A 56,253-nucleotide genomic window follows, 5' to 3' on the forward strand; every position below is an offset into this window, starting at 1 on the left:
GGTCGTTACTGGGATCGAACCAGTGACCCCCTCCTTGTAAGGGAGGTGCTCTCCCAGCTGAGCTAAACGACCTGGGAATTCTGTCTCCACCGAGTGGAGAAAATGGTGGGTCGTGCTGGATTCGAACCAGCGACCAATTGATTAAAAGTCAACTGCTCTACCGACTGAGCTAACGACCCTCACCACGACCAGTTCCGACTGCATTACTGCTTCGGCTCTGACGGCGGCCTATATTACGGATTTAAATTTCCGGTGCAACAGAAAATTCGTAATTTAAATCCGTTTGCTCACTGTGCGTACAAATGCAGGCTGTTTTTACAGTAGCGTTACGAAAACAGTGACATACAGCAATGTTACAGCTTGGCCAGACTCTGTTTGGCCAACTGGGCTGGCGAGGTGTTGGGATAGCCCTTGATCACCTGCTCATAGAAGGATTTGGCTTCCGCCTTCTTGCCATCCAGTTGCGCCAGCATACCCAGCTTCAGCAGCGCATCGGCTCGCTTGGGGGATTTGCTGTATTTGTTGGCCACGGTCGAAAACTGGGCCGAGGCTCCGGCTCTGTCACCCTTGTTGAACAGCAACTGGCCGAGCCAGTAGTGTGCATTGGGAACATAGCCCGAATTGGGGTACTGCTTGATGAAGCCCTGGAAAGCCGGAATGGCTTTGTCGTAGTTCTTCTCTTTGAGCACCATGTTGACCGCTGCGTCGTAGGCCTGATTCTCATCCTGATTGGTTGAGTAATTGGCGGCAGCAGCCGGTGTGGCAGCAGCAGGGGCCGGGGCGGCTGGCGCAGCTTGCTGGCTGCTGGCAACCTTGTCGAGCTCCTGATAGAGCTGGCGCTGGCGCTCTTGCGACTGTTCCATCTGGTAGGTCTGCTGCTCCAGCTGACCACGCAGCTCGGAGACCTCCCCTTGCAGGGAGTCGACCTGTTGCTGCAATTCAGCTTGCAGTCGCAGACGGGCATTGAGGGTGCGCTCCAGCAGGGCAACCCTATCTTCCAGGCTACCGGTGGGCACGATGGCGCCGTTGTTGCCGCTAAGGACAACCCCACCACTTGAGTCACCGCCCAGATCGCTGACCGGTGCCGCAGCTTGCGCATTCAGAGCAACCATTACGGCCAGCGCAACGACAGCTTGCTTGTACACAGATTTCATTCGGATCAAACCTTAGCGTTTAGTACAGATAAAACGGCCAGCGCCATCGTCGCTCGCATATACAGATTTCATTCGGATCAAACCTTGGCGTTTAGTGCAAATAAAACGGCCATCGAAATGGCCGCTTGCATATAAACGAACTTCGTTCGGTTTAAACCTTAGTAAACCAGAACCGCGCGGCGGTTTTTGGCAAAGGCATCCTCGGTGTGGGACATGTCCAGCGGCTTCTCTTCGCCATAGCTGACGATGGAGAGCTGCTCGGCCTGCACACCCAGGGTTTGCAGATACTTGGCAACAGCCTTGGCACGACGCTCGCCCAGGGCGATGTTGTACTCCGGAGTACCGCGCTCATCGGCGTGACCTTCGATCAGGACTTTAACGCTCGGGCGCTCGCGCAGGTAGCTGGCGTGGGCATCCAGCAGATCAGCGTACTGACCCTGGATATCGTAACCGTCGAACGGGAAGTAGATCACGTTGTCACGCTGCAGTGCTTCGAACTTCTGACGCATCTGCTCTTCCGGGGACAACATGCCGTTGGCGCCGCCGGTTTGTACACCGCCCATGCCGTCGGTCATACCTGATTCAGCGCCAGCGGCGTCGGAATCAGAAGAAGAACTACAAGCGGCCAGGGTGAACAGTGGCAGTGCGATGGCCAAACCCTTGAGCAGTTTATTGAGTTGCATGCTATTTCCTTAAACCTTTATAACAAAACAAAAAACAATTGGATTTTTATCAATTCAAGAAGGGCGACCAAGCTGGTGCACGAATTTCACCGCTACTGGTCGGAAGCACAGCCTTGAAGCGACCATCAGTCGACACCAACGCGAGACTCTTACGACCCTGATAGATGGTGGCATAAATGATCATGCTGCCATTGGGAGCCACACTTGGCGACTCATCCAGAGCACTCTGGGTAAGGACCAACAGGGCATTGTTTTCCATGTCCTGACGGGCAATACGATACTGTCCCTGAACACGGGTCACCATCACCATGATTTTGCCATCAGGAGTGATGGATGCACCCTGGTTGGATTCACCTTCCCAAGTCATCCGGCGAGTCATACCAGTCGCCAAATTTACGCTATAAATCTGGGGTTTGCCACCACGTTCAGAGGTGAACAACAAATTTTGCCCATCCGGCATCCAGGAGGGTTCAGTGTCGATCACACGGCTGGTTGTGACGCGGGTCAGCTGCTTGCTAGCGACATCAACCACATAGAGGTTCGGTGAACCATCTTTGGAGAGAACGATAGCCAGACGACGACCATCCGGAGACCACTCCGGCGCCCCGTTGATACCACGGAAACTGGTGATCAGACTGCGCTGCTGGGTGTAGATATCCTGCACATAGATTTCGGACTTCTGGTTCTCGAAGCTCACGTAAGCCAGCTTGCTGCCATCCGGTGACCAGGCCGGAGACATCAACGGTTCGCGGGAGCGCAGCAGGGTCTTCTCGTTGTAACCGTCGTAGTCAGAAATACGCAGCTGGTACGGGAACTGGGTACCCTGCTGTACGGAGACGTAAGCCAGACGGGTCAGGAAGGCACCGCGCTCGCCAGTCAGACGCTCATAGACGATGTCTGAGATACGGTGGGCAAACTGGCGCATCTGGGCACCCGGGATGGTCGCCATGCGGCTATCCAGGATGTAACCATTGCTCTCGCCACCTTGCGCCTTGGCCAGCTGGCCTTTCAGCACATCGACCAGCTCGAAGTTGACCTTGTAAGTGCCGTCACCCACTGCCGAAATGGAACCCACCACCACGGCTTCAACCCCTTGGGAGGCCCAGGGAGCGAAGTTGATCTCGCTGCTGCTGCTCGGGGTCTGCGGCATCTGGCCACGGGCCAGCGGCTTGAACTTGCCGCTGCGCATCAGGTCGTTGGAGACCACTTCCGCGATGTCCTGCGGCAACTGCCCGTTACCTTCCCACTTGAAGGGGGCGACGGCGATGGGGCGTGCGCTATCAATACCGCCGGTGATGACGATGTCCAGGGCCGCCTGGGCACTCTGGCCCAGCAACAAACAGCCAACCAAAGCAAAAAATACTTTTCTGATCATGGCTTAAATACTCGGTTCCAATATAGATGAGAGGTTAAATTCCTTTCTCGGCGAGAGGTTGCCAACCGGAGGCAAGCAACCTCGTTTTATCACGCTTAGATACTCGGTTCTAACTTCAGGTTAAATTCCTTCAACATCTCGAATGCCGCAGGATCCTTGGGCACAGGCAGTTGATTGGCTTTCAAAACAGCCGCCTTACCGGAACGACAAACCGCCGGGTCACCCTGGCCGTTATCTACCGATATGACAAAGCCACTGCTCGCAAGACGTACGCCGATAGTACATGTTTTGCCCCGCATGGTGGGATCCAAAATCATATACCGCTCAACAGTGGCCTTGATGAGCGCCGCATATTTGTCGACTTCGCCCTGGGCTGCTGCCGATGCCGCCTGACTGCGGGCATTAGCCTCAGCCGACAGCTGCTGCTGCATCATCTCTTCCATCTCTTTTTGCAGCTTGGCTTGCTCGGCGGCTTTACGCTTGCGCTCAGCCGCGATCTTGGCCTGCTTTTCGGCCTCTGCCTTGGCTTTCTTCTCTGCGTCAGCTTTTGCCTTTTTCTCAGCCTCTTCCTTGGCCTTCTTCTCGGCCTCGGCTTTGGCTTTTTTCTCTGCTTCTGCCTTAGCTTTCTTCTCGGCTTCGGCTTTGGCCTTCTTGTCAGCTTCCGCTTTCTTGGCCTTGGCTTCTGCCGCCTTGGCCTTCTCTTCAGCCTCTTTCTTCTCTTGTTCCTTTTTCTTCTTCAGTGCCAACGCCTTGCTCTCGGCTTCCGCCGCTTTACGCTCGGCTTCAGCCTTCTTGGCCTTCTGTTCTTCCAGCTTGCGGGCTTCCTCGGCTTTTTGGGCCTTCTCTTCCGCCTGCTTCTGCTCGGCAACCTTCTTCTGCTTCTCGGCCTCGGCCTTGCGAGTCGCCTCTTCGGCCTGCTTGCGCTTGGTCTCGGCGATGCGAAGCTGCTCCTGTTTCTGAGCCAGCTCGCGCTTGGCGAGATCCGTGTCTTCCTTATCCTTCTCTTTCTCTACCTTTTGAGGCTTGGGCTGAGATTTCTGCTGCTGGATCTGCTTGGCCTGTTCGTTGAGGAAGTTCTCATCGAGCATGACGGCATTGACGATCTGCCCCTTCGATTCGGGTCGTTTCGGTTTGCTGAAATCGAGCCCGACAAACAGGATGATGCCGATGATCAGGTGCAGCAGAAACGACGCGATGAGATAACCGGAAATACCACGCTTCACATCCATCTCCGTTAGTTCACCGGATCTGTCATCAGGCCAACCTGAGGCACACCCGCTTTCTTGAGGGCCACCATCAACAGGATCACCTCTTCGTAGCGCACGGCCTTGTCACCCGCGACCACCACGGGGGCATTCTGGTTGATCGCCAGATAGCCCATGGCTTTTTCGGTGATGTATTGCTGCATAGCCTCTGGCGTGCCGCTTGGCACCGGCTCGTCATCGGCTTCGCCAGCCTTGATGACATACTCGCCTTCGGTATTGACGCTGACGATGAAGGGCGGCTTGGCATCTTCCGGCAACTGCTCGGACTCAGCCTGTGGCAGATCCACCTTGACCCCTTGCGTGATCACCGGCGTGACCGCCATAAAGATGATAAGCAGCACCAGCATGACGTCGATATAGGGAACCACGTTGATCTCGGCCACCTTCTTACGCCGGATCCGCTGATAGGTTTGCATTACTGATCACCCTGCTGCTGTGCAATTTGACGGTTCAGAATTGTGGTGAACTCGTCCATGAAGTTGGCGTAGGCGTTCTCCAGCCGCTCGACCTTGTTGGAGAAGCGGTTGTAGAAGATAACCGCCGGGATAGCGGCAAACAGACCCATGGCGGTAGCGATCAGCGCTTCCGCGATACCCGGTGCCACCATCTGCAAGGTAGCCTGCTGCACCTGACCCAGGGCGATAAAGGCGTTCATGATCCCCCATACGGTACCAAACAGACCGATATAGGGGCTGATGGAGCCGATGGTCGCCAGCACCGGCAAGTTGGATTCCAGATCATCCACCGCGCGGGAGAGGGAGACGCGCATGGCGCGGTAGGTACCATCCATCACCGCATCCTGACCACGGGCACCGGCCTTGAGCAAGCGGGCATACTCCTTGAAGCCGGAGTAGAAGATATCTTCCATGCCTTCGATATCATCGCGGCGGGAAGAGGACTCCTGATAGAGGCGATTGAGATCGACCCCTGACCAGAAGCGATCTTCAAACTGTTCCGATGCGAGATTGGCCGCCTTGATCGCCTTTGAACGCTGGATAATCAGCGCCCACGAGACAATAGACATGCTCATCAGGGTCATCATGACCAGTTTTACCAACAGGCTGGCTTGCCAAAACAGGCCAATAAACGAAATTTCAGCGTGCACTTAACAGCACTCCCTTGATTTTTTCAGGTATAGCTACAGGTTTCATTTGCGGATGACTGACACAGGCTATCTGTACCATGGCCAGGGTGATCAGTCGTCCATCAGCCGCCAGGATCTGCTGCGAAAAGCGCAGGGATGCGCGTTTCACTTCAATCACTTGCGTTAATACATTCAATAGTTCATTAAAACGGGCCGCCGAGCGGAAATCGATCTCAGTTCGGCTCACCACGAAGGCATATCCCTCCTGCAGCCAGACGTCCTGTTCGACCCCTTTGGCACGAAGAAACTCGGTGCGAGCACGTTCCATAAACTTGAGATAATTGGCGTTGTAGACGATGCCCCCGGCGTCGGTGTCTTCGTAGTAGACACGCACCGGAAACTCAAAGACTTCCCCCATAACAATCTGTGATCCATTCGACAGTCAGATGGGGGGCTATCATAGCGCAGGGCTGAATAGGAAAGAAGCAGGGGGAGACAGGGAAATCCTGCCTCCCCCCGTTTTTTATGAAAGGAAATATGAATGTGTCAGCCAGAGGCCATACAACAAACTGGGCCAGGCGAGCCAGGGGTTGAACAGCACACGTCCGGGCAGGCTTTTCAGATGAAAGCCAAGCCCGTTAAGTACGCCACAACAGACGGCCCACATCAGCCAGGGAGCAAGCCAGAGACCATGCTCGCTGGTGTTGGCCGCGATCAGATTGGGGGCCTGTAAAATAGCGACGGCCAACAAGGCCGCCGCGAGTAACATCAACCCCTGCCACGGCTGCCGCTCCAGTGGAGCGGCCAGCCTGGCGAGTCGATCACTTGTTTTCATCGATCTGACGATCCATGTTCTCGGTGTGTTCCAGCCACAGCGCATTGATGATGCCAAATGCACAGGCCAGCAACAGCCCCAGGATCCAGGTGAAATACCACATTGTCAGCGCACCTCTTAATAGAGAGATTGTTGGTTATCTTCGATGTGCTTGTTGGTTACCCGGCCAAACATCTTGATGTAAGTCCAGATGGTGTAACCCAGCACAATCGGTACGAAGATAGCTGCAGCCACAGTCATCACCTGCAAGGTGTTGAAAGAGGCGGTAGCATCCCACATGGTCAGGCTCAGTGACGGCTCAAGGCTTGAGGGCATCACGAACGGGAACATGGAGAAACCGGCAGTGAGGATGACCCCGGCAATCGCCAGCGAGGAGCTGGTAAACGCCAGCCAGCCGATGTTCATGCGGGCAAACAGCGCAGTCAGCAGGCTCATGGCCAGGCCCAGTACAGGGGCAGCAACCATCCACGGATAGAGGGTGTAGTTGTTCATCCAGGCACCAGCCTGCAGGACAACTTCCTTGTTCATCGGGTTGGATACCGCGTCAGTCGCGGCAGCCTTGACGATGACATACCCTTCCATACCGCTTACCCACCAACCCGCGGCAGCAAACAGCACCAGGGTCAGCAGTGAGCAGATCATGGCGGCAGTGCGGGAACGTGCCAGCACTTCACCGTCGGTCTTCATCATCAACCAGGTTGCGCCCTGGGTGAGCAGCATGAACAGGCTCACCAGACCAGCCAGAATGCCGAACGGGTTAAGCAGACCAAAGAAGTTGCCGTGATAGGTCAACATCATGAACTGGTTAAACTCGAACGGAACGCCTTGCAGCAGGTTGCCAAAGGCCACACCAAAGACGATCGGCGGTACGGCGCTGCCGGCGAACAAGGCCCAATCCCAGTTGCTGCGCCATTTGGCATCAGCACGCAGGGAGCGGTACTTGAAACCGACCGGACGCAGGAACAGCGCCATCAAGGTCAGGATCATGGCGATGTAGAAGCCGGAGAAGGTCGCGGCATACACCATCGGCCAGGCGGCGAACAAGGCACCACCGGCAGTGACCAGCCAAACCTGGTTACCTTCCCAGTGCGGTCCCATGGTGTTGAGCATCACGCGGCGCTCGACATCTTTCTTGCCAACGAACGGGAGCAGTGCGCCTACCCCCATGTCGAAGCCGTCAGTGATGGCAAAACCGATCAGCAGCACGCCGACCAGAGCCCACCAGATGACACGCAGAGTTTCGTAATCAAACATGGTCGCTCTCCTTATGCCTTGATCTGTTCAAAGTGATACTTGCCAGTCTTCAGGCTGCTGGGGCCAAGACGGGCATACTTGAACATCAGGTACATCTCGATAACCAGAAGTACGGTATAGAACAGGCAGATACCGATCAGAGAGAACCAGATCTCGGCTGCAGGCAAGTTGGATGCAGAGAGGGAAGTCGGCAACACCTCTGCAATGGTCCACGGTTGGCGACCATATTCAGCAACAAACCAGCCAGCTTCGATCGCGATCCACGGCAGCGGGATACCCCACAGCAGACCCTTGAGCAGCCACTTGCGCTTGCCGATCTGGTGACGGGCACTGTCATAGAAGGCCATACCAATCAGCACCAGCATCAGCATGCCGACGGCAACCATGATGCGGAAGGCGAAGAACAGCGGCAGTACCTGCGGGATGGAGTCATCCACGGCGGCCTTAATCTGCTCGTCGGTAGCATCGGTCACGTTGCTGGTGTAGCGCTTGAGCAGCAGACCGTAGCCCAGATCCTGTTTCACTTCGTCGAAGCGAGCGCGGGTCTCGTCAGACTTGTCACCGGATTGCAGCTTGGTCAGCAGGTCGTAAGCGGTCATACCGTTACGAACGCGCAGTTCGTGCTCGCTCTTCAGATCCTTCAGACCGGTTACCTGACCGTCCAGAGAACGGGTTGCGATAATGCCCAGCGCATAGGGGATCTTGATGGCGTAGTCGGTGCGCATCTCTTCCTGATTCGGAATACCGAACAGGGTAAAGGCGGCCGGAGCAGGTTCAGTTTCCCACTCAGCTTCGATAGCGGCCAGTTTCACCTTCTGCACTTCACCGGTCTCGTATCCGGATTCGTCACCGAGGATCAGCACGGACACGATGGAAGCCATACCGAACGCGGCGGCAATGGCGAAAGAGCGACGGGCAAAGGCCACATCACGATTCTTCAGCAGGTAGTAGGAGGAGATACCCAGCACAAACATGGCGCCACAGGTATAACCAGCTGCCACAGTGTGGACGAACTTGACCTGAGCAACCGGGTTGAGCACCACGTCAGCGAAGCTCATCATCTCCATCCGCATGGATTCGAAGTTGAACTCTGCACCGACCGGGTTCTGCATCCAGCCGTTGGCGACCAGGATCCAGAGGGCTGAAAGGTTGGTACCCAGCGCCATCAACCAGGTGGCAGCCAGGTGCTGATGCTTGCTCAGACGATCCCAACCAAAGAAGAACATACCGACGAAGGTGGACTCCAGGAAGAAGGCCATCAGCCCTTCGATAGCCAGCGGGGCCCCGAAGATATCGCCGACATAATGGGAGTAGTAAGCCCAGTTCGTCCCGAACTGGAACTCCATGGCCAGACCTGTGGTGACCCCCAAGGCAAAGTTGATACCAAACAACTTACCCCAGAATTTGGTCATGTCCCGGTAGATGGTGTTGTTGGTCATCACATAGACGGATTCCATGATCGCCAGGAGAAAGGCCATTCCCAGCGTCAGGGGTACAAACAAAAAGTGATAAAGGGCCGTCGCAGCGAACTGGAACCGCGATAGGTCTACCACATGCTCAGCAATCATGATGTTTCCTCACCGATTATTGGCACGGCTATTTTAAGTTTTAAGCACAAAGCTTCCGTTGGAGGTTATCGAATGAGCCTTATTGGGACGTATCACAACAAAACGCGTTCAGTAACCACTGGCATTAACAACAAGGCAATACGAGAACACAAATAAAGCTAATGTTTAACAATTCCAAAACAATCAGCCTAAATTTATTCTCGCCCATGATGACCGGGTTTTTATATCACCTTTATTTGATTGAAATCAATGTAAAAGGACCCGCCATACATGGCTTTGAAAGGCATTTTTAATCTATTTCACGATTATTGACGCGAGCCAGATCACAAAACACGATAAAGCGTAAAACATTGATTTAAATCAATTTAAGAATTTAACATCCCGCCACTCGGTTTAATTTGAAAAGCGTGAATGACGCGCCTTTTTCCATGTTATCCGAGTCAGACAATCTGATTCGAAAACTCAATTTAAAATTGCAAAGAATGCATACTCATGCGAACCAATTTCATCAACAAAGACATTAGATAAACTAATTTGAAGAGTGCAATTTTTCTTGTTTGCCGGGGTCGATTCGAACTCCTACAATGCGCCTCGCAGTGAGGGCATACCCTTGGATACAGGCCGGTTAATCCGGGTTCACGGTACGTATTCGACGATCAATTTGAACCTGTCTATTGGAATCGAAGATGAAAAAGTTTGTTGCTAAAACCATCCGTTACTACAAGCTTTCCTTTGTTCAGCTCTATCAACTGAACCGACTCTGAGAGCTCGCGACGGCTCACCTGTTTATTTTCCGGTCTGTGTCCAGACGCACTCACTGTCTGTGAACATCCATCCTGAATTGTCTTTGCCCACCGCATCCGCCGTGGGCTTTTTTTTGCCCGGATAATAAAAAACCGCCTTTGACGGCGGTTTCATGTTCAAACGACTGTTTTTACTTCTCATCTGGTCGCTGAAGACCGAAATGAGCGTAGGCTCGTGTGGTCGCAATCCGTCCTCTGGGTGTACGTTGCAGATACCCTTGCTGGATCAGATAAGGCTCCAGCACATCTTCGATAGTATCTTTCTCTTCCCCGATCGCGGCGGCCAGATTATCGAGACCCACCGGGCCCCCCATAAACTTGTCTATCACAGCCAACAATAACTTGCGGTCCATGAAGTCAAAACCTTCGTTATCGACATCCAGCATGTCCATGGCGCGGGCAGCAATGGGGCCGTCGATCCGGCCATCGGATTTCACCTGGGCAAAGTCGCGCACCCGCCTTAACAAACGGTTAGCAATCCGCGGCGTGCCGCGAGAGCGACGGGCGACCTCAATGGCCCCATCTTCCGTCATGTCTAGCCCCAGACAACGGGCGCTGCGGGAGACGATATCGGTCAGGTCCTTGACGTTGTAGAACTCCAGCCGCTGGACGATACCGAAGCGATCCCGCAGCGGGCTGGTGAGTGAACCAGCCCGGGTGGTGGCGCCAATCAGGGTGAAGGGAGGCAGATCCAGCTTGATGGAACGAGCCGCTGGCCCCTCCCCGATCATAATGTCGAGCTGGTAATCCTCCATCGCCGGATAGAGCACCTCCTCCACCACCGGGCTGAGGCGATGGATCTCGTCGATGAACAGCACATCGTTCGGTTCGAGGTTGGTGAGCAGCGCCGCCAGATCCCCCGCTTTCTCCAGCACCGGGCCGGAGGTGGTCTTGATATTGACCCCCATCTCGTTAGCGACGATGTTGGCGAGGGTAGTCTTGCCCAGACCCGGCGGGCCGAAGATCAACAGGTGATCGAGCGCTTCACCGCGCTGACGGGCCGCTTCGATAAAGATCTCCATCTGTTCGCAGACGGTATCCTGACCGGTGTAGTCAGCCAGCTTCTTGGGGCGGATAGCCCGGTCAATAATGTCATCCTCACGGGCGGCACTGGCCGAGATGAGGCGGTCTGCTTCAATCATCAACTACCTCATACCAGGCTACGCAGGGATTCACGGATGATATCTTCCACCGACATCCCCTCTTTGGCGATCTTGCTGACAATCTGACTCGCCTGCTGCGGCTTGTAACCTAGGGCCACCAGCGCACTGGCCGCCTCCTCGGTCACATCCGGTGCCCGCAATTCGGGCTCACTGGCTGGCAAGGTGACCATGGCCGGGGAGAAGAGGTCGTGACTGACCCAGCCCTTGAGGCGATCCTTCATCTCCACCACCAGCCGCTCGGCGGTCTTCTTGCCGACTCCCGGCAGTTTGACCAAAGAGCTTATCTCTTCACGTTCGACACTCAGCACGAATTGGGTAGCTGTCATGCCGGAAAGAATTGCCAGCGCCAGCTTGGGGCCGACTCCGTTGGTTTTGATCAGCTCGCGGAACAGTGCCCGCTCCTGTTTGTGGTTAAAACCATAGAGCAACTGGGCATCTTCCCGCACCACGAAGTGAGTATGGATGGTCGCTTCCTTGCCGATCTCCGGCAAATCATAGAAGCAGCTCATCGGCATCTGCACCTCATAGCCAACCCCGCCCACTTCCAGCAGGACCTCGGGGGGCTGCTTTTCAATGACAATGCCTCTCAAGCGACCAATCACGGCTCTCTCCTCACCAATACAACTATTCGTAAATTGGCTCATAGCATAAAGAATAACTGGATAAGTATCCAGCATAGGGCAGCAACACCCTTGTGGTCAGAGAGGCTTTTTATCCAATTTTCCACCATGCTTGATCGGGTGCAGCCAGTGCACGGGATGTTTCAGCGCCGCACCGGCCCCCGAGCGGGGGATAAACCACTACACTAAACCCGTTCGGAACCGAAACTGGTGCCAATGTCGATACCAAGGAAGGCCATCACATGAAAATTGTTACCACCTCCAATCTGGGTCTTGCCATATTGCTCGGCTGTACGCTGGGCATGGGGGTCGTTGGCTGGTATGGCAGCCAGCGGCTAGCCAATCTGCTCTCCTATGTCCTGGGCGCCGCCTGGCAGACCGCCGACGGTGCCATGGAGGGCTCCATAGAGCTGGGCAACCAACAGCTACAGATTCAGAAGATGCAAAACGGCACCCCGCTCAATCACGCCGAACTCGATGCTGCCAAGGCGGCGACCGATGATGCGCTGGCCCGGGTCAGCCAGGGGCAGCTCATTGATGGTGCAGCCCTTGCCACCATGGAACAGCACAAGCAGGACTATCAACAGCAACAAGAGAAGCTGCTGGCGCTCTATCACGCGTATACAGAGGTGGATCAGGCCCTGCATCACAACGCCGATCTGATGGCTCGCCTCTCGACCCAGCTGGAGGTGATCGGCGATGGCGCGGTCGAGGCGCTGACCCAATCCCCCGACCAGACCATCAGCTGGAACAGCGGCCTCTCCACTCGCTGGGAAGCGGCCGACGGGGGGATGGAATCCAACATAGGCTTTTTGCGCCAACTCTATGCGCTGGAGAAGATGCGCAGACAAGGAGTCACAGAGGCGATCCAAGCCGAGTTAAAAGAGGCGACCGATTTCTACCACGAAGCGGTCGACAGCATGCTCGGCACCGGGCTGTTCGATATCGAGGGAACCGGCGAATTTGCCGGCAAGACACTGTCGGCAGAGTACCGCGCCCTGTTGGCCCGGCATCAACAGCTGATGGGACAGTGGGTCGATGCGCTCGGCAGCTATCAGACCCAGCAGTCCGCCTATGAGGTCAGTGCCGATGAGCTGCGACAACAGCTGGTTGCCATCGAGGAGAGCGGCGATGCTACCGTAGAGGATCAGGTAGCCCAGCTCAACGGCATCATCAGCCAGACCCGAACCCTGCTGCTGGGTGGCCTGCTGCTGAGCCTGATCATGGTCACTCTCTGCGGCTTCTGGCTGACCCGCAAGCTGGTGACCCCGCTGCTGCAAGTGGACAAACGAATGCAGGATATCGCCGCCGGCGAGGGAGACCTCAACGCCCGCATCAACCTGCAACGGGATGACGAGATAGGCTCGCTGGCCAACAGCGTGGATCGTTTCATCGAGAAATTGCAGAAGATGATCAGCTCCACCATGGACAACAACCAGCACATCAGCGAGCACGTTCACACCTCGGTCAACCGGGTGGAAGCAATCAGCCAGAGCAGCCGCCAGACCGCCGAACATGCGCTGGCCCTGCACCACGACAGTGAGCAGATGGTGCAGGTCGCCACAGGTATCTCGGACAACTGCAGCATGGCGGCCCACAATGCCAACGAGGTGCGCCAGCTGACCACCGAGAGCAGTCAGTATGTCGCCTCCGCCAGCGCGGGCATGCAACGGGTGGTACAGGAGGTGAGCGAGTGTGCCATCGCCATCAACTCCCTCAAGGAGCAGGCGGGTCAGATTGGCCAAATCATCTCCACCATCAGCGGCATCTCGGAACAGACCAACCTGCTTGCCCTCAATGCGGCCATCGAAGCGGCCCGCGCGGGGGAGATGGGGCGTGGCTTTGCGGTGGTTGCGGACGAGGTGCGCACCCTGGCCAATCGCACCGCAACATCGAGCGCCGAGATCAGCCAAGTGATCAGCAGTATCCAGCAGCAGACCGAGACCGCCTACCTGATGATGCAGCGCAACCTCAAGACGGTGGAATCCGGCATGCAGGACTCCGAGAACACCAAACAGATCCTGTTCAAGGTGGAAGGCGCCATCGACCAGCTGGCCGACATGGTGCAGCAAGTGGCCGTGGCTACCGGGCAACTGTCACACACCCTGAGCCACTCCTCTGACAAGGTCTCCGGCATCAGTCTGCAAGCCAGAACCGGCGAACAGGAGGCACAGGAGTGTCTGCAACTCGCCTCCTCGCTCCATCAGGCCAGCCTGCTGCAGCAGCGCCTGCTCTCCCAGTTCAGAGTCTGAGCCCCTCCAATAGCAAAGATGCCACTCATGTGAGTGGCATCTTTTTGTTACCGGCCGCTCATTCCTGCCGCCTTAACTTGCTCAACGTCCTATGGCCAGTTGAACAGCCAAGCTCAACATGATGATGCCTACCAGCAGATCGATCCCCTGCTGCACCCGGCCGCGGGCCAACCAGGGCGCCAGCGCTGCGGCCCCCAGCGCCAGCGAGTAGAACCACACCAACGAGGCCAGCATGGCCCCCGCAGCAAAGGCCGGACGCAGGGACTCGCTCACCTGACTGCCAAGGGAGCCGAGCAGCATCAAAGTATCGAGATAGACGTGAGGATTGAGCAGCGTAACTCCCAGCGTCATCGCCAGCACGCTTTTGGCCCCCATCTGTTGAGCTGAATCGGCAAGCCCCTCCCCTTTACCACGCCAGGCACTGAGCAGGGAACGGCCACCAAACCAGCCGAGAAACAGCACGCCTCCCCAGGTGAGCAGCGCCATGCCGAGGGGGCTGGCGGCCAGCAGATTGGCTCCGCCAAATACGCCGATAGCAATCAGGGTGAGATCGCAGAAACTGCAGAGCGTGGCCGTCAGCAGATGGTGATTGCGATGGATACCCCGACTCAGCACAAAGGCATTCTGGGCGCCGATGGGGATGATCATGGCCAGACCGATGGTGAAGCCCTGTAATGTTGTTGCGAGCATTATGGAGAGTACCGTTCGAAATGATGAATGAGCGGCACTATAGCGATGGAGGTTCCTTCTTAGAAATTCATTGATTTACTGATTGATTCATTTTGCTAATAAAAACCGGCATACCCGCTGCTGTTACAGCCCTTGTCAATTACCGGATCTGACAATTGTGACCCTCAGAGTGCGGCAGGAGAATCTGTTGCGCCTGCGGGCTCAGCCTACTGCAGCAATCTGGGGAAGTTGGTAACCACGACTTGCTCCAGATTGGGTAGCAACAGCCCCGTACTAACCCCTTTGGCAATGGCCTGATAGCGGTTCATGGAGCCGGTTTTGCGGGTGACCTGATTGAGATGGTAATTGACCGTGCGCTCCGTGATTCCGAGGATGCAGGCGATCTCGCTAGAGGTCTTCCCTTCGCTGGCCCAGAACAGGCACTCGGTCTCGCGCTCGGTCAAGGGGTCTTTACCCGCACTGTCCATCATGCTGAAACGCACCACCCGAATGGCCGCCTCGAAGATGTAATTGGACATCCAGGAGAGGATCGGCGAGGACTCCAGCAGCAGGTCGCTCGAGGCCCGCTCGGAGGTGATGAAGGAGAGAATACCGTTCTCCCCGGCAGCACCGTGCAGAGGGAAGGAGATGCCGTTACGCAACCCGAACTCGGCTGCCAACCCCATCACGTCCATGGTTCCCTCCTGCAGAAAACTGGCCCGCTCATCAAGGCGGTTCCAGTAAATGGGCAGCGTCTGCTTGCGTGCCAGCCGGATCACCGGATCACACGCCAGCATGTTGTTTTCGGTATAGGCCTGCACCCAGGAATCGGGGCACTGGTTGAACAGCACCACCTTGGGCCTTTGCATCGACATCGGCAGGATCAGGGCGAAGCGATAGTAGTCATAGCCCATCCCGAGCGTAAAGCGACCGATCAGTTCGGCCAGACGATTGCCGTCCGTCACCGAAGTGAAATGTTCGAGGTACTCAAGCAGTTGGTCTCTGTTCATATGAAAGCCCCCTTGGCCAGACATGTGATTATAACGGCGAATAGCAAGATAGAGGGTCCATAATGTTGGTTTTTAAAGGAAAATTGAGAGAACATCCACGAAACGAGGTGGAGAATGAACTCTATCGCTTTCGAAATCGCGTCTTTTCCGACCGGCTAGGCTGGGATGTCGAGTCTCATCGGGGCCTGGAGCGTGACAGCTTCGACACGCCAGACACCCATTGGGTTCTGATCGAGGACGAACAAGGGCTGTGTGGCTGTATTCGTCTGCTCAACTGTGCCGATGCCTATATGCTGCCCACCATCTTCCCCACCGCCCTTGCCGGTGAAAGCGCGCCACGCACCCCCGATGTCTGGGAACTCACCCGTCTGGCTATCGATGCCCAGCGCGCACCGCGCATGAGCAATGGCGTCAGCGAACTCACTTGCGTCATCTTCCGCGAGGTCTATGCCTTCGCCCATGCCCACGGGATCCGGGAGCTGCTGGCCGTCGTCAGCCTGCCGGTGGAGCGCATCTTCCGCCGACTTGGCCTGCCCATCGAGCGGCTCGGTCATCGGCAGGCGGTCGATCTGGGGGCGGTAAGGGGCGTTGGCATCCGCTTCCATCTGGATGAGCGCTTCGCGCAGGCGGTCTCCCAACCTCTGCTGGGCCATTATCAAACCAGCCATTATCCACTGCAGCAACCGTCACCGGTGCTGGCAGTTCACTCATAAAAAATCCCGGGAAAACAGACCCGGGATAAAGATGTCGCTACGATCTGCGCAGGGCTACCCCATGCGGCACCAGAGAGTATCCTCCCTCAATGGCCTGACCACTACTGTCAAAAATCACAGCGCAACGCCCCTTCCACCGCCCATTGTTGTCCCCTGCCGAGTGACGTAGAGTCAGCCCTTGGGCAACGGAAGGGGGAGAAGATGAAAGAGCTGGACTACAAACTGCTGCGGGCGCTGGATGCGGTACTGCAGGAGCAGAACTTCGATCGGGCGGCCAAGTCGCTCCATATCACCCAGTCGGCCATCTCTCAGCGGATCAAGCAGCTGGAGCAACAGTTTGCCGAGCCGCTGCTCATTCGTAGCCAGCCGCTGCAGGCCACGCCACTCGGCCAGAAACTGCTGGCCCACTATCGGCAGGTACACCAGCTCGAGCTCGAACTGGCGGGGGAGCTGACTCCCGATGAGCCGCAAGGGCCAATCCGGATCAGCATCGCAGTGAACGCCGACAGCCTGGCCACCTGGTTCCTGCCCGCCATTGCCCCCTTGTTGAAACAGCACCCCATCGAACTCAACCTGCTGGTCGATGACGAGAGCCGCACCCTCGACAAGGTCCGCGAGGGTCAGGCCTTTGGTGCGGTCAGCCTGCATCCCCAGCCGCTGGCGGGTTGCTGCGTCGACGAACTCGGTGAGATGAACTATCTGCTTACCGCCAGTCCCGCCTTCGTAGCCCGCCACTTCCCTCGCGGCCTGACTCGTGAGGCGCTGGCCAAGGCACCGGCGGTGGCGTTCGATCAGCGCGATGACATGCATGTGAGCTTTATGAGGGAACACTTCGGGCTGGAGCCGGGCGGTTATCCCTGCCATACGGTCCACTCGTCAGAGGCCTTCGTCGCCATGGCCGAACAGGGGTTGGCCTACTGTCTCATCCCCGAATTGCAGATAAGAGGCCAGCTGGCAGGCGGGTCACTACTCAACCTCAGTCCCGACCACGTCCTGACGGAACGCCTCTACTGGCACCGCTGGGTACTGGAAAAAGGGGTTCACAAGCAGCTCTCCCAACGCCTTATCGACCATGCCAGATCGCAGTTGAAACCACGCTGAGCAGGCCATTCACCTTGGCTTTGCAGGGCTAAAAACGTATAGTGCTGGGCGATCCTTCATCAGGTCTCCACCCAGGTTTTCACTTCAGGTTCCTCACTTATGTTCCAAGACAATCCGCTGCTGGCCCAGCTCAAGCAACAAATCCGCGAAAACATCCCGAAGAAAGAGGGTGTGATCCGCGCCTCGGACCGGGGCTTCGGCTTTCTGGAAGTCGATGAGAAGACCAGCTATTTCGTGCCGCCTCCCTACATGAAGAAGGTGATGCACGGTGACCGGGTGACCGCCCTGATCCGCACCGAAAAAGAGAAGGAAGTGGCCGAGCCGGATACCCTGCTGGAGCAGTCCGTCACCCGCTTCGTGGCCCGGGTCAAGATGTTCCGTGACCGCCTCAACGTGGTTGCCGACCATCCGCTGATCAAGGATGCCATCAAGGCCCGCGTCAAGAAGGGTCTGGATGAGAAAGAGTTCAAGGAAGGTGACTGGGTGGTGGCTACCCTCAAGCGCCACGCGCTGGTCGACGGCAACTTCTCGGCCGAGATCATCCAGAAGATCGCCGCCCAGGAAGATCACAATGTGCCCTGGTGGGTGGTGCTGGCACGCCACAATCTGGCCCAGGTCGAGCCGGCAGACTTGCCGGAGTGGAAGGTGATCGAAGAGGAAGATCTGCCCCGTCGTGACCTGACCAAGGTGCCCTTCTTCACCATCGACGGTGCCAAGACCAAGGATATGGACGATGCGCTGGCCATCACCAAGCTGGACAACGGCTGGGAGCTGCTGGTCGCCATCGCTGACCCGACCGCCTATGTGGCCGAAGGCAGCGAGCTGGACAAAGAGGCCGCCCAGCGCGCCTTTACCGTCTACATGCCGGGCCGCAACGTGCCGATGATCCCGCGCACCCTCTCCGATGAGCTCTGCTCCCTGAAAGAGGGCGAGGAGCGCAACACCCTGTGCGCCCGTCTGCTGATCGCCGAAGATGGTCTGCTGCTGGAGGAGACCGAGTTCTTCGCCGCCCGCATCTGCTCCCACGCCCGTCTCAACTACGACGACGTCTCCGACTGGGCCGAGCATGGCAAAGAGCTGTCTATCGACGCAGGCGTACTGGCCCAGCTGCCGCTGATGAAGGCGATGACCGAAGCACGCATCGCGTGGCGCACCGAGCATGCGCTGGTATTCCCGGATCGTCCCGACTACGACTTCGAGCTGGGCGAGAATGGCGAAGTGCTAGCTATCCACGTTGAGCCGCGCCGCATCGCCAACCGCATGGTGGAAGAGTCGATGATCGCCGCCAACATCTGCGCCGGTCGCGTGCTGGGCAAGAGCGTCGGTTACGGTATCTTCAACGTTCACACCGGCTTTGACGAAGAGTCCCTCGACGGCGCCATCGACCTGCTGAAGAGTGCCGAAGCCCCGTTCGAGCGCGACGAGATCGCCAGCCTCTCCGGCTTCTGTGCCCTGCGCCGCTGGATCGACAACCTCGACACCCGCTGGCTGGATGGCAAGATCCGCCGCTTCCAGAGCTATGCGCTGATGTCCTCCGAGCCGGGCGCCCACTATGGTTTGGGTCTGGATGCCTACGCCACCTGGACCTCCCCGATCCGTAAATACGGCGATATGGTCAACCATCGTCTGCTCAAAGCGGTCATCGCCGGCAAGACCCCAGGTGAGCGCCCGAGTCAGGAGCTCACCGAGCACCTGACCGCCTGCCGCCGCCTGCACCGCATGGTGGAGCGTGACATCGGCGACTGGCTCTATGTTCGCTACCTGAAAGCCGCGGCTGGCACCGATCAGGTATTCAACGCCGAGATCATCGACGTGATGCGTGCCGGTCTCAAGCTGCGTCTGCAGGAGAACGGCGCCGTGGTCTTCCTGCCTGCCCGCCATATTCTCGACAACAAGGATCGACTGGAGTGCAACTGGGACAACGGCCGCGTCTATCTGGACAAGACCGAAGTGGTCTACGAGCTCGGCCAGATCATCGAGGTGAAGCTGACCGAAGCGGTGGAAGAGACCCGCTCCCTTATCGCCAAACCGGCGGTAGATCTGGTACCGGGTCCGGCACCGGAAGCCCCGGCGACCGAGAGTGCGCCAGCCGATAGCAGTGAAACGACCGCTGAGACTGCCCCCAAGGCAGAATAAGCCACGTAGAATCATCTGATCTGCCCGAGAGCCCGCCATCGTGCGGGCTCTTTTTTGCCCGGCATCCCGCCCTACAAGCTGCCATATATACCGTTATGGCACACAGTTCTATCCACGATTGGCAGAGAACGCAGTGAATGTCTCCACCAGCAGGGCTGAAAGCAACCGTTATGTGCACTGCCTCTCCTTTCTGACATATTAATCAAGGAGAAATATGTCTATACTCGCTTGGGTACAATCCAAGGGATATTGGTATGCAGGAATGGGACCCGGAACACTTCACCAACTTCGCTCAGTTATGCGAAGTGAGCCTCGCCACCATCCGTGAAAAGACCGATGCCGAACGCCTCTACCTCTGGCTGAAAGCCCCCGAACCGCAACTCTACAGCTTTCAGCTCGATCACGGGCTGACCACGCTTGATCTCGCCCATCTCGGTCAACTGACCCTGCCCCACCACCTGATCGACAAGGCGATGGAGAAGGGACAACTGGTGATCGAGCAGCTCCAAGCACCGCCTGATCCCGGCGAAAATGTGGAGCCCGCCCAGCCGCAGTTACGCGCCTGTTTCCCTCTCAAGCGTCACATGAAACTGGAAGGGGTCATCTATCTGGAGACCCGCCGCCGCATCGATCGCCTCTCCTCCCACCAGCGTCAGGGCATCCAGCTCCTTATCCACTATCTGACTGCCGAGCTCAGCAATCACCTGCTCTCCAGCCAGGTCAATCAGGAGCGGGACCAGCGGCTCCATACCCAGACCGATCTGGTACAGAGTCAGGCACTGCAAGGATCCTTCCTCACCATGTTGCAGGCGCTGCACATGGTCAGCGTCACCCTCTCCCGCAGTCGCAGCGAGAACGATCTGCTGCGGGATGCCGTGCTGCTGGCCCGCAAGGAGCTGCAGTTCGATCGGGTCGCCATCTTCCTGATCGAACCCGATGGCAAGACCATGCGCGGCACCTGGGGCACCAGCGAGGACGGTGAGCTGATGGATGAACACAACTTCATCAGCCCCATTCCGGATCACCCCACGGTGCAAGAGGCGCTCAGGCGCAAGGATTACGTGCTGGTGATGGAAGATACCCCCCTCTACTACGAGAAGCAGCAGGTGGGCCGTGGCTGGAACGCCATGATATCGCTGTGGGATGGCACCACCCCCATCGGCTGGATCGCCGCCGACAACCTGCTCTGGCACCGTCCGCTCAAGGCCTATCAGAGCGAGATCTTCAAACAGTACGCCGCCATTCTGTCACAACTGCTGATCCGCCAGCGTACTCAGGAGCAGTTGGAAACCCTCAACCGCCAGCTGGAGGCCCGGGTCGCCGAACGCACCATGCAGCTGGCCGAGACCAACCGTGCGCTGGAAGAGGCCAATCACCGCCTCTCCCTGCTGTCGCTGGAAGATCCCCTCACCGGCATCGCCAACAGGCGCCAGTGGGACATCACCATGCAGCGGGAGTGGGAGTGGGCACGGCGCACCCAGAACCTGCTGGCGGTATTGATGATCGACGTCGACGAGTTCAAGGCCTACAACGACCACTTCGGCCATGCCAAGGGGGATCTCTGCCTGCAACAGGTGGCCCATGTGCTGCGGGATGCAGAGCGGCGCTGCACCAATCTGGTCGCCCGTTACGGCGGGGAAGAGTTCGTCATTCTGCTCTGCGCCCCCCAACCCGGTGAGGCCGAACAGCTGGCCGGACGGATCCACGATGGTCTTGCCCGCTTGAAAATGCCCCATCCCGCCTCGCGGGTTGCTGATTTCATTACGGTTAGCATAGGCTTTAGCTATCTGGTTCCCTCCCAGGACGGAGCATGGCAGACCCTGACTGAACAGGCTGACCAGGCGCTCTACCACGCCAAGTCGCAAGGGAGGGCCCGCACTCTGGCCTATCGGTGATCCCATGCTGTTGCGTCGCTACCCTATCTTCAATCGTCGCCTGGCTCTGGTGGCCTACGGCATCGACTATCAGCTAAGCTCACCGGCCGAATGGCCTTCACTGGCGCAACATTGCCGCCTGCTGGCGCAGGGGCGTCAATATCTGGTGCCCTTCACCCACGAACAGCTCGATGAACAGCGTCCCCTGCTGCTGGATCAGGACGCGATCCCGCTGGTTGAAGCCTCCAGTGAACGCCAGCCCAACTCGTTCCCGGTGCTTGAGCAGTGGCGCGACAGCCGGCGCAGACTGGCGGTGCATGGCGCCAACCGCGATCCACGCTGGCTCGGTGCCAGCCGCCTGCTGGTGTACTGGATGGGGGAAGAGGGGATCTGTCAGCCCACCGAACACAAGCGGATGGCGCTGAACATCGAAACCTGGGCGGATTTTCTCCCGCTGCGGGAGGCGGGGGTCGACTTCTTTGCCGGCGGCTTTCTCGCCCGTCCGGAGCTGGTCAATCAGCGGGCCAACCAGCCCGATATGGCGCTGGTACAGCAGATCCTCCAGCTCATCTGCCACGAAGAGTTCTCCTTCGCCCAGGTAGCCCGCCTGCTGGAACAGGATGCCTGGCTGCCCGGCCTGCTGCTCACCTACGTCAACGCCCCCGGCTTCGATCATGCCGCCCCCATCACCTCGGTGCCCCGCGCCCTCTCCTATCTGGGGGAGCAGGAGATCCGCAAGTTCGTACTGATCAACGGTCTGGCCCGGGTAAGCCAGCACATGCCGGAGGCCTGCACCCGCATGGCCATCGCCCGCGGCCGCTTCTGCGAGTTGATTGCCCTCACCGCCCTCGGTAAAGCAGAGGCAAGCTGGGCCTTTCTGGTGGGACTGGTGCTCGATGGATCCCTGCTGTCGGAACCGCTGATGGCCCACCTGCCCAAGAGCGTGCAGCGCGCCATCGAACTGCATGAAGGGCCACTCTTTCATCTATTTCAGCTGGTCAGCACCTATGAACAGGGCAACTGGGCCCTGCTGGAACAGCTTGCCCCCAAATATCAACTCGATCCGGCCCAGCTAACCCCCGTCTATTTTCAGTCACAAATGTGGGGGCAAGCGTTTCTCACCAGCTAGGTGATGGCGAGGCGGGGAGCCACTGGCTAGAATGGGCTCCCTTTTTTCAGAGACTGACCCGCACCATGACGCTTTCCGGATTCCAAGGCCTGGTCTTTGACCTTGATGGCACCCTGGTCGACTCCATGCCGCTGCACCTCGCCGCTTGGGAACATACCGCCCGCGAGTTTGGCTTTCACTTCGATGCCGACTGGTTCTATGAGCTGGGTGGCATGCCGAGCCGCAAGATAGCCCTGCTGGTCGCACAGGAGCAGCAGATCCCCCTCGATCCGCTCGAAGTCACCCGCTGCAAGACCGCCCACTATGTGGCCAACCTGCACAAGGCGACCGTCTTTCCGGCCATGCAGGCGCTGGTCGAGCGCTATCATGGCGTCATCCCGATGGGGATCGGCACCGGCTCGCCTCGCGTCAACGCCGAGGCAGTGCTGCGCAACACCGGGCTGGATCGCTACTTCTCCGTGGTGGTCACCGCAGACGATGTGGAGTTGCACAAGCCCAATCCGGACACCTTCCTGCTGGTCGCCAGCAAGCTGGGGGTCGCTCCATCAGGCTGTCTGGTGTTTGAAGATACCGGTATCGGGGTACAGGCCGGAGAAGCGGCGGGTATGCAGACCTGCATGGTCAAAGAGGGTCAACCAGTCGGCATAAAGGCGTAGTGCGGAAAAAAATATCGCCCTGCAAGGGGCGATAACCGGAACCGACTCTCATACGGGACATGAATGAAAATGAGAGCAGGTTCCGTCAGCCGCTGACGCAGGGCGCGTCAACGGGGAGTGCGGGGCAGACGATTACTCGTTGTTGCCGCCGCCCTGATTGTCGTCATAACGACCCGGCGCACCGTGGGGGCGCGGCGCCATGGAGACACGCGGCTTGCGAGCACGCTGGATGTTCACCTGCGGACGGCCGGTGTGCATGGCGATAGTGGAGATCTTGGCCTTGTAGACCAGCTGCTGGTTACCATGAGCATCGGTCAGCAGCACGCTGTACTGGTCGAACCCGCTGATGGTGCCTTCCAGCTTGATGCCGCTCACCAGAAAAATAGCGACCTGACTGCGGTTCTTGCGCAACCAGTTGAGGGCAGAATCTTGCCCGTTCCCGAGGGAGAAGGCTTGCTCAATCGTGGAGTAGCTGGGGGATTCAGTTGTCATAAATTATTGTCCCGCGGAAAAAAAGTGGCGTTTGATTGTGCTAAATGGGCACTGGCTTGTCAAAGTCATTCTCACTCCCGCCAGCAATAGCGCCCTCCGGGGGCTGGTCGCTGACCAGCACAACTGCGATAATCGCCAGCTCTGGCTCTACCACGGGCCTTATCTGGGGTTTTATCTTGCATCCGGTTTCACACCAACACCACACCACCTATGTCCATGATGCCACTGCCTGCGAAGAGTGTGACCTGCTGATACCGGCCACACCGCTCGAGGTGGGACAGGCCAGCTGCTGCCCCCGTTGCGGACACACACTGAGTCGCCACCTGCCACAGCAGGAGTTGCGGCCGATCTCCTACGGGTTCGCGGCACTTATCATGTTCGTGCTCGCCAATGCCTTTACCTTTATGTCCTTCTCGGCCAAAGGGGTGGGCCAGGAGATGACCTTTTTGCAGAGCATCACCACCCTGGTGGATGAGGGCTATCTGTTTCTCGGCGCGGTACTGAGCCTGACCCTGATCGGCCTGCCGCTGGTTTATATGGGCTCCATCATGCTGGTGCTGTGGCGGATCGATAAAGATCTGCACAGCAATGCCCTGCGCTCCCTCGGCCGTCTGCTCTGCCGGATCAAACCCTGGCTGATGGTGGATGTCTTTCTGGTGGGGGTGCTCATCTCGCTGGTCAAGCTGATGGGAATGGCCGACATCAAGATGGGGCTGTCATTCTGGGCTTTCGTCGGTTACACCGTGCTGCTCATCAAGATGATCTCCTCGCTGGATCAGATGTGGCTGTGGCAGCGACTGTTCGGCCCGACCGAGGCGCGGGAGATCGACCCGGAAGCGGGCGCGCTGGAATCAGGTCTGGTGGGCTGCCACATCTGTGGCGCTCTGAGCGAGGTGGGTAGCCACAGCTGCTCCCGCTGCGGCGGCAAGCTGCATGCGCGCAAGCCGGGCGGCCTGAACCGTACCTGGGCGCTGCTGTTTACCTCCGCCATTCTCTACATTCCGGCCAACGTCTATCCCATCATGGATACAGTGTTTCTCGGTGATGACAGCCCCTCCACCATTCTCGGCGGTGTGGTGCTGCTCTGGGCCATGGGCTCCTACCCCATAGCGGCGGTGATCTTTTTCGCCAGCGTGGTGGTGCCACTGGTGAAAATACTGGCGCTATTCTGGCTTTGCTATATGGTGCAGCGCGGCAATGTCACCTCCCCCCTCGGCAAGCTCAAACTCTATCGCATGACCGAATTTGTCGGACGCTGGTCGATGATCGACGTCTTCGTGGTGGCCATTCTGGCGGGCCTGATCCGGCTCGACAATCTGATGACCATCTATCCCGGCCCTGCGGCCGTCGCATTTGCAGGTGTGGTGCTGATCACCATGGTCGCCGCCATGAGTTTCGACTCCCGCCTGATCTGGGATTTACAACAAGGAGAACGCGAACGTGAGTGAGCGTAAAAAAAGGTGGAAACCGGGCTCTGACTTTCTGAGCTCTGCCGCCGCAATCTGGATGGTGCCCCTGCTGGCGCTGTTCATCGGTCTCTGGATGCTGTTCCAGCACTGGTACTCCCAGGGCCCCAGCTTCACCCTGACAGTCGCCACTGCCGAGGGCATAGTCGCTGGCAAGACGGTGATCCGCTCCCGCGAAGTGGACGTCGGCCGCATCGAGGCCGTCGAGCTGAGCGATGACTATAGCCATGCCGTGCTGAAAGGACGGCTGACCAATGCCGCCTCCGGCATGCTGCGCGGTGACAGCCAGTTCTGGGTGGTCAAGCCCAGAGTGGGCCGTGAAGGGGTATCGGGTCTGAGCACCCTGCTCTCCGGCGCCTATATCGAGCTCGCCCCCGGCAAGAAAGGTCGGGCGCGGGATGAATACGCCATGCTCGACAAACCGCCGCTCGCCTCCCTCGATGCCAAGGGGCTGCGCCTCACCCTCAGCAGTCGCGACACCCGCGCGCTGGGTGAAGGCTCCCCCATCAACTATCAGGGCTTCACCATAGGCCAGGTGGAAGAGGCGAAGTTCCTGCCGGAAAAGAGCGAGATGCAGTATCAAATCTTCATCCACGCCCCCTATGACATTCTGGTGAGCAGCAACTCCCGCTTCTGGATGACCCCGGGCTTCGAGGTCTCCATGAGCAGCGAGGGGATGAAGGTGAAGATGGATTCGCTGGAGAGCCTTATCGATGGCGGCATCACCATGGGGCTGCCACCCGGCTGGGCCCCTGGCGAGCCGGTCAAACAGATGGAAGGGTTCACTCTGTTCCAGGATGAGGCGAGCGTGCTGGCCGGTAGTCTGGATCAGTTCATCGACTACGTCTTCCTGTTCGATGACAACGTGGGTGGCCTGCACCCCGGCGCGGCGGTGCAGTATCGCGGCATTCGGGTCGGTACCGTCATCTCCGCCCCCTACCTCATCGAGGACAAGGGCGTGCAGATCTTCAAGAGCCGCCAGATCCCGGTGCTGGCTCGCATCGAGGTGCAGCGCCTCTCCCACCGCTATGCCAAGGCGGAGAAAGATCAATGGCGCGCCCTGTTCGGCAAGCAGTTCAAGGAGGGGTTGCGTGCCAGCCTCAAGACCTCGAGCCTGCTGACCGGCGGCAAGATCATCGACCTCAACTTCTATCCGGACGCGCCACGTTTCGAGCAGGCCAAGCTGGCCGGTTATCAGGTCTTCCCCACCGTGCAGGGCGGGCTGGATCAGATCGAGCGCAAGGTGAACCTCATCCTCGACAAGTTTGTCGACATGGACATGGCGACCACCCTGACCAAGGTCAACGGGTCACTCACCACCCTGGATGGCACCCTGAAGAACATCAGTGCAGTCAGCGCCAACCTGAACAAGCTCACTGCCAAGGATTCCACCCAGCAGCTGCCGGCCTCGCTCAACGAGAGCCTCAAACAGTTGCAGGAGACCTTGCAGGCCTATGATGCCCAGTCGCAGACCAATCAGGACCTGCGCCAGTCGGTGCAGACCCTCAATCAGTTGATGCGCGAACTGCAGCCGCTGGTGCACTCCCTCAACGAGCAGCCCAGCTCGCTGATCTTCGATCGCGCGCATCCATCGGACCCTGAGCCCAAGCGAGGCAAACAATGAAAAAAGAGATCCTGACGCTGGCCCTGCTGGGCCTGCTGGTGGGTTGCAGCAGCCAACCAAGCCTGCACTACTACTCGCTCGATGCCGATAGTCAGCAACCCGTGACGGCCCCGGCCCAACCGCAGCACCAGTTGGTGCTGCGCCCGGTGGCGCTGGCCAGCCAGCTCGACCGGATCAGTCTGGTCTATCAGCTGGAAGGGCAAGAGCTGCACTTCACCGAGTACCATCGCTGGGCCGGTGCGCTGGACGATCAGCTCAACCAGCTCACCCTCAATGGCCTCTCCACCCGCCTGCCGGGCTGGGTGGTACGGCAGGATGGCGCCCGCAAGGGGCCGGTGCTGACCATTCTGGTGGAGCGCTTTCAGGGCCGTCATGACGGCAGCGCCGTGCTGAGCGGTCGCTGGCGCCTGCTGGCGGAAGATGGCACCGTGCTGCGCGATGCCCCCTTCCGTCAGGAGCGGGTACTGCCGGCCGATGGCTACAACGCACTGGTGAACGAGCTGGGTCAGGGCTGGCAACAGCTGCTCGACCAGATCGCCGCCGAGGTGCGCAAGCAGGGTTGAGCACATCAACCTGCGAGTATCAGATAGAAAAAAACGACGCCAGCTGGCGTCGTTTTTTATGGGCAAGAGTCGGGAGCGACTTATGCCTTGGCAGGCAGGCTCAGGCGGGCAACCGCTTCCACATGCATGGAGTGCGGGAACATATCTACCGGTTGCACCTCATCCAGCACGAAACCCTGTTTGACCAGCCAGGCAAGATCGCGGGCCAGGGTCTGCGGATTGCAGGAGACATAGACCAGACGACGGGGCGCCATGGCGACCAGGGTCTGCAGTACAGCCTTGTCACAGCCTTTGCGTGGCGGATCCATCACCACCACATCAGCGGTCACACCCTGGGCGTGCAGTTCAGGCATCAGCTGCTCGGCCTTGCCGACGTGGAATTCGGTGTGCTCGATGCTGTTGAGGGCGGCGTTGCGACGGGCATCGCTGATGGCGCTCTCCACCGACTCGATCCCGACGACCTTGGCGGCCTTGCCAGCCAGGAACAGGGAGATGGTGCCGATACCGCAATAGATGTCGAACACCGTCTCGTTGCCGGTCAGCTCGGCATACTCGAGGGCACTGGAGTAGAGCACATTGGTCTGGGTCGGGTTGTTCTGGAAGAAGGAGAGCGGCGAGATCTCGAATTCGAGTTCGTGGATCTTGTCGCGGATCACCCCTTCGCCCAACAGCACCCGGTTGGTGGCGCCCAGAATGCGGTTGGTGCGCTCATCGTTGATGTTCTGCACCAGGGTAGTGACCGGCAGATCGCTTAAGCTCGCCAACAGCTCGGCTTCGAACGGCAGCTCCTCGCCCAGGGTCACCAGCACCACCATCAGTTCGCCGCTCTTGAAGCCCTTGCGGGTCATCAGGTTACGCACGCAGCCACTGTGGTTTACTTCGTCATAGGCGGCGATGTCGTGCTCGCGCATCCAGTTGCGCACCCGGGCGTTTAGCTCGACGTGCAGCGGATCCTGCACCGCACAGTCATCGGCGGTGATGAGATCGTGGGAGTGCTTGCGATAAAAACCGATCTCGGCACCGGCGTCACAGCCACGCACCGCATATTGCGCCTTGTTGCGATAGGCGAACGGGCTCTCCATGCCAAGGATATCCTTGACCGGCGTGTCACCCAGCCCAGCCTGCTCCAGTGCGCTCTGCACCAGCGCCTGCTTGAGCTTGAGCTGGGCCGGATAGGCCAGCGGACGTACCTGACAGCCACCGCACTCGGTGTTGGGGCAGAAATCGGCAACCCGATCGGCGGAGGGCTGGAGCAGCTCGGCAACCTTGCCGTGCAGATAGTTCGGCTTGACCTCGGTCAGCTCCACCAGCGCCTGTTCACCGGGCAGCAGACCTTCGACAAACAGGGGGCGATCGAACAGGCGTCCTTTGCCATCTCCTTTGTCGGTCAGTTCCAGGATCTCGATCTGGTGTTGATGTCCCACTAACGGCATGAGCGGCTCCAAAAGTACTAAAAATGGGGGGTGATGAACGCGGCAGAGCCATGCCCATCGAGAAAAGGTGGCAGAGTTTAGCGGAGATCCGGCCAAATTGCAGGCATAAAAAGCCTGCTTGTTGCAATGGTCATTACTCCTGGCCATCTGCCGGGCGTGGCCACCTTTCGGGTTGCGGCAAATTTAGCCCTTGGGCCGCAACGCCCAGCCTGTTAAAATTCCGCCCTTGAAATTATCCTGGGCCCCGCGCCCGTTCTAGCTAAGGTCTACCGCGATGCGTACCAGCCAATATCTGCTTTCCACTCTCAAGGAAACCCCCTCCGACGCTGAAGTTGTCAGCCACCAGCTGATGCTGCGCGCCGGGATGATCCGTAAACTGGCCTCCGGCATGTATGCCTGGTTGCCAACCGGTCTGCGGGTACTGAAGAAAATCGAGAACATTGTTCGCGAAGAGATGAACAATGCTGGTGCCGTCGAAGTCTCCATGCCGGTGGTACAACCCGCCGAGCTGTGGCAGGAGTCCGGCCGCTGGGATGATTACGGTCCCGAGCTGTGCCGTCTGACCGACCGTCACAACCGTCCCTTCGTGCTGGGCCCGACCCACGAAGAGGTGATCACTGCGCTGGTACGTTACGAAGTGAACAGCTACAAGCAGCTGCCGCTCAACCTCTACCAGATCCAGACCAAGTTCCGCGACGAAGTGCGCCCCCGTTTCGGCGTGATGCGCGGCCGCGAATTCCTGATGAAGGATGCCTACTCCTTCCACATCGACAAAGAGTCTCTGGTCGATACCTACGAGAAGATGCACGCCGCCTACTGCAAGGCGTTCACCCGCATGGGTCTGAACTTCCGTCCGGTGCAGGCCGATACCGGCTCCATCGGTGGTACCGGCTCCCACGAATTCCAGGTGCTGGCCGAGAGCGGTGAAGACTTGATCGCCTTCTCCGATAGCTCCGATTACGCCGCCAACATCGAGATGGCCGAAGCGCTGGCACCGGCTGGTGAGCGCGCTGCCGCCACCGCAGCCCTGACCAAGGTTGCCACCCCGAACGTCCACACAATCGACGAAGTGGCCGCTTTCCTGAACGTGGCACCGACCGCCATCGCCAAGACCCTGCTGGTACTGGCAGAGGAAGATGAGCACGGCAAGCAGGCCGTTATCGCGCTGGTACTGCGTGGCGACCACGAGCTGAACGAAATCAAAGCCGAGAAGCTCTCTGGCGTTGCCAATCCGCTGACCTTCGCCAACGACGAGCAGATTAAAGCAGCCGCCGGTTGCGATGCAGGTTCCATCGGTCCGGTCGGCTTTGCCGGTCGCATCATCGTCGATCGCAGCGCTGCCCATCTGGCGGACTTCGTCTGCGGCGCCAACGAAACCGGCTTCCACCTGACCGGTGCCAACTGGGATCGCGACATCGCTACCTACGAAGTTGCCGACCTGCGCAACGTGGTAGAAGGCGACCCGAGCCCGTGTGGCCAGGGCAAGCTGCTGCTCAAGCGCGGTATCGAAGTGGGCCACATCTTCCAGCTGGGTACCAAGTACTCCGAAGCAATGAAGGCGAGCGTGCTGAACGAAGCTGGCAAGTCCGTCACCATGGAGATGGGTTGCTACGGTATCGGGGTTTCCCGTCTGGTTGCTGCCGCCATCGAGCAGAACAACGACCAGTACGGCATCATCTGGCCGGACGCCATCGCCCCGTTCGAAGTAGCCATCGTGCCGATGAACATGCACAAGTCCGAACGCGTGGCCGAGCAGGCACAACAGTTCTACGCCGAGCTGAAAGCCGCTGGTGTGGACGTGCTGTTCGACGACCGTAAAGAGCGCCCGGGCGTGATGTTCGCCGACATGGAGCTGCTGGGCATCCCGCACGCCATCGTCATCGGCGATCGCGGTCTGGACAACGGCGTGGTGGAGTACAAGTGCCGCCGCACCGGCGAGAAGCAGGAAGTGGCCATCAGCGACATCATCGCCATGCTCAAGGCCAAGCTGGGCCGTTAATCAGCCTTGATTTTAAAGGAGATGGATATGGTTTCGAAATATTCCGGTGAGCTTTATTACGAAGCCATATCTCAAGATAAGTTAGTCTTTGAGACGTTCGTAATCCGTGGTTCACATCTTAGTATTCAGGGCTATGAGTTAAGTGCGTCTCATGGTCGGTGGGAATTTAACTGCCAAGCTGAATGTGATGCCACAGATCCATCCCTTTTCTTATCAACCCCATTTAGGTTCGTACAATCAGGTGTGCTATCGGACAAAGAATGGCAACTGAAGCTAACCTTATCTGGCAACACGGAATGCGATCCTTACCTTGAATTAATGGGGGAAATATTCAACAAATCGGAACGGGGCTTGCTCGAAGGAGAAATTGAACGTATATCTAATTAAGAAAAAACGCGCCAATCGGCGCGTTTGTTCTTTTCCTATCCGGCACAGGAACCAAAGTAGGTGGACTAGGCGTTACGACCGATAAAGAGGTCAGTCACGTGGCAGCTGCTTCTGGCTTCCAGTGCGTCGAGCATATAGGCCGCCGCATCTTCCGGGGTCATGAAGCCACTCGGGTCGACGTAATCCGAGTTGTCCCAGAATTCGCTGCGGATCCCGCTCGGATAGAGATTGACCAGCCGCAGTGGCGAGCCTTTCAGCTCGGCGCGCAAGGATTCGAGAAAGCCGCGCATCCCCCATTTGGAGGCGCAGTAGAGGCTCTCGTTAGCCTTGCCCACCTGAGCGGCGGAGGAGAGCACATTGGCCAACACTCCGCCTTTCTCACCGATAAGCCGCACCGTCTGCTGGGCCACCAGAATGGTGGAGATGAGATTGCTCTCCACCACCCGGCGGATCTGCTCGGCGGTGTAGACACCGACCGGGCCAAACTCGCCCACCCCGGCGCAGTGGATCACCATGTCGGGCTGCCCGCCCCACTCCACCGCTGCAGCGAAGGCGACGTCGACCTCTTCATGGTGCGCCAGATCGGCCGCGATGCCGATCACCGCGCTGCCGAGCAGTTGCTCCTGCTCCTGCAGTCGCTGATAACGGCGCCCCATCATGGAGACCTGATGGCCCCGCTCAACCAGTCCGATAGTCAGCGCCCGGCCGAGACCGGAACCGGCACCTGTCACTATGATGTGGCCCATTATCGCTCCTCGTCGTCAGTCGACGGTCAGATTAGAAAGTGAATTCGCCGCCCATGAACCAGCCATCAACAGACTGGTCGATATTGGCGAAGTCGACCTTGGCTTCACGCCAGCCGGCACGCAGCTTGATCGGCATGGAGGAGAACTTGTAGGAACCACCCAGACGGTAGTCATAGTTGTCCGCATCGTGAGTGCGCAGATCGCCGAAGAAGGCGATGCCGGTGCCCGGGATCTTCACTTCGCTGCCGGCATAGGCCATCAGGGTATCTTCGTCATAACCCTTGCGACCGAAGTAGACCTGCTCGCCATCGTAGTGACGACCGGTCATACCCAGATCGATCTTGAACAGATCGTTGTTGAACAGACGGTAGTAGAGGCTCAGATCGTAGGCGGTCAGATCGTTCTTGAAGTTACCGCCGGAGGTGCTGAAATCGGAGACTTCAAACTTGGCGTTCGGCAGGAAGATGATGCCGTGTTCCAGTTGCAGATAGCCGTTCCAGTTGTAGCTGTCGTCATAGCTGCCATCAGCACTGGTGCCATAAGCCTGACCACTGCCCTTGGCGGCCCATACGTCGGCACCGGCGGCAAAACGCCAGTCGTCAGCGGCCATGGCACTCTGGCTGCACAGAGCCAGCACAAAACCGGCAATCAGCGTCTTTTTCATTACGTCACTTCCTCTTGCATACATGGAAAAGAGCACTATTTTACTCGGTGCAGCCAAAATACCCAGCGTCAATCCTGAACAAACGACGACAAATGTCAGTGCTTCATATGCTTCATCTCTGCCATCGGCTCAATCGGCTTCACCGGCAGTGACAGATCCAGCTTCTGACCATCATCCATGGCGAGGGTGAGCGGGAAAGGAATCTGCTCGGAGAGCGTGCCCACCTCGAACAGCATGATGTGCAGGCTGCCCGGTTTCAGCGCCGCCTCGCCCTTGGCCGGGATCTCGATATTCTCGACCTGACGCATCTTCATCACACCATTTTCGTGCAGGTGGGTGTGCAGCTCGGCACGCTCGGCCGCAGCAGAAGCCGCAGCCACCAGCTTGACCGGCTGGTCGGCGTCATTCTTCAGCACCATAAAGGCGGCAGTGTTGGGGGAACCCGGCGGCAACAGCCGCACATAACCGTCGACAGCCTCGACCTTGGCTAGTGCAGGCGCCGTCATACCCAGAACCAGCAGAGAATAAAACGCACGTTTAAACATGGTTGAAATCCTTTTATGATGTTGTTAAACGGCGCCAAGGTTACCCCAGCAGCAACCTTTTTTGCACCTTTCAATAACAAGGATTTAGACATGGCCCCCATTCTCATTGCCGAGCAGCAGGATGGCTTGCTCACCTTGACCCTCAACCGCCCCGACAAGCGCAATGCCCTCAATACCGAGCTCTATAAGCAACTGGTGGCAGCGCTGCGAGAGGCGGCAGCCGATGAGGAGGTGCATGTCCTGCTGTTGCAGGGGCAGCAGGATTGCTTTACCGCGGGCAATGATCTGGCCGACTTTATGGGCAAGAGCGCGCTGGAGCCCGACGACCCCATACTGCAGTTCCTCCACACTCTGGCCGATTTCCCCAAACCTGTGGTCGCCGCTGTTGCAGGCCCGGCGGTGGGGATCGGCACCACCATTCTGCTGCATTGCGATCTGGTCTATCTGGGGGATAACGCCCGCTTGCAGCTCCCCTTTGTCGAGCTGGGGCTGGTGCCGGAGTTTGCCTCCAGCCTGCTGCTGCCGCGTCTGGTGGGGCACCTCAAGGCGGCGGAGCTGTTGCTGCTGGCCGAGGCGATGGATGCCGAGGAGGCGCTACGGCTCGGGCTGGCCAACAAGGTGGTGGCGGCAGATCTCTTGCTCGCCTTTGCCCGCGAGCAGGGGCTGAAGCTGGCGGCCAAGCCGCCCAGAGCGCTGCAAAAGAGCAAGGCGCTGCTGAAACAGGAGCTCAAACAGGCGGTGCACTTTGTCATCGATCTAGAGGCGCGCGCCTTCGCCCAGGCACTGCAAGGGGAAGAGGCGCAGCAGCGGATCGCCCAGAAACTCAAACGGCGGGGCTGAGCCGCGCCCACATCCGTTCAGTTGAGGCGAAAACGGCCGATCAGCTCGCAGCCCTGCACCTTGTCCTGCAGCTGGATCAGCCGGGCAATTTCCGGATTGGGGTGACGCTTGAGAAACGCGAGCAGGGCTCCTCGACAGCAACCCAACTCGCTGAGCAGCGCCTCGCACTCCCGGTTGGGGCATTGTGGCACCAGCGCAGTGACCAGCTCGGAGGCGAGTTTCAGGTAGCGCAGCTCGTAAGTCGGCTCATCCATCGCCCGCCAGAAGTCGGCCAGCCGGTGACAGGTGGCGACTCGCATGGTGGCCAGTTCGGTCAACTCGACCTGAGTCATCTCGTAAACATCCCCCAGCGCCTGCTGATAAAAGCAGATCGCCGCTCCCAGCGAACCGGCCTGCCAGGCACGCTCCGCCTCCAGCATGTATCGTTGCCAACTTTGCGGTGTCATCTCGCTCTCCCGAGTCCGTCATGGTGGGAGTGTTATCATGGCTAATTGAGAATAAATATCAACCAGAGGGTTAGTGCAGGATCTCTGCGCAACCTTGGCAAACCCGGCGCCCGACCTTATGATCTTGCCCTTGCCCCGCCTTCTTTGGAGCCCCACAATGCGACCACGCCTCCCGCAGATACTGGGCTGCTCCCTGCTCTGCGTGCCCCGCATGCTGGTCTGGATCTATTAGCTGCGCTCCATCGAGCGCAACCAATTAAATCCATTCAACAAAGGAGTACCAGGATGAAAACCTGCCAGCACTGGTCACAGGTCGAATACCTGCATCTGACGGTCAGCAACCCCAACATCCGCCTCAAGGGGCAACATAGCTACTACTCGGGTGCCTGGGATGGCCCCTTCGAACAGGAGGTGGTGCGTTACCTCTATGGCGACAGCTTCAGCCGCCATCCCGATACCGGCTGGGAGCCGCTCTGGCATATCGACCAGCTCCATATCGGTGACTACGTGCAGATCGCCGCCGGGGTGAAGATCATCATGGGCGGCAACCACACCCACAACACCGCCTTCATCAGCACCTATCCGTTTGCTGATCTGGAGGCGCTAAAGCGCAGCTACCGCCCTGCCGGCGATACCCGCATCGGCAACGATGTCTGGATCGGTATGGAGGCGATGATCATGCCCGGCGTCACCATCGGCGACGGCGCCATCATCGCCGCCCGTTCGCTGGTCAATCAGGATGTGCCGCCCTATGCCATGGTGGCGGGCACCCCGGCCAGGGTTCTGCGAATGCGCTTTGGCGAGGAGGAGATTGCCCGGCTACAGGCCCTCGCCTGGTGGGATTGGCCGGATCAACAGGTCAACGATCTGCTACCGCAGATCCAGCAAGGTGACGTCGCCCTGCTTGAACAGGCGGCTGCCCGCTGGGCGGAGCGCCATGAGTGACCACTGCTAACCGGTAGCTGACAGCAGGAGGGCGACCCCGGTGTCGCCCTCTTTTATCTCCGACATGCTCTGGATGCCGACATCGCACATCCACTCACTGCGCGCTTTTGGACTGGTTGAGGCTGCACTGCTTGCCGGGATAACCGGGTAGCTCCTTGGCATCGCTGCCGCAGGCGAGCCGTTTGGCCTGTTGCAGGCGGGCCGCCAGATTGGCGCTGTCCACCGGCATCCACTGCATCTGCTTGCCGAGCCAGCTGGCCCAGGCAAACTCGACGAAATAGACCTGTTTGTCCTTGCGAAAGTAGCCCGCATTCTGCAGCAGTCCGGCGAGGGTGCGATAGGGGTAATCAGGCAGCTTGTCGATACTGGTCGGCAACTGCTCCGGGGTCAGCGGCTGTCCCTTCTCATCCTTGAGCCAGGCCCAGTGGTTGTTCTGCATCTGGCTCCAGAAGTTGGCCTTGTCCTGCAGACGGCCAATCACCTTGACCCGGGCATCCTTGACGCCCTGCTGCCACAACGCCTTGGTGAGATGGTGGCGGTCCACCAGCCAGTAGCTGCCATCCGGCGCAATCACCACGGGGATCTCTTTCTTTTTCATCAACTTGTCGAGCTGCTTTGCGCTCATGCCGGCCAATGCGGCCTGGGTCTCATCAACCTGGATCTGGCCGACGCCCCCCTGAGTCGGGTGCAAGGCATCGATGCCGATCTCGCACCAGTTGCCCACCGCCGTGTCGCTCTGGCACGGGGCCAACGCCCAGGCACTCTGGCTCAACACACAGGCCAGCAATAACCATGCTTTCATCGTTTGACACTCCTCACCACATTGAACTGCACAGACGCCGGGAACGCTCTTCTACCCCGATTGGGAGTGAGAGTCGAATGCTGGCGGTCAGACCAGCAAACGGGATATCATGATTTCCCATCTGTCGGCGATATTTTCTCGCCGAGTTTTCTCCCCGCTTCACACTATTTGAAGGATCCGACCCATGAAAGGATGGAGCCCCTTGCTGGCCCTGCTGGGCTGTGCTGCTGTCCAGGCTGCCGATATTCCCGCCGGAACACAACTCGCCGCCGAGCAGATTGTCGTTCGCCACCTCAAGGATGAACCTGCGAGCCTGAGCCCGCTCAAGCTGGTCGGCCTGCCGGAGTTGCAGGTACTGCGGGATCTGTTCGAGGGGCTGCTGACCCAGGGGCCGGATGGCAAACCGGTTGCCGGGGTAGCGGCCAGCTGGGAAAACAAGGGCAACCAGTTCTTTACCTTCCATCTGCGCCCGGATGCGCGCTGGTCCAACGGCGATCCGGTCAAGGCAGGCGACTTCGTCTACGGCTGGCGCAAGCTGGTCGACCCGAAAGAGGCGGCCACCTTCGCCTGGTTTGCCCAACTGGCCCGTTTCGACAAGGTGGACGAGATAGTCGCTGGCAAATTGCCTGCCAGCGAGCTGGGGGTCAAGGCCCTCGATGACCACACCCTGCAGGTGACCCTCTCCCAGCCGGTGCCCTACTTCCTGAACCTGCTGAGCCACCCCAGCCTGTCGCCGCTCCATCAAGCCAGCATCGAGCAGTACGGCAACCTGTGGACCCAACCCGGCAAACTGGTGGGCAACGGTGCCTTTGTGCTGAACAACCGGGTGGTCAACGAGAAGCTGGAGCTGACCCCCAACCCTTATTACTGGGATCGGGCCCATACCGTATTGACCAAGGTGCTCTTCATGCCTATCAATCAGGAGAGCGCGGCCACCAACCGCTATCTGGCGGGCAATCTGCATATCACCGAATCCTTCCCCAAGGAGCAGTACGACAAGCTGAAGCAGCAGATCCCGAATGAGGTCTACACCCCGGATCAGCTCGGCACCTACTACTACGCCTTCAATACCCGTCAGGCACCACTGAACGATGTGCGGGTGCGCAAGGCGCTCTCCTACACCATCGACCGCGCCCTGATCGCCGACAAGGTGCTCGGTACCGGCGAGAAACCGGCTTATCACTTCACTCCGGATGTGACCGCCAGCTTCACCCCAACCGCCAACCTGCTCTCCACCAGCAGCCAGCCGGAACTGGACAGCAAGGCCAAGGCCCTGCTCAAGGAGGCCGGTTACGGCCCGGACAAGCCGCTCAAGCTGACCCTGCTCTACAACACCGCGGAAATTCACAAGAAGATGGCACTGGCGATTGCCAGCATGTGGAAGCAGAAGCTGGGCGCCGAGGTCGAGCTGACCAATCAGGAGTGGAAAACCTATCTCGACAGTCGCCAGAGCGGTCAGTTCGAGGTTATCCGCTCCTCCTGGGTGGCCGATTACAACGACCCTTCTGCGTTCCTTGGCCTGTGGGGCTCTCGTCACAGCGGCAATATGGCAGGCTTTGCCAATGCCCGTTATGACCAGCTACTGGCAGAGGCGGCCAGCACTCAGGATGCCGCCAGCCGCAGCAAGCTGTTTGGCGAGGCGGAGGCGATCCTGCTGGATCAGGCCCCTATAGCCCCCATCTACCAGTACACCAATGCCCGACTCATCAAGCCATGGCTCAAAGGCTACCCCATCAACAACCCGGAAGATGTGGCCTACAGCCGCCAGCTGTACCTCGTCAAACACTGACTCCGGCCACAACGATGCGAGGCCCCGCAGGGCCTCGCTATTGATACTGTTCACACCTCGATTTCCAGCCTAAAATGCCGCCCCTTCTGTTCAATTAATCTTCAATACCCAGTCAGACATGCGTTATTTGATACTGCTCTCGTTGTTGTGGACCCTGCCTGCGCAGGCCAATAGCGAATCCCAATGCCAGCAAGAGTTTGTCGGCTGGATGCTGCATCAGCAGCAACAGTTCAGCGATCGCAAGTCTGACAAGATGGAACGGCGCCGGGCCGAGCGGGCCATCGAGTTGGCTCGTCAGGAGTACGACAAACAAGCCAGCTTCTGCAAAACCATGCAGCTTGTACATGAGTACAAAGATGATGATCCTCGCCTCGCCCCAAGAAAGGGTGAAGTTCACGATTTCACACCGGCCAGCTGACCCTCACTTCATCAATTCATTGTGTTGATTAATTGACCCAAGCCAAGTTCGGGTCACTGAAGAGCCTTAGAATGATTAACTGAGAACGACAATAAAAAACATAGTTATCAGTTATTTGGCTTTTTCAGGAACGACACATGACCAGACTCCATCAGGAGGGGGAGATACACTTCCCCGACAACATCGCACTCATCTCGACCACGGATCCCGCCAGTCATATTACCTATGCCAACCAGCACTTCTGTGATGTGGCCGGGTACGGTGCGGCCGAAATGGAAGGGGTGCCCCACAATCTGGTGCGACACCCCGACATGCCCAAAGCGGCCTTCGCCGACATGTGGCAGCGGCTGCGACAGGGCAAAAGCTGGATGGGGCTGGTCAAGAACCGCGCCAAAAGCGGTCAGTTCTATTGGGTAAACGCTTACGTCACCCCGATCCTCAATGCGCAGAAGGAGATCGTCGAGTTCCAGTCGGTGCGCACCAAACCCGCCGCCAGCGATGTGGCCTGGGCCGAGCAGCTCTATGGCCTGCTGCGCAGCGGCAAGGCGCTCCCCTGGCTGAGCCGGTGTCACATTGAACCGGGTCGGCTGTCCCTCTGGCTCTCCGCTTCTGCCTTGTTCACCACCCTTGCTACCTTTGCTACCGGCAACCTGTTATGGCTGCTGCCCACCGCCTTGTTGCTGTTGGCACAGGCAACCCACGGCTGGCGATTGCAGCAACGGCTGGCTCATCTGCTCACCCTTGCCGATCAAGACAAGGGAACCCGCCTCTGTCAGGTGCTCTACACCCGACGGCGCGACACTCTGGCGGCCGTCGAACTGGCCCTGCGGATGAAGCAGGCCGAGCTCAAGGCCGTGGTCGGGCGCAGCGCCGACACCAACCAGCAGATCCTGCAGGCAGCCGAAGATGACCGAGGCAATATCCAGACCATCGATACCCACCTGCAGCAGCAGCGCGCCCACAGCGAGCAGCTGGCGACCGCCATCACCGAGCTGAGCCACTCCATTCGGGATGTGGCCCACAGTGCCCATGAAGCGAGCAATCTGGTTATAGAGGTACAGCAGGTCTCCGACGAGGGGCTGCAAGCATTGGCGACCACCCGTTCTGCCGTCAACCAACTCCATCAGGAGCTGGATGCCAACCACGCCGTGCTGGCCCAGCTCACCAGCGACAGCCAGAAGATCAGCGGCATTTTGGAGGTGATCAGTCAAATCGCCGACCAGACCAACCTGCTCGCCCTCAATGCGGCCATCGAGGCCGCCCGGGCGGGCGAACAGGGGCGCGGTTTTGCCGTGGTGGCGGATGAAGTGAGGGCGCTGGCCCAGAAGACCCGTTCCTCGACCAGCGAGATCCACGAGATGATCCAGGCGCTGCAACAAACTACACGACAGCTGTCGGACGGGATGACGCAAGGGGCGCAGACCTCGGTGCGCTGCCAGCAGCACGCGGGCACCACCGCCGACGTGCTCACCCAGATCAACCGGATGCTGGGGCAGGTAACCCGCACCAGCGACGAGATCGCCCAGGCGGTGAGTCAGCAGGCAGACGTCACGGCGACCCTCGATGAAGGGGTGCACCAGATCCATCAGCTGGCCAGCCACACCGCCGACAACAGCAGGCAGGCCCTCGATGGCATCACCCTGCTGGTAGAGCGGCTGCAGGACCTCTCGCGGCTGATCAACCAGTTCAGATATTGAAGCGACAGTAATAAAAAAAGCGCGTCAACTGACGCGCTTTTTGGCTGCTCTTGCCTTGGCACAACTGGCTTATTCGGCCGTCTCGCTGCTGGCAAACTCCGGCACCTTGGCCATGGCATCCAGCACCACCTGAATACCGGCGCCCGGTTTGCAGGCGTTCTCGCTCAGGTGACGACGCCAGGCGCGGGCCCCCTGCATGTTCTGGAACAGCCCCAGCATGTGGCGGGTCATGTGAGAGAGGTAGTTGCCCTTGGCCAGCTCCTGTTCGATATAGGGCAGCATCATCCGCACCACCTCGTGGCGGCTCGGCACGGCGTTATTCTGGCCGAACACCAGATTGTCCACCTGCGCCAGAATGTAGGGGTTCTGATAGGCTTCGCGCCCCATCATGACGCCATCGACGTGTTGCAGGTGTTCCAGAGTCTGCTCCATGGAGGTGACACCGCCGTTGAGGGCGATGGTGAGATCCGGGTAATCCTGCTTGACCCGATAGACCCGAGGGTAATCGAGGGGCGGGATCTCGCGGTTCTCCTTGGGGCTCAGGCCGCTCAGCCACGCCTTGCGGGCATGGACGATGAAGGTGTCGCAACCGGCATCGCGCACCTGTTCGATAAAGGCCTGCAGAAATTCGTAGGAGTCCTGATCGTCGATACCGATACGGGTCTTCACCGTCACCGGAATATCGACCACATCGCGCATCGCCTTGACGCAGTCTGCCACCAGTGCCGGCTCACCCATCAGGCAGGCACCAAACCGGCCGTTTTGCACCCGATCGGAGGGGCAGCCGACGTTGATGTTCACCTCGTCATAGCCGCGCTCCTCGGCCAGCTTGGCACAGCGCGCCAGATCAGCCGGATTGCTGCCACCCAGCTGCAGGGAGATGGGATGCTCCTGCTCGCTGTAACCCAGATAATCCCCCTTGCCGTGGATGATGGCACCGGTGGTCACCATTTCGGTATAGAGCAAGGTCTGGCGGCTCATCAGTCGATGAAAGTAACGGCAATGCCGATCAGTCCAGTCCAGCATGGGGGCGATGGAAAAACGCTGCGCCTGCATAAAAATCATCCGGGTTGGCTAAAGAAAGGGGCGGATTTTATCACAACGTGAAGCAGCCCCAGAAAATGAATTTTGTCGCCGCGCCATGCGAGGCCCTGTGATAGTATCCGGCTAATAGAAAGGGTATCTGCGCGATCATGAATCAAGACCAACTTTTACAACGAGCCGAGCGACTCTGTATACAGCGAGGGATCCGCTTCACCCCGACCCGGCGTCAGGTATTTCGCCTGCTGGCGGCACACGGCAACGCCATCAGCGCCTATGATTTGTTGGCCCAGCTGCAACAAACCGAAGCCAATGCCAAGCCGCCAACCGTCTATCGGGCACTCGATTTTTTGCTCGAACAGGGCTTTGCTCACAAGGTGGAATCTCTCAACGCGTTTATCTTCTGCTGCCACTTCGATCACGCTCACCCGATGCAGTTGTTGATCTGCGACGAGTGCGGGGATGTGGTCGAGCTTCACGATACGGCGATCGATAGCGCGTTTTCCGAGCAGGCCCACTTGCATGGTTTTACTATTACCAATAAGACGATAGAGGCACATGGCCAATGTGCCCGTTGTACGCCCACTGTAGGAAGTCATCATGAAGGCTGATTTTGTAAATCCGTTCCTGCTATCCCTGCTCAATGTGCTCTCGACCATGGCACAGCTGGAACTCAAACCGGGCAAACCGAAACGCAAGATGGATGAGCTGGCGCGCGGCGACGTCTCCGGCCTGATCGGCATGGTCGGCCCGCAGACCCGTGGCTCCCTCTCCATCAGCTTCGAGAAGGGGTTGGCGCTGGAGATCATGCGCCGCATGCTGGGGGAAGCTCCCGCCTCCATCAACGAAGAGGTGACCGACATGGTCGGTGAAATCACCAACATGGTGACCGGCGGTGCCAAGCGGATGCTGGGCGAGAAGGGCTACGAGTTTGACATGGCGACCCCCATCATCGTCTCCGGCCCCAACCACACCATTACCCACCGTGCCGATGGCACCAAGATCATGATGCCGTTCGAATCGGATTTCGGTCGCGCCACTATCGAAATCTGCTTCGAGTAACCCTATGTGGAAAGCATTGAAATGGCTTTTCATCTGCTGGGCCCTGCTGTTGATCCTGTCGGACATTCAGATCAGCACTTCCCTCTACAAGTACGAAGATAACCGGGTGCTCATCAACTTCCCGCGCTGGGAAGCCAAGCAGCCTTGGGGCACCTTCGAGTGGCATGCCGGACGGGTAGAAACCCACTGGTATGGTCTGGAGGGCAAACCCAAGCCGTCAGGCCCGCAAATCTGATCCGGTAACGGATCCGGCAGAAACAGAAGAGGCCAGCAGATGCTGGCCTCTTTGCTATCTCGTTGATCCTGAATCAAGCCGCTTCGGCCGCCAACTTCCCGCTTGGTCGCACCAGGATGCCGACGATGCAGGCCAGCAGAGTCGGCAGCAGCCAGGCAAGCCCCTTGTCGAACAGCGGCAGGAAGGCAAAGCCGTCCATCGCCATCCCAGCAGCCCCCAGCCCATCGAGGCAACCAAACAGAAAGGCGACCGTCAGCACGCCGCGAAACGCCAGCCGTGGCTGGGCAAACCATCCCTTGAGGAAAGTCACCAGCACCAGCGCGATGGCAACCGGATAGATGGCCACCAGCACCGGAATCGAGAGGCCGATCAGCTCGCTCAGCCCCACATTGGCCACCACTGCACAGAGCGCCCCCAGCAGCATGACCCAGTTGCGATAGGCCCAACCTGTCAGGCCATGGAAGTAGTCGGCACCGGCACAGAGCAGGCCGACCGCACTGGTAAAACAGGCCAGGGTGATGATGGCAGCCAGAATAAACTGGCCCGGTTGACCAAACAGACTCAGGACGTAGGCATTGACGATGGCCCCACCATTGCTGATATCGCTCGCCACCCCACCGGCACTGTTGCCCAGCTGAAAGAGCGAGACATACACCGCCGACAACCCAACCGCCGAGATCAAGCCTGCAATGGTCAGATATTTGAACTGACTGCGATAATCCTCGATCCCCTTCTGACGCAGCAGACCTATGATCAGGGCGCCAAACATCAGGGAGGCCAGGGTATCCATGGTGTTGTACCCCTCCAGCATTCCTTTGGTCAGGGCTGCATCTATGTACTCACCGCTGGCATCAGGCATGGTGCCCTGCGGCGTCATAAAGACCCCGACCGCCAGAATAAGCAGCATCGCCATCAGGGCTGGGGTCAGATACTTGCCGACCGCATCGAGCAGCTTGCCCCGATCGAGCGCCACCAGGATCACCAGCGCAAAGAAACTCAGGGTGTAGATCAGCAGCCCCTCATGACCGGCATCGCCTAGCCAGGGCTTGAGCCCCATCTCGTAGGCGACCAGACCGGTGCGGGGAATGGCAAAAGCGGGCCCCATGATGATATAGATGGCGATGGCCAGCGCCGTCGCAGCCCCGGCGGGCAGATAGCGGGTCATTCCGGTCCAGCCACTCGCGCCGCCCCCCGAACTCCCCTTGGCCACCGCAATCAGGGTGATCAGCGGCAAGCCCACCGCCGTCAGCAAAAAGCCGCACATGGCGGCCAGCAGATGCTCACCAGCCATAAAACCGGCCAGCGGCGGAAAAATGATATTGCCAGCCCCCAGATAGAAGGCAAACGTCATAAACCCCAATCCGAATACGTCGGACAACTTCAATGATTTCGTCAAACTCAACCTCATCTGCCTTATCAGCTTGTTATTGATTGCACCCACTGCCTGGCAGATAACCGGTAACAATACCTCTCGCCCCCACACGGCCCGCGGACCGGATGAGGCGCACCACCATTAGCATAAAGAAGAGGAGTTCGATATCAATCACCAATTAATATCTTGAAACAATTTACCGCTGCGGAATTAATCACTGAACAACTTCGCGCTCCATAAAGAGGTGTCACACGTGGCGTATGGGAGGCAAGAAGAGGGAAACCGGTTATAGCGGCAAAATACGGCTGCTCAGATGCAATCTGTGTACAGTGACAATTACGGCAGTGCAAAGCGAGGCGAGAAGCGAGGCTCACAGAAAACAAAAGAGCCTGCACGGGGCAGGCTCTTGGCAATATCACATCGGGTGTGATCAGGCAGCTTCGGCAGCCATCTCGGTCGGACGCACCATCACGCCAACTACGCAGGCCAGCAGGGTCGGCATCAGCCAGGCGAGGCCCTTGTCGAACAGCGGCAGGAAGGCAAACGCATCCATCTTCATACCGGCAGCACCCAGACCATCCAGGCAACCGAACAGGAAGGCAACCATCAACACGCCACGGAACACCAGACGGGGACGGCCGAAGTAACCCTTCAGGAAGGTGACCAGTACCAGCGCCACGGCAACGGGATAGATGGCAACCAGCACCGGAATGGAGAGGCTGATCAACTGGCTCAGGCCCACGTTGGCCACCACGGCACAGATAACGCCCAGCAGCACCACCAGCTTCTTGTAAGCCATGCCGGTCAGATTGTGGAAGAAATCAGAACAGGCGGAGATCAGACCGACTGCAGTGGTAAAGCACGCCAGAGTGATGATGGCCGCCAGAATGAACTGACCCGGCTGACCAAACAGGCTCAGTACGTAGGCGTTGACGATGGCGCCACCGTTGCTGACATCGGTCGCCACGCCGGCGGCCGTGTTACCCAGCTGGAACAGGGATACGTACACCACGCTCAGACCAACGGCAGAGATGAGGCCGGCAATGGCCAGATACTTGAACTGGCTCTTGTAATCGTTGATGCCTTTCTGGCGCAGCAGATCGACGATCAGGGCGCCAAACATCAGGGACGCCAAGGTGTCCATGGTGTTGTAGCCTTCCAGGATCCCTTTGACGAAGGGGCTGTTCTGATAGTCACCGGACGCATCAGGCATGGAGCCTTGCGGTGCTACGAATACACCGATCGCCAGAGTCAGCAGCAGCAGCATCAGTACCGGAGTCAGGTATTTGCCGATGGCGTCCATCAGCTTGCCCTGGTTCATGGAGACCAGAATGGCCACACCAAAGAAGATCACGGTATAGGCCGCCAGACCCGCTTGCCCCATATCACCGATGAACGGCTTGAGGCCCATCTCGTAGGCAACCAGACCGGTACGGGGCGCGGCAAAGGCCGGGCCGATGATGATGTAGATGGCAACGGCCAGCGCAGTCGCGACACCGGCAGGCAGCAGTTTGGTCATGCCAGCCCAGCCGTTACCGGCTTTCGCCACGGCCAGAATGGTCACCAGAGGCAGGCCCACGGCAGTGACCAGGAAGCCAAACATCGCCAGGGAGAGGTGCTCACCAGCCATGTAACCGGCCAACGGCGGGAAAATGATGTTACCGGCGCCCAGATAGAAGGCGAAGGTCATAAACCCTAATCCGAGTACATCGGACAATGTGAGTGATTTCGTCAAGTTCAACCTCGTCTGTCTTGTAAATTATTGCTTGTTATAGTTTTTATCGGTCGCTGACCGGGTGTGTTCAGGGGGTATAAAAAAAGAGCCCCGCATGTTTTTTCATCGCAACCAGTGGTTTTAGCTGGTCTGGAGCGGGCGCTCGATCTGGAACCAGCATAATGGCGTGAAAAAATAGTTCAAGACGAAATTTACATCTTCAAATAGAAGGGGTTGGTCAGTTGGATATATCTGTCGGAATAGGCCCCATCAGCAGAATGGATCACAATTTCACCCCTCTCACACCTGTTTAATCCTCTGCCAAGTAGCAATAAAACACGATTTGCCTCTTTACCCTCTCTGGTGATAACAGCTGTATAACAAATGCCATGCAGATCATAATTCGCCGAAATGCATAAAATTTCATCGGCCATCGCCGTCGGCAGCACCAGCGCCACCTGCCCGTTCGGGCTCAGCAAACGATTGCAGGCCGCCAGTAATGCGTGGCTGTCGAGGGCGCCGGTATGGCGGGCCAACGCCCTCGCCGGATCGCTAAATGACTGGCCTGCCACGAAATAGGGAGGGTTGGAGACGATAAGATCGTAAGGGGCAGCCTGATAATCCTGAATGGCACTCTCTATGACGGTTACCCGATCGGCCCAGGGAGAAGCCGCCGCATTCTCCCGCGCCTGGCTGGCCGCATTAATATCCAGCTCGACCGCATCAAGACGACAGTCAGATCTGCTGCGCTGGGCCAGCATCAGGGCGATCAGGCCGCTGCCGGTGCCGATATCGAGCACTCGACGCGCCTGTTCGACCGGCGCCCAGGCACCGAGCAAAATGCCATCGGTACCCACCTTCATGGCGCAGCGATCGTGATTGATATGGAACTGTTTGAAGGTAAATCCGCGACTACGTCCCATCTGGCCCCCGTCATCTGCAAAAATGGTGGGCGATTATAGCGGCTAAGACACACTCACCAATAGGAGCCGACGAGATAATCGCCTATAATCTGCCGTTTCCTTAATGACCGAGTATTGCCATGAGCCAGTCCTTTGATGATTTCGACCTGCACCCAGCCCTCAACCGGGCCTTGGCCGAGATGGGATTCACCCGCCCCACCACCATCCAGCAGATGGTGCTGGAGCCAGCCCTGGACGGCCGCGATATTCTGGCATCCGCTCCGACCGGTACCGGCAAGACCGCCTCCTTCCTGCTGCCGGCACTCCAGCACCTGCTGGACTTCCCGCGCCGCAAACCAGGCCCCTGCCGCATGCTGATCCTGACCCCGACCCGCGAGCTGGCGCTGCAGGTGACCGCCCACGCCAAGGCGCTGGCGGCACACACCAACCTCAGTATCGAGACCATCATCGGCGGCGTCAGCCATGAAGAGCAGCTGCCTGCCCTGACCAAGACCACCGACATCGTGGTGGCCACCCCGGGCCGTCTGCTCGAGTACATCGAGAAAGAGGAGTTCGAGAGCCACGACATCGAAGTGCTGGTGCTGGATGAAGCGGACCGCATGCTGGACATGGGCTTTATCAAGGATGTGAACCGCATCGTGGAAGAGGCGCGCTACCGCAAGCACACCATGCTCTTCTCCGCCACCCTGGAAGGGGCCGGTCTTGAGAAGTTCGCCAACGAGATCCTCAAGGATCCGGTGGAGCTGCACGCCGAGCCGCCCCGCAGCGAGCGTCGCCCCATCACCCAGTGGATCCATCTGGCCGATGACGCCGCCCACAAGCTGGCGCTGCTGACCCATATCCTGAAAGATCCGGAAACCCAGAAAGCCATTATCTTCGTCAAGACTCGCGAGCGTCTGGCGGAGCTCTCCGGCCAGCTGCAGGCGGCAGGTATCTCCTGCGCCTGGATCCGTGGCGAGATGGAGCAGAGCAAGCGTATCGAGTCGATCCGCAAGTTCCACGAAGGGGAAGTACCCTTCCTGATCGCCACCGACGTCGCCGCCCGCGGCATCGACCTGCCGAACGTCAGCCACGTCATCAACTACGACATGCCCTACGGCGCTGATGTTTACGTCCACCGGATTGGCCGTACCGGCCGCGCTGGCAACCGTGGCTGTGCCATCAGCCTGGTGGAGGCCCACGACATGGCGATGGTCGCCAAGATCGAGCGCTACACCGAAGAGCGCCTCAAGCGCCGGGTGATCGACGAGCTGCGCCCGAAACACAAGGAAGCGCGGGTACCGGTGAAGAAGAAAAAGCCGGTCGACAAGAAGAAGTCCGCCAAGAAGAAAAAGAAGAAGTGATCGCCTGGCGATAAAGAGAAGGGCCATCCCGCGGGATGGCCCTTCTGCATTCTGAATCACTCTGACGAGTGGTTATGCCGCCACTCTGCGCATTCCCATATGGGGGATATCATCTTCGAGATAGCCTTCCCCTTCCGCCACAAAACCATGTTGGCCGTAGAAGCCCTGCAGATGAGCCTGAGCACCAAGCCAGATACTGTGAGTCGGCCAGCGCGCCTCACACGCCTTGACCGCCTCGCCGATCAGCTGGTGACCGAGACCACCGCCGCGCGCCTTGGGTGAGGTCACTACCCGACCGATGGCGGCACCGCTCTCGTCGCCGATGCCGGGCGCCATGATCCGCGCATAGGCGGCCAGCAGCTCGCCCTGATAGCCGAGCAGGTGCCAGACCCCTTCGCGGCGATCGAGCCCGTCCAGATCCTGAAAGGGGCAGGTCTGCTCCACCACGAACACCTCGGCCCGCAGCGCCAGCAACTCATACAACTCGTCAGTGGTCAGTTCAGACCAGTGTTTCAGGCTCCAGTTCATCGGCAACTCCTTATCAGTTCGGCCTGCCAGCATAATCGTGGCGCCAGCGCCCTGCATTAACCTTTGTTAAGTTCTTTCAGCCGTTTGCGAATGCGGCTCAGACTGACTGGCTGGCGTAATGCCGAGACGGGCTCTATGAAAGGTCTGAAATCTGGTGGCAACACAGCCCCTCATGGCGCCTCGGCGACACTATTCCTTGTTCAGCGCTCTCAACCGCTTGCGAATGCGGCTCAGGCTGATGGGAGTAATGCCGAGATAGGCGGCGATCTGGTGATCCGGCACTCTGGCATCGAGTGCGGGAAAGCTGTCGAGAAAGTGCTGATAACGCGCCTGCGGGCTGCCGGTCAGCAGCAACTGCTCCTTCTCCTCCTTGATGCGCAGCTGCACCTCCAGCAGATGCTGATACCAGCGCGGCCAACCGGGCAGCTGGCGCAAGTCGGCCAGACTGAACAGCTGCAGACGACAGGGCTCCAGCGCCTCCACGCTGTAGCGGGCAGGCTCGCCACTGAGCAGGTGGTGAAAGTCGAGAAACTCGTCCCCCTCCCAATAGAACTCCTTGATGTACTCGCGGCCATCCTCCAGCACCAGCTTGGCCCGCAGCAGCCCCTGCTCCACCCTGACCAGCAGATCCGGGCTGTCACCGGCGTGCCAGAGGCAGCTTTTCGGGCTGAGGGTCAGCGGGCGGGCAAAAGAGAGGAGGCGCGCGGCCTCCTCTTTATCTGCGACCTGCGCCCAATCGAAGGGGGGTCTGTCAGTCAGCATGATTAACCGCGACGCTGACGCACGGCTTCAAACAGGCAGACGCCGGTCGCCACCGAAACGTTGAGGCTGGATACCGCCCCCGCCATCGGGATACTCACCAGCTCGTCGCAATGTTCGCGGGTCAGACGGCGCATGCCTTTACCTTCAGCCCCCATCACCAGCGCCATCGGGCCGGTCAGTTTGGCCTGATAAAGGTCGTGATCGGCCTCGCCAGCGGTACCGACAATCCAGACGCCGCGCTCCTGCAATTCGCGCAGGGTGCGGGCCAGGTTGGTGACCTGAATGAGCGGCACCACTTCGGCCGCGCCACAGGCAACCTTGCGCACGATTGGGGTGAGACCCGTGGCCTTGTCCCGCGGCACGATGACCGCATGAGCCCCGGCAGCATCGGCGCTGCGCAGGCAGGCACCGAGGTTGTGCGGGTCAGTCACGCCATCCAGCACCAGCAGGAAGGGCTGGCTCTGTTGTGCCGCCAGTTCGTCCAGCAGGCTGGCCAGATCGTGCTCGGCCAGCTTCGGCGCCTCTTTCACCCGGGCCATGATGCCCTGGTGATTGTTGCCTTCCGCTTTATCGTCGAGTGTCTTGCGGTTCACGCTCTGCACCTTGAGGCCGAGGGATTCCAGCTCGGCGAGCAGGGGTTGCAGCCGGTCGTCATCCCGCCCCTTGAGGGCCCACACTTCGATGAAGCGCTCGGGAGTGCGCTCCAGCAGCGCGGATACAGCGTGAATGCCGTAGATCAGTTCAGTACTCATTTAGTGCTCTTGGCCTTATCGCGAGCCTTTTTGCTCGGTCGTCTGTTGCTCGGTTTGGCGCGGCCACCCTTGTCGGATTTGCCGTGATCCTTGCCCTCTTTACGTTTTTCGTGGCGCTGGGCGCTCTTGGCCTTCTCTTTCTTGATCTCGGCCTGCTTGCGCGCCATCTCTTTGGCGTTCTTGCCGGTGGCCTTGAGCGGCTCTTCCACCATCACGAAGTCGATCTTGCGATCGTCCAGGTTCACGCCCATCACCTTGACCCGCACCTTGTCGCCCAGACGGTAGCGACGGCGGAAGTTCTCGCCAATCAGCTGCATGTGCAGGGGATCAAACTGGTAGTAGTCGTTGGTGAGGGTGCTGACGTGCACCAGACCATCGATATGGATCTCCGCCAGACGGACGAAGAAGCCAAAGCCGGTAACGCTGGCGATAACGCCGTCAAACTCGTCACCTACGTGATCCAGCATGTACTCGCACTTGAGCCAGTCGGCCACGTCGCGGGTCGCATCGTCGGCACGGCGCTCGGTCATGGAGCAGTGCTCTCCCATCGGGTCCACTTCTTCCAGCTGGTAGTGATAACCACCGCTCGGGGTCCACTTGTGGCGCAGGTTGCCCTGTTGCTCCTTGGCGGTCTGATACTTGATCGCTCGGTGCAGGATCAGGTCGGGATAGCGACGGATTGGCGAGGTGAAGTGCGCGTAGGACTTCAACGCCAGACCGAAGTGACCGATGTTGTCGGCCTGATATATGGCCTGACGCATGGAGCGCAGCAGCATGGTGGAGAGCAGCTCCGCATCGGGGCGCCCCTCAAACTTGGCGGCCAGCTCGGCAAAGTCTTTCGGCTCGGGCTCGAGTCCGCCCTTGAGCTCCAGACCCAGTTCGGCCAGAAAATCGCGGAAACCGGTCAGACGCTCTTCGCCCGGACGGTCGTGCACCCGGAACAGGGCGGCGGCTTCGTTCTTCTCGATATAACGGGCAGCAGCCACGTTCGCCTGGATCATGCACTCTTCGATGATCTTGTGGGCATCGTTGCGCACCAGTGGCACGATGCGGTCGATCTTGCGCTGGGCGTTGAAGATGAAGCGGGTCTCCTCGCTCTCGAACTCCACCGCGCCACGCTGATGGCGGGCATGCTTGAGCGCCTTGTAGAGGTTGTTCAGCTCTTCGATGTGGCCCACCAGCGGATCATACTGCTGGCGCAGCTTGGGATCGCCATCGAGGATCGCCGCCACCTTGGTGTAGGTCAGACGGGCGTGAGAGTTCATTACCGCTTCGTAGAACTTGTAGCCGGACATGCGACCAGCGGCGGAGATGGTCATCTCGCACACCATGCAGAGGCGGTCAACTTGCGGGTTCAGGGAACACAAGCCGTTGGAGAGCACCTCCGGCAGCATGGGCACCACGAACTCGGGGAAGTAGACGGAGTTGCCGCGCTGATAGGCTTCGGCATCCAGCGCCGTGCCGGGCTTCACGTAAGCGGAGACATCCGCAATGGCGACCCACAGGCGCCAGCCACCACCACGCTTGGCTTCACAGAAGACGGCGTCATCGAAGTCACGGGCATCTTCCCCGTCGATGGTCACCAGCGGCAGGGCACGCAGGTCGATGCGGCCCTCTTTGGCTTTCTCCGGCACCTGTTCGCCAAGACCGGCAACCTCTTTGGTCACCTCTTCCGGCCAGGTGTGCGGGATACCGTGGGTACGCAGGGCAATTTCGATCTCCATGCCCGGCGCCATGTTCTCGCCCAGCACTTCCAGTACGGTGCCGACGGCATTGATGCGGGAGGTGGCGCGCTGGTTAATGCGCACAACCACGACCTGGCTCTGGCGAGCCCCTTTGTTTTCCCCTTCCGGGATGATGATGTCCTGGCCGATACGGCTGTCATCCGGCACCACGAAACCAACGCCATTCTCGACGAAGTAACGGCCGACAATGTCTGCCTCACGGGACTTGAGCAGGCGCACCAGACGCGCTTCCTGACGACCCTTGCGGTCAATCTCGGTCGGCTGCACCAGCACGTAATCGCCATGCATCAGGCGTTGCATCTCTCGGTTGTTCAGATACAGATCCGGACCACCACCTTCCGGACGCAGAAAACCGAAGCCATCCTTGTGGCCGATTACATAACCTTTGACCAGATTCAGGCGATCCGGCAGGGCATAACATTGGTTGCGAGTGAATACCAGTTGTCCATCACGCTCCATGGCGCGCAGACGACGACGCAAGGCTTCCAACGGCTCTTCATCTTTCAGCTTGAGGACCTTGGACAACTCTTCACGGGACATGGGCTTTTCATGGCCCTTGATGAGTTCCAGGATCAACTCGCGACTGGCGATGGGGTTATCGTATTTTTCGGCCTCGCGTTCGAGGAAAGGATCTTTTTGAGACATAAGCAGGCCTTAGGGTAGGTGGTAACGGTGCCATTATATCGGAGGGGGGGGCGAATGGCATCCATCGGCTGCCTTTTGGCCAATCTCTCTGTCATACTATCTTCAGTTCGCTGGCATGATGAGACACAGAACTCATGAGTAAGGACACATTTGCCCAATCCGCCGCCTATCTCAAACAGGCGGTCCCTTTGATGATCAAATACCAGATCCCCACGACGCCGGACAATTACCACCTGTGGTACAACTATGTCTCGGCCAGCATGCCCGAGCTCAACCAAGCGATTGATCAGGCAGTCAAAATGCAGGGAACCTGCTCGCTCACCACCTGCGAGCGGCTCTATCACCAGTATCTGGCCGCTCAGGACGAGAAGCAGATGGAGGCGATGAAACTGAGCCTCGCCGCCATGGCCAACGAGCTAGGCCACTCCATGCAGGACGCCATCTCCGATACCGGCATGTTTCAGGAGATGCTCGACAAGAGTTTTGACAAGCTCAGCCGCATTGATGACGAGGGCTTCAGCCTGGAAGACACCATGGGGATCCTGCGGGAGCTGGTGCGCGAATCGCGGGATGTGCGCATGTCCACCATGCACTTTCGCAACCAGCTCAGCAATGCGGAGAAAGAGATCAAAGAGCTGCGGGCCGCGCTCAACGAGACACGCAAGCTGGCCAACGAGGATGCCCTCACCAATCTGCTCAACCGCCGCGCCTTCGATCTGGAGCTGGAGGGGTTGATCCGCAGCCAGCACCCCTTCTCGTTGATCCTTGCTGATATCGATCGCTTCAAGAACTTCAACGACGAATATGGGCACCTGCTCGGCGATCAGGTGCTGCGCGCCTTCAGCAAACGGCTGCGCGATGCCTGCAAGGAGGGGGTCACCGCCTATCGGCTGGGTGGGGAGGAGTTCGCCATGCTGGTCCCCCATCGCTCGCTGGCGCTGGCCAGACAGATGGCGGAGAGCATGCGCCGCGCTATCGAGCGGATGTCGATTCTGGATCGCAAATCGGGCCGCCGCATCGACCACATCACAGCCTCGTTTGGCGTGGGCGAGTTCAACGGTCAGGAGAGCGCAGACTGTCTGGTCGAACGTACCGACAAGCTGCTCTACAAGGCCAAGGAGCTGGGGCGCAACCGGGTGATGCCGCTCCCTTCCTGATTTAGTCCCCTGCCCGACCGCAATGCCAATGTAAAAAGCCAGTCAGATCAACTGACTGGCTTTTTGGTCTCTCTTGCTCCGACAGGAGCTGTTCATTCCAGCCCCATTGGAAACCTGCTCAGTGTGAAGGATTACTCCTGCACCTCGCTGACACCTTCGACTTTCACATCAACACGGCGATCCGGAGCCAGGCAGACGATCAGCTCACGCTTGGACTTGCTGACGCAGCTGTCGCCGGTAACCGGTGAGGATTTACCACGCCCTTCCACATTGATCTTGGCGGCCGGGATCCCTTTACCAACCAGATAGTTGGCAACAGTCTGGGCACGCTGCTCGGAGAGCTTCTGGTTGTAGGCATCAGAACCGATACGGTCGGTGTGACCAATTACGGTTGCCACGCCATCCTTGGGTCGTGCCTCTTCAATCTGGCTATAGAGGCTATCCAGTGCCTGACTGGCCTCTGGCTTGAGGGTCGCCTTGTTGAAGTCAAACAGCACATCGGAGCTCAGGGTGAACTGCTTCTCAACCATCACAGGTGCAGGAGCAGGTTCCGGAGCCGGGGCGGGCGCCACAGGGGCAACCTGACCAAAGCGATAAACCGCTGCCAGTGAGAGCAGGCCGTTATCCATTCTCAGACCGGTATCATCGCGGCTGCCATACGGGGTGGTGTACTGGTACTCCAGGCGAGCGGCCCAGTCGAGATTGAACGCATACTCGGCACCCAGTGCACCGACCATGACAAAGCGGCTGTCATCTTTGTAGACATCGCTCTTGGTATCAGCCCAGCCATAACCGCCACCGACACGGCCATACAGATCCAGATTATCGGTAACCGGGAAGCCCAGTTTCAGGGTCAGTTGAGCCAGCTGTGCTTTTACTTCATCACTGAAAGCGCCTGCCGCCGTAGTGGCATCGTATTTGTAATTGCCCAGATAGTCGTAACCCAGCTCCAGTCCCAGATTCTTGTTGATCTGATAACCGCCAAACACGCCTGCACCCAAGGCATCGTTGGTCTCATTGCCAAGGGTCAGGGCATTGCTTTCATCAATGCCGTAGAAGTTGGACCAACCCAGTTTGGCGCCGCCATACCAGGTGTTGTCTTGACCGGCAGCCTGGGCATTGGCCGCCAGCAAGCCGGTAACCAGCAAGGTAATCAATGATTTTTTCATGTTTGAGCCTCTGCAACTTTATGTAGGAGGAGGTTGATTGATATCACCTCGTCTTATAGGTGCAACCACCCAAAAGCGATCGCAGCATATCAACGTTAGCCTATTTTCAAGTCACTGATATCAATTAACAAAAAACACTCTAACGCAACCACGTTACAAAAACAGCAACAAACGTTTGTTATTTGAACTGGACGTGACGCAAAAAGACGCACAGATGAGGGCTGAAAGGGAAAAAAGGCCAGCAACATGCTGGCCCGAAGCGATATCAGTGACGAACAAACTCGTAGTGCTGATCGATAAAGTCAGCAACACGCTGGCTCAGTACCTTGTGCACCGTCCTGGTCGGATGCACTTGATCCCAGAACATATGCTCATCGCAGTTGAGAGTCGCTGCTCGCCCTTTTGCCTGCCCGCTCACCACCGCCTGCGCCAGGATCGGGTTACCGGCAATAGCCACTCTTTCGGAGACACTCAAAGCCGGGGTCGCAGCCACCTCGGCGGCGCTGCCGGAGAACGGCTTCCATGTATAGCCACCACCGTAGCAGGCGTGTTCTGTGTCACTCAGCCCGAACTGCTGAGGATCGCGCATCATCTCGTCAAACTGCTTGTCCACTTCGAACAGCTTCACGATGCCAAGGGGAGCCAGCTCGCGAGTGAGGTTCTGCAACTTCTGGTTGTGGTAGCTGGCCACATGGCGCACCTTCTCCACCACCTTCATGCTGCGGGCTGACGGGGTCTGCCCCAGATCAGGAATGTTGAACAGCAGGATCTGCTGCGCGCCGTTGAGCACCAACCGGTTGGATGCCAGCCGGATGGTATCGATCACCCGATCCGCATCCCGCTCGGTGTTCCAGCCATAGGCCAGATAGTCGTTGGCACCGACCCAGATCACCACCAGATCATCGGGGCGGAACTTGTCCTTTTTCAGGAACTGATCGATCTCGTAATCGAGGTTGTTGATCACCTGATATTTGGGATCCCAGGACCAGAAACCGAGCCAGCCGTTCAGGGCGCCCAGATGGTTATAGGCCACCGCGGTTGCACCGCCTTCCGCCTCGTTGGCCACGACCAGACCGGGGAAACGCTCGTCACCCAACTGCTCCAGCCACACCGGGCCGTTGCTGAAGCGCCCGTTGAAGTAAGGTGGGCTGGAGGGGAGATACCCCCGCATCTTTTTGTACATCTTGCCGGTGTCGGAGAGGCTGTCACCAAACATCACAACCCGGGAAAAAGGTTGGCGTCCCTCTGCCGCTTGCGCGGTCAATGCCATTAACCCCAATAAACAAACAAGCCATTTTTTCATATTGTTATGCTCTTCGATTAAGCAGGTGAGACCTGCGGACTTCTCCTCGAGTGGCGACAGGCATGGGAAGAGTCTGCTGCCACTGACTTCTGGTGAAGGCGACAGATTACAGTTCCATATGAAATCACACATGTTCCGACACCGATGAAATCGCTTGCGCTCACAAAACAGACAATCACACCAGCCTATTTCTTTCACGCTTGTTTCACATCCCCCCCGGCACAATGCCCCCATACCAACGACAGGAGTATGAAATGAACAAGGCAAGCGCAAGCGTAATCGGACTGTTGACCCTGATGTCT

At 58.6% G+C, this 56,253-nt stretch carries 55 protein-coding genes and 2 tRNA genes (1 of these 57 only partly in view); 23 read left to right on the forward strand and 34 right to left on the reverse strand.

Annotated elements, in window-relative coordinates; genetic code table 11:
• The 15 genes from OKC31_RS06450 to ruvA all read right to left on the reverse strand — a co-directional run bounded on the left by OKC31_RS06450 (position 1) and on the right by ruvA (position 11,786).
• A tRNA-Val gene (locus tag OKC31_RS06450) sits at positions 1-72 on the reverse strand.
• Between the two features lie 31 nt (positions 73-103).
• Positions 104-179 (reverse strand) — tRNA-Lys (locus OKC31_RS06455).
• A gap of 174 nt (positions 180-353) precedes the next feature.
• Entirely contained in the window at positions 354-1,154 is an 801-nt protein-coding gene (gene ybgF, locus OKC31_RS06460; RefSeq protein ID WP_064339412.1) for a tol-pal system protein YbgF, read from the reverse strand.
• A gap of 158 nt (positions 1,155-1,312) precedes the next feature.
• Positions 1,313-1,837, reverse strand: coding sequence for a peptidoglycan-associated lipoprotein Pal (gene pal, locus OKC31_RS06465; protein WP_005304908.1), 525 nt, complete (start codon positions 1,835-1,837; stop codon positions 1,313-1,315).
• 49 nt (positions 1,838-1,886) lie between these two features.
• A complete protein-coding gene (gene tolB / locus OKC31_RS06470) occupies positions 1,887-3,212 on the reverse strand; it encodes a Tol-Pal system beta propeller repeat protein TolB (protein WP_005335728.1) in 1,326 nt (441 codons plus the stop codon).
• Positions 3,213-3,307: 95 nt separating this feature from the next.
• Positions 3,308-4,441 carry a cell envelope integrity protein TolA gene (gene tolA / locus OKC31_RS06475; RefSeq protein ID WP_013723471.1) on the reverse strand — a complete coding sequence of 378 codons (1,134 nt, stop codon included), beginning with the start codon at positions 4,439-4,441 and terminating at the stop codon, positions 3,308-3,310.
• Positions 4,442-4,446: 5 nt separating this feature from the next.
• Positions 4,447-4,893, reverse strand: coding sequence for a protein TolR (gene tolR / locus OKC31_RS06480; RefSeq protein ID WP_005354757.1), 447 nt, complete (start codon positions 4,891-4,893; stop codon positions 4,447-4,449).
• The gene (gene tolQ / locus OKC31_RS06485; protein ID WP_005335735.1) at positions 4,893-5,582 is read right to left on the reverse strand and encodes a protein TolQ; all 690 of its coding nucleotides are present in this window, start codon (positions 5,580-5,582) and stop codon (positions 4,893-4,895) included. Before tolQ ends, tolR begins: the two co-directional genes overlap by 1 nt.
• Positions 5,572-5,979, reverse strand: coding sequence for a tol-pal system-associated acyl-CoA thioesterase (ybgC, locus tag OKC31_RS06490; RefSeq protein WP_247823471.1), 408 nt, complete (start codon positions 5,977-5,979; stop codon positions 5,572-5,574). Before ybgC ends, tolQ begins: the two co-directional genes overlap by 11 nt.
• 105 nt (positions 5,980-6,084) lie before the next feature.
• Positions 6,085-6,396 (reverse strand): cyd operon YbgE family protein, encoded by a 312-nt coding sequence (locus OKC31_RS06495; RefSeq protein ID WP_041202810.1) that lies wholly within the window; start codon positions 6,394-6,396, stop codon positions 6,085-6,087.
• Positions 6,383-6,499: a cytochrome bd-I oxidase subunit CydX gene (gene cydX, locus OKC31_RS06500; RefSeq protein ID WP_005304933.1), complete on the reverse strand. Its 117-nt coding sequence runs from the start codon at positions 6,497-6,499 to the stop codon at positions 6,383-6,385. Before cydX ends, OKC31_RS06495 begins: the two co-directional genes overlap by 14 nt.
• 14 nt (positions 6,500-6,513) lie before the next feature.
• Positions 6,514-7,650 carry a cytochrome d ubiquinol oxidase subunit II gene (gene cydB / locus OKC31_RS06505; RefSeq protein ID WP_005335741.1) on the reverse strand — a complete coding sequence of 379 codons (1,137 nt, stop codon included), beginning with the start codon at positions 7,648-7,650 and terminating at the stop codon, positions 6,514-6,516.
• 11 nt (positions 7,651-7,661) lie between these two features.
• Complete coding sequence (locus OKC31_RS06510; protein ID WP_005335743.1) at positions 7,662-9,218, reverse strand: cytochrome ubiquinol oxidase subunit I; 1,557 nt, start codon at positions 9,216-9,218, stop codon at positions 7,662-7,664.
• Positions 9,219-10,152: 934 nt separating this feature from the next.
• Positions 10,153-11,163 (reverse strand): Holliday junction branch migration DNA helicase RuvB, encoded by a 1,011-nt coding sequence (gene ruvB, locus OKC31_RS06515; RefSeq protein WP_005335744.1) that lies wholly within the window; start codon positions 11,161-11,163, stop codon positions 10,153-10,155.
• An 8-nt stretch (positions 11,164-11,171) separates the two neighbouring features.
• Positions 11,172-11,786, reverse strand: coding sequence for a Holliday junction branch migration protein RuvA (gene ruvA, locus OKC31_RS06520; protein WP_005335746.1), 615 nt, complete (start codon positions 11,784-11,786; stop codon positions 11,172-11,174).
• Between the two features lie 260 nt (positions 11,787-12,046).
• Here ruvA and OKC31_RS06525 point away from each other — a divergent pair, with 260 nt between their 5' ends.
• Entirely contained in the window at positions 12,047-14,056 is a 2,010-nt protein-coding gene (locus OKC31_RS06525) for a methyl-accepting chemotaxis protein (RefSeq protein ID WP_247823472.1), read from the forward strand.
• An 81-nt stretch (positions 14,057-14,137) separates the two neighbouring features.
• Here the strand turns inward: OKC31_RS06525 and lysE are convergent, their stop codons facing one another.
• Both lysE and OKC31_RS06535 read right to left on the reverse strand, forming a co-directional pair.
• Positions 14,138-14,746, reverse strand: a complete 609-nt coding sequence (gene lysE, locus OKC31_RS06530; RefSeq protein ID WP_021231753.1) for an L-lysine exporter — start codon at positions 14,744-14,746, stop codon at positions 14,138-14,140.
• 206 nt (positions 14,747-14,952) lie between these two features.
• Positions 14,953-15,735, reverse strand: a complete 783-nt coding sequence (locus OKC31_RS06535) for a LuxR family transcriptional regulator (RefSeq protein WP_005335753.1) — start codon at positions 15,733-15,735, stop codon at positions 14,953-14,955.
• 62 nt (positions 15,736-15,797) lie between these two features.
• On the opposite strand from OKC31_RS06535, the gene OKC31_RS06540 reads away from it, so the two are divergent.
• From OKC31_RS06540 to OKC31_RS06565, 6 genes are all read left to right on the forward strand, one after another.
• Positions 15,798-16,448: an acyl-homoserine-lactone synthase gene (locus OKC31_RS06540; RefSeq protein WP_219595115.1), complete on the forward strand. Its 651-nt coding sequence runs from the start codon at positions 15,798-15,800 to the stop codon at positions 16,446-16,448.
• A 201-nt stretch (positions 16,449-16,649) separates the two neighbouring features.
• Complete coding sequence (locus tag OKC31_RS06545; protein ID WP_247823473.1) at positions 16,650-17,549, forward strand: LysR family transcriptional regulator ArgP; 900 nt, start codon at positions 16,650-16,652, stop codon at positions 17,547-17,549.
• 99 nt (positions 17,550-17,648) lie between these two features.
• Complete coding sequence (locus OKC31_RS06550) at positions 17,649-19,685, forward strand: exoribonuclease II (protein ID WP_247823474.1); 2,037 nt, start codon at positions 17,649-17,651, stop codon at positions 19,683-19,685.
• A gap of 254 nt (positions 19,686-19,939) precedes the next feature.
• A complete protein-coding gene (locus tag OKC31_RS06555) occupies positions 19,940-21,580 on the forward strand; it encodes a sensor domain-containing diguanylate cyclase (protein WP_042081544.1) in 1,641 nt (546 codons plus the stop codon).
• 4 nt (positions 21,581-21,584) lie between these two features.
• Positions 21,585-22,688, forward strand: a complete 1,104-nt coding sequence (locus tag OKC31_RS06560) for an EAL and HDOD domain-containing protein (RefSeq protein WP_064335439.1) — start codon at positions 21,585-21,587, stop codon at positions 22,686-22,688.
• Between the two features lie 65 nt (positions 22,689-22,753).
• Positions 22,754-23,344 (forward strand): HAD family hydrolase, encoded by a 591-nt coding sequence (locus tag OKC31_RS06565; protein WP_247823475.1) that lies wholly within the window; start codon positions 22,754-22,756, stop codon positions 23,342-23,344.
• A gap of 132 nt (positions 23,345-23,476) precedes the next feature.
• On the opposite strand, the gene hfq is transcribed toward OKC31_RS06565, so the two are convergent.
• On the reverse strand, positions 23,477-23,836 hold the full coding sequence (gene hfq / locus OKC31_RS06570; RefSeq protein ID WP_005335772.1) for an RNA chaperone Hfq: 360 nt from the start codon (positions 23,834-23,836) through the stop codon (positions 23,477-23,479).
• Positions 23,837-24,012: 176 nt separating this feature from the next.
• Here hfq and OKC31_RS06575 point away from each other — a divergent pair, with 176 nt between their 5' ends.
• Genes OKC31_RS06575 through OKC31_RS06585 form a run of 3 tightly spaced genes read left to right on the forward strand, consistent with a single transcriptional unit; the run spans position 24,013 to position 27,489 of the window.
• The gene (locus tag OKC31_RS06575) at positions 24,013-25,284 is read left to right on the forward strand and encodes a paraquat-inducible protein A (RefSeq protein ID WP_106844099.1); all 1,272 of its coding nucleotides are present in this window, start codon (positions 24,013-24,015) and stop codon (positions 25,282-25,284) included.
• Positions 25,277-26,926: an intermembrane transport protein PqiB gene (gene pqiB / locus OKC31_RS06580; RefSeq protein ID WP_005335774.1), complete on the forward strand. Its 1,650-nt coding sequence runs from the start codon at positions 25,277-25,279 to the stop codon at positions 26,924-26,926. The genes OKC31_RS06575 and pqiB overlap by 8 nt, the downstream gene beginning before the upstream one ends.
• Positions 26,923-27,489, forward strand: coding sequence for a PqiC family protein (locus tag OKC31_RS06585; RefSeq protein ID WP_247823476.1), 567 nt, complete (start codon positions 26,923-26,925; stop codon positions 27,487-27,489). The genes pqiB and OKC31_RS06585 overlap by 4 nt, the downstream gene beginning before the upstream one ends.
• Positions 27,490-27,569: 80 nt before the next feature.
• On the opposite strand, the gene rlmD is transcribed toward OKC31_RS06585, so the two are convergent.
• Positions 27,570-28,922: a 23S rRNA (uracil(1939)-C(5))-methyltransferase RlmD gene (gene rlmD, locus OKC31_RS06590; protein WP_270656553.1), complete on the reverse strand. Its 1,353-nt coding sequence runs from the start codon at positions 28,920-28,922 to the stop codon at positions 27,570-27,572.
• A gap of 274 nt (positions 28,923-29,196) precedes the next feature.
• Between rlmD and OKC31_RS06595 the strand changes: the two genes are divergently transcribed.
• Both OKC31_RS06595 and OKC31_RS06600 read left to right on the forward strand, forming a co-directional pair.
• The gene (locus tag OKC31_RS06595; RefSeq protein WP_236294653.1) at positions 29,197-30,921 is read left to right on the forward strand and encodes a proline--tRNA ligase; all 1,725 of its coding nucleotides are present in this window, start codon (positions 29,197-29,199) and stop codon (positions 30,919-30,921) included.
• Positions 30,922-30,948: 27 nt separating this feature from the next.
• Positions 30,949-31,308, forward strand: coding sequence for a hypothetical protein (locus OKC31_RS06600; protein WP_247823478.1), 360 nt, complete (start codon positions 30,949-30,951; stop codon positions 31,306-31,308).
• Positions 31,309-31,373: 65 nt separating this feature from the next.
• On the opposite strand, the gene OKC31_RS06605 is transcribed toward OKC31_RS06600, so the two are convergent.
• The 3 genes from OKC31_RS06605 to OKC31_RS06615 form a co-directional block, all read right to left on the reverse strand.
• Positions 31,374-32,054, reverse strand: coding sequence for an SDR family oxidoreductase (locus OKC31_RS06605; protein ID WP_247823479.1), 681 nt, complete (start codon positions 32,052-32,054; stop codon positions 31,374-31,376).
• A 31-nt stretch (positions 32,055-32,085) separates the two neighbouring features.
• Positions 32,086-32,718: a TIGR04219 family outer membrane beta-barrel protein gene (locus tag OKC31_RS06610; RefSeq protein ID WP_005354809.1), complete on the reverse strand. Its 633-nt coding sequence runs from the start codon at positions 32,716-32,718 to the stop codon at positions 32,086-32,088.
• Between the two features lie 95 nt (positions 32,719-32,813).
• Entirely contained in the window at positions 32,814-33,263 is a 450-nt protein-coding gene (locus OKC31_RS06615; RefSeq protein WP_247823480.1) for a copper chaperone PCu(A)C, read from the reverse strand.
• A 90-nt stretch (positions 33,264-33,353) separates the two neighbouring features.
• On the opposite strand from OKC31_RS06615, the gene OKC31_RS06620 reads away from it, so the two are divergent.
• Complete coding sequence (locus OKC31_RS06620; protein WP_247823481.1) at positions 33,354-34,103, forward strand: enoyl-CoA hydratase-related protein; 750 nt, start codon at positions 33,354-33,356, stop codon at positions 34,101-34,103.
• Between the two features lie 17 nt (positions 34,104-34,120).
• Here OKC31_RS06620 and OKC31_RS06625 read toward each other — a convergent pair whose 3' ends face one another.
• Complete coding sequence (locus tag OKC31_RS06625; protein WP_247823482.1) at positions 34,121-34,549, reverse strand: DUF2753 family protein; 429 nt, start codon at positions 34,547-34,549, stop codon at positions 34,121-34,123.
• Between the two features lie 285 nt (positions 34,550-34,834).
• On the opposite strand from OKC31_RS06625, the gene OKC31_RS06630 reads away from it, so the two are divergent.
• Positions 34,835-35,494, forward strand: coding sequence for a CatB-related O-acetyltransferase (locus OKC31_RS06630; RefSeq protein WP_247823483.1), 660 nt, complete (start codon positions 34,835-34,837; stop codon positions 35,492-35,494).
• A 94-nt stretch (positions 35,495-35,588) separates the two neighbouring features.
• On the opposite strand, the gene OKC31_RS06635 is transcribed toward OKC31_RS06630, so the two are convergent.
• The gene (locus OKC31_RS06635; protein WP_270656554.1) at positions 35,589-36,296 is read right to left on the reverse strand and encodes a ParB-like protein; all 708 of its coding nucleotides are present in this window, start codon (positions 36,294-36,296) and stop codon (positions 35,589-35,591) included.
• 184 nt (positions 36,297-36,480) lie between these two features.
• Here OKC31_RS06635 and OKC31_RS06640 point away from each other — a divergent pair, with 184 nt between their 5' ends.
• The 3 genes from OKC31_RS06640 (at position 36,481) to OKC31_RS06650 (ending at position 40,200) form a co-directional block, all read left to right on the forward strand.
• Positions 36,481-38,085, forward strand: a complete 1,605-nt coding sequence (locus OKC31_RS06640; RefSeq protein WP_247823485.1) for a peptide ABC transporter substrate-binding protein — start codon at positions 36,481-36,483, stop codon at positions 38,083-38,085.
• 118 nt (positions 38,086-38,203) lie between these two features.
• A complete protein-coding gene (locus OKC31_RS06645; RefSeq protein ID WP_013723462.1) occupies positions 38,204-38,503 on the forward strand; it encodes a hypothetical protein in 300 nt (99 codons plus the stop codon).
• A 137-nt stretch (positions 38,504-38,640) separates the two neighbouring features.
• Positions 38,641-40,200: a methyl-accepting chemotaxis protein gene (locus OKC31_RS06650; protein WP_247823486.1), complete on the forward strand. Its 1,560-nt coding sequence runs from the start codon at positions 38,641-38,643 to the stop codon at positions 40,198-40,200.
• Between the two features lie 69 nt (positions 40,201-40,269).
• Here OKC31_RS06650 and dusA read toward each other — a convergent pair whose 3' ends face one another.
• On the reverse strand, positions 40,270-41,256 hold the full coding sequence (dusA, locus tag OKC31_RS06655) for a tRNA dihydrouridine(20/20a) synthase DusA (RefSeq protein WP_247823487.1): 987 nt from the start codon (positions 41,254-41,256) through the stop codon (positions 40,270-40,272).
• 137 nt (positions 41,257-41,393) lie between these two features.
• Here dusA and zur point away from each other — a divergent pair, with 137 nt between their 5' ends.
• The 3 genes from zur to OKC31_RS06670 are packed head-to-tail and all read left to right on the forward strand — an operon-like array spanning position 41,394 to position 42,538.
• Positions 41,394-41,852, forward strand: coding sequence for a zinc uptake transcriptional repressor Zur (gene zur / locus OKC31_RS06660; RefSeq protein WP_005335805.1), 459 nt, complete (start codon positions 41,394-41,396; stop codon positions 41,850-41,852).
• On the forward strand, positions 41,842-42,303 hold the full coding sequence (locus OKC31_RS06665; protein ID WP_005343179.1) for a chemotaxis protein CheX: 462 nt from the start codon (positions 41,842-41,844) through the stop codon (positions 42,301-42,303). Before zur ends, OKC31_RS06665 begins: the two co-directional genes overlap by 11 nt.
• 4 nt (positions 42,304-42,307) lie before the next feature.
• Entirely contained in the window at positions 42,308-42,538 is a 231-nt protein-coding gene (locus OKC31_RS06670; protein WP_047434532.1) for a hypothetical protein, read from the forward strand.
• Positions 42,539-42,611: 73 nt separating this feature from the next.
• On the opposite strand, the gene brnQ (OKC31_RS06675) is transcribed toward OKC31_RS06670, so the two are convergent.
• The 3 genes from brnQ (OKC31_RS06675) to OKC31_RS06685 all read right to left on the reverse strand — a co-directional run bounded on the left by brnQ (OKC31_RS06675) (position 42,612) and on the right by OKC31_RS06685 (position 46,547).
• Entirely contained in the window at positions 42,612-43,889 is a 1,278-nt protein-coding gene (gene brnQ, locus OKC31_RS06675; RefSeq protein WP_247824144.1) for a branched-chain amino acid transport system II carrier protein, read from the reverse strand.
• Positions 43,890-44,340: 451 nt separating this feature from the next.
• Positions 44,341-45,645 carry a branched-chain amino acid transport system II carrier protein gene (brnQ, locus tag OKC31_RS06680; RefSeq protein WP_005335813.1) on the reverse strand — a complete coding sequence of 435 codons (1,305 nt, stop codon included), beginning with the start codon at positions 45,643-45,645 and terminating at the stop codon, positions 44,341-44,343.
• Between the two features lie 191 nt (positions 45,646-45,836).
• The gene (locus OKC31_RS06685) at positions 45,837-46,547 is read right to left on the reverse strand and encodes a tRNA1(Val) (adenine(37)-N6)-methyltransferase (RefSeq protein ID WP_247823488.1); all 711 of its coding nucleotides are present in this window, start codon (positions 46,545-46,547) and stop codon (positions 45,837-45,839) included.
• 119 nt (positions 46,548-46,666) lie between these two features.
• Between OKC31_RS06685 and srmB the strand changes: the two genes are divergently transcribed.
• Positions 46,667-47,890, forward strand: coding sequence for an ATP-dependent RNA helicase SrmB (gene srmB, locus OKC31_RS06690; protein WP_005335816.1), 1,224 nt, complete (start codon positions 46,667-46,669; stop codon positions 47,888-47,890).
• A gap of 72 nt (positions 47,891-47,962) precedes the next feature.
• Here srmB and OKC31_RS06695 read toward each other — a convergent pair whose 3' ends face one another.
• From OKC31_RS06695 to rnr, 4 genes are all read right to left on the reverse strand, one after another.
• A complete protein-coding gene (locus tag OKC31_RS06695) occupies positions 47,963-48,418 on the reverse strand; it encodes a GNAT family N-acetyltransferase (protein WP_058056464.1) in 456 nt (151 codons plus the stop codon).
• 189 nt (positions 48,419-48,607) lie between these two features.
• Positions 48,608-49,180, reverse strand: coding sequence for a Crp/Fnr family transcriptional regulator (locus OKC31_RS06700; RefSeq protein WP_058056465.1), 573 nt, complete (start codon positions 49,178-49,180; stop codon positions 48,608-48,610).
• 2 nt (positions 49,181-49,182) lie between these two features.
• Complete coding sequence (gene rlmB / locus OKC31_RS06705; RefSeq protein ID WP_042052449.1) at positions 49,183-49,932, reverse strand: 23S rRNA (guanosine(2251)-2'-O)-methyltransferase RlmB; 750 nt, start codon at positions 49,930-49,932, stop codon at positions 49,183-49,185.
• Positions 49,929-52,322, reverse strand: a complete 2,394-nt coding sequence (gene rnr / locus OKC31_RS06710; protein ID WP_247823489.1) for a ribonuclease R — start codon at positions 52,320-52,322, stop codon at positions 49,929-49,931. Before rnr ends, rlmB begins: the two co-directional genes overlap by 4 nt.
• A gap of 134 nt (positions 52,323-52,456) precedes the next feature.
• Here rnr and OKC31_RS06715 point away from each other — a divergent pair, with 134 nt between their 5' ends.
• Positions 52,457-53,479 (forward strand): GGDEF domain-containing protein, encoded by a 1,023-nt coding sequence (locus tag OKC31_RS06715; protein ID WP_019445736.1) that lies wholly within the window; start codon positions 52,457-52,459, stop codon positions 53,477-53,479.
• A gap of 131 nt (positions 53,480-53,610) precedes the next feature.
• On the opposite strand, the gene ompA is transcribed toward OKC31_RS06715, so the two are convergent.
• Together ompA and OKC31_RS06725 are read right to left on the reverse strand one after the other, a co-directional pair.
• Positions 53,611-54,648 carry a porin OmpA gene (gene ompA / locus OKC31_RS06720; RefSeq protein ID WP_005335824.1) on the reverse strand — a complete coding sequence of 346 codons (1,038 nt, stop codon included), beginning with the start codon at positions 54,646-54,648 and terminating at the stop codon, positions 53,611-53,613.
• A 265-nt stretch (positions 54,649-54,913) separates the two neighbouring features.
• Entirely contained in the window at positions 54,914-55,951 is a 1,038-nt protein-coding gene (locus OKC31_RS06725) for an SGNH/GDSL hydrolase family protein (RefSeq protein WP_042081581.1), read from the reverse strand.
• A gap of 254 nt (positions 55,952-56,205) precedes the next feature.
• On the opposite strand from OKC31_RS06725, the gene OKC31_RS06730 reads away from it, so the two are divergent.
• Positions 56,206-56,253: the start of a YgiW/YdeI family stress tolerance OB fold protein gene (locus tag OKC31_RS06730; RefSeq protein ID WP_247823490.1), read on the forward strand. It continues 339 nt past the right edge of the window; the window shows 48 of its 387 coding nt (coding positions 1-48); its start codon is at positions 56,206-56,208; its stop codon lies beyond the right edge, outside the window.

This window comes from Aeromonas sp. Y293-4 (genome assembly GCF_027705905.1).
Taxonomy (GTDB): domain Bacteria; phylum Pseudomonadota; class Gammaproteobacteria; order Enterobacterales; family Aeromonadaceae; genus Aeromonas; species Aeromonas veronii.

Bases quoted from the DNA above. Each gene is read 5' to 3' on its own strand.
- pal (WP_005304908.1), bottom strand. From the start codon at position 1,837: ATGCAACTCAATAAACTGCTCAAGGGTTTGGCCATCGCACTGCCACTG.
- brnQ (WP_247824144.1), bottom strand. From the start codon at position 43,889: ATGACGTTTGCCTTCTATCTGGGGGCTGGCAATATCATTTTTCCGCCG.
- OKC31_RS06565 (WP_247823475.1), top strand. From the start codon at position 22,754: ATGACGCTTTCCGGATTCCAAGGCCTGGTCTTTGACCTTGATGGCACC.
- rnr (WP_247823489.1), bottom strand. From the start codon at position 52,322: ATGTCTCAAAAAGATCCTTTCCTCGAACGCGAGGCCGAAAAATACGAT.
- OKC31_RS06555 (WP_042081544.1), top strand. From the start codon at position 19,940: ATGCAGGAATGGGACCCGGAACACTTCACCAACTTCGCTCAGTTATGC.
- OKC31_RS06715 (WP_019445736.1), top strand. From the start codon at position 52,457: ATGAGTAAGGACACATTTGCCCAATCCGCCGCCTATCTCAAACAGGCG.
- tolB (WP_005335728.1), bottom strand. From the start codon at position 3,212: ATGATCAGAAAAGTATTTTTTGCTTTGGTTGGCTGTTTGTTGCTGGGC.
- OKC31_RS06700 (WP_058056465.1), bottom strand. From the start codon at position 49,180: ATGCTGACTGACAGACCCCCCTTCGATTGGGCGCAGGTCGCAGATAAA.
- OKC31_RS06645 (WP_013723462.1), top strand. From the start codon at position 38,204: ATGCGTTATTTGATACTGCTCTCGTTGTTGTGGACCCTGCCTGCGCAG.
- OKC31_RS06610 (WP_005354809.1), bottom strand. From the start codon at position 32,718: ATGAAAAAGACGCTGATTGCCGGTTTTGTGCTGGCTCTGTGCAGCCAG.
- hfq (WP_005335772.1), bottom strand. From the start codon at position 23,836: ATGACAACTGAATCCCCCAGCTACTCCACGATTGAGCAAGCCTTCTCC.
- zur (WP_005335805.1), top strand. From the start codon at position 41,394: ATGAATCAAGACCAACTTTTACAACGAGCCGAGCGACTCTGTATACAG.
- ybgC (WP_247823471.1), bottom strand. From the start codon at position 5,979: ATGGGGGAAGTCTTTGAGTTTCCGGTGCGTGTCTACTACGAAGACACC.
- OKC31_RS06725 (WP_042081581.1), bottom strand. From the start codon at position 55,951: ATGAAAAAATGGCTTGTTTGTTTATTGGGGTTAATGGCATTGACCGCG.
- OKC31_RS06510 (WP_005335743.1), bottom strand. From the start codon at position 9,218: ATGATTGCTGAGCATGTGGTAGACCTATCGCGGTTCCAGTTCGCTGCG.
- lysE (WP_021231753.1), bottom strand. From the start codon at position 14,746: ATGCTCGCAACAACATTACAGGGCTTCACCATCGGTCTGGCCATGATC.
- OKC31_RS06525 (WP_247823472.1), top strand. From the start codon at position 12,047: ATGAAAATTGTTACCACCTCCAATCTGGGTCTTGCCATATTGCTCGGC.
- OKC31_RS06595 (WP_236294653.1), top strand. From the start codon at position 29,197: ATGCGTACCAGCCAATATCTGCTTTCCACTCTCAAGGAAACCCCCTCC.
- OKC31_RS06535 (WP_005335753.1), bottom strand. From the start codon at position 15,735: ATGAACAGAGACCAACTGCTTGAGTACCTCGAACATTTCACTTCGGTG.
- OKC31_RS06620 (WP_247823481.1), top strand. From the start codon at position 33,354: ATGGCCCCCATTCTCATTGCCGAGCAGCAGGATGGCTTGCTCACCTTG.
- tolR (WP_005354757.1), bottom strand. From the start codon at position 4,893: ATGCAAACCTATCAGCGGATCCGGCGTAAGAAGGTGGCCGAGATCAAC.
- OKC31_RS06615 (WP_247823480.1), bottom strand. From the start codon at position 33,263: ATGTTTAAACGTGCGTTTTATTCTCTGCTGGTTCTGGGTATGACGGCG.
- OKC31_RS06665 (WP_005343179.1), top strand. From the start codon at position 41,842: ATGAAGGCTGATTTTGTAAATCCGTTCCTGCTATCCCTGCTCAATGTG.
- OKC31_RS06495 (WP_041202810.1), bottom strand. From the start codon at position 6,396: ATGAAAACAAGTGATCGACTCGCCAGGCTGGCCGCTCCACTGGAGCGG.
- OKC31_RS06585 (WP_247823476.1), top strand. From the start codon at position 26,923: ATGAAAAAAGAGATCCTGACGCTGGCCCTGCTGGGCCTGCTGGTGGGT.
- rlmD (WP_270656553.1), bottom strand. From the start codon at position 28,922: ATGCCGTTAGTGGGACATCAACACCAGATCGAGATCCTGGAACTGACC.
- OKC31_RS06560 (WP_064335439.1), top strand. From the start codon at position 21,585: ATGCTGTTGCGTCGCTACCCTATCTTCAATCGTCGCCTGGCTCTGGTG.
- OKC31_RS06640 (WP_247823485.1), top strand. From the start codon at position 36,481: ATGAAAGGATGGAGCCCCTTGCTGGCCCTGCTGGGCTGTGCTGCTGTC.
- srmB (WP_005335816.1), top strand. From the start codon at position 46,667: ATGAGCCAGTCCTTTGATGATTTCGACCTGCACCCAGCCCTCAACCGG.
- OKC31_RS06630 (WP_247823483.1), top strand. From the start codon at position 34,835: ATGAAAACCTGCCAGCACTGGTCACAGGTCGAATACCTGCATCTGACG.
- cydX (WP_005304933.1), bottom strand. From the start codon at position 6,499: ATGTGGTATTTCACCTGGATCCTGGGGCTGTTGCTGGCCTGTGCATTT.
- cydB (WP_005335741.1), bottom strand. From the start codon at position 7,650: ATGTTTGATTACGAAACTCTGCGTGTCATCTGGTGGGCTCTGGTCGGC.
- rlmB (WP_042052449.1), bottom strand. From the start codon at position 49,932: ATGAGTACTGAACTGATCTACGGCATTCACGCTGTATCCGCGCTGCTG.
- dusA (WP_247823487.1), bottom strand. From the start codon at position 41,256: ATGCAGGCGCAGCGTTTTTCCATCGCCCCCATGCTGGACTGGACTGAT.
- OKC31_RS06545 (WP_247823473.1), top strand. From the start codon at position 16,650: ATGAAAGAGCTGGACTACAAACTGCTGCGGGCGCTGGATGCGGTACTG.
- OKC31_RS06550 (WP_247823474.1), top strand. From the start codon at position 17,649: ATGTTCCAAGACAATCCGCTGCTGGCCCAGCTCAAGCAACAAATCCGC.
- OKC31_RS06605 (WP_247823479.1), bottom strand. From the start codon at position 32,054: ATGGGCCACATCATAGTGACAGGTGCCGGTTCCGGTCTCGGCCGGGCG.
- OKC31_RS06685 (WP_247823488.1), bottom strand. From the start codon at position 46,547: ATGGGACGTAGTCGCGGATTTACCTTCAAACAGTTCCATATCAATCAC.
- OKC31_RS06625 (WP_247823482.1), bottom strand. From the start codon at position 34,549: ATGACACCGCAAAGTTGGCAACGATACATGCTGGAGGCGGAGCGTGCC.
- OKC31_RS06695 (WP_058056464.1), bottom strand. From the start codon at position 48,418: ATGAACTGGAGCCTGAAACACTGGTCTGAACTGACCACTGACGAGTTG.
- OKC31_RS06670 (WP_047434532.1), top strand. From the start codon at position 42,308: ATGTGGAAAGCATTGAAATGGCTTTTCATCTGCTGGGCCCTGCTGTTG.
- ruvB (WP_005335744.1), bottom strand. From the start codon at position 11,163: ATGATTGAAGCAGACCGCCTCATCTCGGCCAGTGCCGCCCGTGAGGAT.
- ompA (WP_005335824.1), bottom strand. From the start codon at position 54,648: ATGAAAAAATCATTGATTACCTTGCTGGTTACCGGCTTGCTGGCGGCC.
- tolA (WP_013723471.1), bottom strand. From the start codon at position 4,441: ATGGATGTGAAGCGTGGTATTTCCGGTTATCTCATCGCGTCGTTTCTG.
- ybgF (WP_064339412.1), bottom strand. From the start codon at position 1,154: ATGAAATCTGTGTACAAGCAAGCTGTCGTTGCGCTGGCCGTAATGGTT.
- OKC31_RS06635 (WP_270656554.1), bottom strand. From the start codon at position 36,296: ATGAAAGCATGGTTATTGCTGGCCTGTGTGTTGAGCCAGAGTGCCTGG.
- OKC31_RS06600 (WP_247823478.1), top strand. From the start codon at position 30,949: ATGGTTTCGAAATATTCCGGTGAGCTTTATTACGAAGCCATATCTCAA.
- OKC31_RS06540 (WP_219595115.1), top strand. From the start codon at position 15,798: ATGTTGGTTTTTAAAGGAAAATTGAGAGAACATCCACGAAACGAGGTG.
- OKC31_RS06650 (WP_247823486.1), top strand. From the start codon at position 38,641: ATGACCAGACTCCATCAGGAGGGGGAGATACACTTCCCCGACAACATC.